This window comes from Secundilactobacillus pentosiphilus (assembly GCF_002217985.1).
Taxonomy (GTDB): domain Bacteria; phylum Bacillota; class Bacilli; order Lactobacillales; family Lactobacillaceae; genus Secundilactobacillus; species Secundilactobacillus pentosiphilus.
In genome coordinates this window covers 1-45500 of record NZ_BCMI01000020.1, presented here as the reverse complement: position 1 = coordinate 45500, position 45500 = coordinate 1, and the positions used below count along the sequence as shown (strand labels likewise).

At 46.1% G+C, this 45500-nt stretch carries 45 protein-coding genes and 2 riboswitches; of the genes, 17 read left to right on the top strand and 28 right to left on the bottom strand.

Going from position 1 to position 45500, the window contains the following annotated elements; genetic code table 11:
• Nucleotides 1–187: 187 nt before the first annotated feature.
• Nucleotides 188–2353 carry a YhgE/Pip domain-containing protein gene (locus CES81_RS09650; protein WP_089121585.1) on the bottom strand — a complete coding sequence of 722 codons (2166 nt, stop codon included), beginning with the start codon at nt 2351–2353 and terminating at the stop codon, nt 188–190.
• A 369-nt stretch (nt 2354–2722) separates the two neighbouring features.
• On the opposite strand from CES81_RS09650, the gene CES81_RS09645 reads away from it, so the two are divergent.
• Both CES81_RS09645 and CES81_RS09640 read left to right on the top strand, forming a co-directional pair.
• Nucleotides 2723–3400 (top strand): D-alanyl-D-alanine carboxypeptidase, encoded by a 678-nt coding sequence (locus CES81_RS09645; protein WP_089121584.1) that lies wholly within the window; start codon nt 2723–2725, stop codon nt 3398–3400.
• Nucleotides 3401–3541: 141 nt separating this feature from the next.
• Nucleotides 3542–5677, top strand: a complete 2136-nt coding sequence (locus CES81_RS09640; RefSeq protein ID WP_089121583.1) for a YhgE/Pip domain-containing protein — start codon at nt 3542–3544, stop codon at nt 5675–5677.
• Nucleotides 5678–5888: 211 nt separating this feature from the next.
• Here the strand turns inward: CES81_RS09640 and CES81_RS09635 are convergent, their stop codons facing one another.
• From CES81_RS09635 to CES81_RS09620, 4 genes are all read right to left on the bottom strand, one after another.
• Entirely contained in the window at nt 5889–6293 is a 405-nt protein-coding gene (locus CES81_RS09635; protein ID WP_089121582.1) for a type II toxin-antitoxin system death-on-curing family toxin, read from the bottom strand.
• A gap of 2 nt (nt 6294–6295) precedes the next feature.
• Nucleotides 6296–6514 (bottom strand): hypothetical protein, encoded by a 219-nt coding sequence (locus CES81_RS09630; RefSeq protein ID WP_089089215.1) that lies wholly within the window; start codon nt 6512–6514, stop codon nt 6296–6298.
• A 74-nt stretch (nt 6515–6588) separates the two neighbouring features.
• Nucleotides 6589–7365 (bottom strand): DUF2705 family protein, encoded by a 777-nt coding sequence (locus tag CES81_RS09625; RefSeq protein WP_180949778.1) that lies wholly within the window; start codon nt 7363–7365, stop codon nt 6589–6591.
• A gap of 14 nt (nt 7366–7379) precedes the next feature.
• Nucleotides 7380–8312, bottom strand: coding sequence for an ABC transporter ATP-binding protein (locus tag CES81_RS09620; RefSeq protein WP_089121580.1), 933 nt, complete (start codon nt 8310–8312; stop codon nt 7380–7382).
• 827 nt (nt 8313–9139) lie between these two features.
• Here CES81_RS09620 and CES81_RS09615 point away from each other — a divergent pair.
• Nucleotides 9140–9574: a GNAT family N-acetyltransferase gene (locus tag CES81_RS09615; RefSeq protein ID WP_089121579.1), complete on the top strand. Its 435-nt coding sequence runs from the start codon at nt 9140–9142 to the stop codon at nt 9572–9574.
• Between the two features lie 136 nt (nt 9575–9710).
• Here the strand turns inward: CES81_RS09615 and CES81_RS09610 are convergent, their stop codons facing one another.
• From CES81_RS09610 to CES81_RS09565, 10 genes are all read right to left on the bottom strand, one after another.
• Nucleotides 9711–10535 carry a Cof-type HAD-IIB family hydrolase gene (locus CES81_RS09610; RefSeq protein WP_089121578.1) on the bottom strand — a complete coding sequence of 275 codons (825 nt, stop codon included), beginning with the start codon at nt 10533–10535 and terminating at the stop codon, nt 9711–9713.
• 104 nt (nt 10536–10639) lie between these two features.
• Entirely contained in the window at nt 10640–12013 is a 1374-nt protein-coding gene (locus CES81_RS09605) for an amino acid permease (protein ID WP_089121577.1), read from the bottom strand.
• A 290-nt stretch (nt 12014–12303) separates the two neighbouring features.
• Nucleotides 12304–13266, bottom strand: a complete 963-nt coding sequence (locus CES81_RS09600; RefSeq protein ID WP_089121576.1) for a 2-hydroxyacid dehydrogenase family protein — start codon at nt 13264–13266, stop codon at nt 12304–12306.
• Nucleotides 13267–13530: 264 nt separating this feature from the next.
• Complete coding sequence (locus CES81_RS09595) at nt 13531–13773, bottom strand: type II toxin-antitoxin system prevent-host-death family antitoxin (protein ID WP_089121575.1); 243 nt, start codon at nt 13771–13773, stop codon at nt 13531–13533.
• Nucleotides 13774–13923: 150 nt separating this feature from the next.
• Nucleotides 13924–14643, bottom strand: coding sequence for a gamma-glutamyl-gamma-aminobutyrate hydrolase family protein (locus tag CES81_RS09590; protein WP_089121574.1), 720 nt, complete (start codon nt 14641–14643; stop codon nt 13924–13926).
• 143 nt (nt 14644–14786) lie between these two features.
• Nucleotides 14787–15425 (bottom strand): thiamine phosphate synthase, encoded by a 639-nt coding sequence (thiE, locus tag CES81_RS09585; RefSeq protein WP_089121573.1) that lies wholly within the window; start codon nt 15423–15425, stop codon nt 14787–14789.
• The gene (gene thiD, locus CES81_RS09580) at nt 15422–16246 is read right to left on the bottom strand and encodes a bifunctional hydroxymethylpyrimidine kinase/phosphomethylpyrimidine kinase (RefSeq protein ID WP_225356375.1); all 825 of its coding nucleotides are present in this window, start codon (nt 16244–16246) and stop codon (nt 15422–15424) included. The genes thiE and thiD overlap by 4 nt, the downstream gene beginning before the upstream one ends.
• Nucleotides 16247–16263: 17 nt before the next feature.
• Nucleotides 16264–17055 (bottom strand): hydroxyethylthiazole kinase, encoded by a 792-nt coding sequence (gene thiM / locus CES81_RS09575; protein WP_089121572.1) that lies wholly within the window; start codon nt 17053–17055, stop codon nt 16264–16266.
• 94 nt (nt 17056–17149) lie between these two features.
• Nucleotides 17150–17257, bottom strand: a riboswitch (TPP riboswitch).
• A gap of 322 nt (nt 17258–17579) precedes the next feature.
• Nucleotides 17580–18428: an aldo/keto reductase gene (locus CES81_RS09570; protein ID WP_089121571.1), complete on the bottom strand. Its 849-nt coding sequence runs from the start codon at nt 18426–18428 to the stop codon at nt 17580–17582.
• Nucleotides 18429–18586: 158 nt separating this feature from the next.
• Entirely contained in the window at nt 18587–18835 is a 249-nt protein-coding gene (locus CES81_RS09565) for a hypothetical protein (RefSeq protein ID WP_089089225.1), read from the bottom strand.
• 222 nt (nt 18836–19057) lie between these two features.
• Between CES81_RS09565 and CES81_RS09560 the strand changes: the two genes are divergently transcribed.
• From CES81_RS09560 to CES81_RS09540, 5 genes are all read left to right on the top strand, one after another.
• Nucleotides 19058–20059: an aldose epimerase family protein gene (locus CES81_RS09560; protein ID WP_089121570.1), complete on the top strand. Its 1002-nt coding sequence runs from the start codon at nt 19058–19060 to the stop codon at nt 20057–20059.
• Nucleotides 20060–20173: 114 nt separating this feature from the next.
• Nucleotides 20174–21613 carry a 23S rRNA (uracil(1939)-C(5))-methyltransferase RlmD gene (gene rlmD, locus CES81_RS09555; protein WP_089121569.1) on the top strand — a complete coding sequence of 480 codons (1440 nt, stop codon included), beginning with the start codon at nt 20174–20176 and terminating at the stop codon, nt 21611–21613.
• Nucleotides 21614–21709: 96 nt separating this feature from the next.
• Entirely contained in the window at nt 21710–22153 is a 444-nt protein-coding gene (locus CES81_RS09550; protein ID WP_089121568.1) for a hypothetical protein, read from the top strand.
• Between the two features lie 144 nt (nt 22154–22297).
• Nucleotides 22298–22780: a DUF2975 domain-containing protein gene (locus CES81_RS09545; protein WP_089121567.1), complete on the top strand. Its 483-nt coding sequence runs from the start codon at nt 22298–22300 to the stop codon at nt 22778–22780.
• 8 nt (nt 22781–22788) lie between these two features.
• Nucleotides 22789–23010: a helix-turn-helix domain-containing protein gene (locus CES81_RS09540; RefSeq protein ID WP_180949777.1), complete on the top strand. Its 222-nt coding sequence runs from the start codon at nt 22789–22791 to the stop codon at nt 23008–23010.
• Nucleotides 23011–23231: 221 nt separating this feature from the next.
• Here CES81_RS09540 and glpK read toward each other — a convergent pair whose 3' ends face one another.
• Entirely contained in the window at nt 23232–24746 is a 1515-nt protein-coding gene (gene glpK / locus CES81_RS09535) for a glycerol kinase GlpK (RefSeq protein ID WP_089121565.1), read from the bottom strand.
• A gap of 220 nt (nt 24747–24966) precedes the next feature.
• Complete coding sequence (locus tag CES81_RS09530) at nt 24967–25218, bottom strand: hypothetical protein (RefSeq protein WP_089089259.1); 252 nt, start codon at nt 25216–25218, stop codon at nt 24967–24969.
• 162 nt (nt 25219–25380) lie between these two features.
• Here CES81_RS09530 and CES81_RS09525 point away from each other — a divergent pair, with 162 nt between their 5' ends.
• Entirely contained in the window at nt 25381–26121 is a 741-nt protein-coding gene (locus CES81_RS09525; protein ID WP_089121564.1) for a gamma-glutamyl-gamma-aminobutyrate hydrolase family protein, read from the top strand.
• Between the two features lie 106 nt (nt 26122–26227).
• Here CES81_RS09525 and tenA read toward each other — a convergent pair whose 3' ends face one another.
• From tenA to CES81_RS09510, 3 genes are all read right to left on the bottom strand, one after another.
• Entirely contained in the window at nt 26228–26950 is a 723-nt protein-coding gene (tenA, locus tag CES81_RS09520) for a thiaminase II (protein WP_089121563.1), read from the bottom strand.
• Nucleotides 26951–27018: 68 nt separating this feature from the next.
• Nucleotides 27019–27106: riboswitch (TPP riboswitch) on the bottom strand.
• Nucleotides 27107–27216: 110 nt separating this feature from the next.
• A complete protein-coding gene (locus CES81_RS09515) occupies nt 27217–28101 on the bottom strand; it encodes an alpha/beta hydrolase (RefSeq protein WP_089121562.1) in 885 nt (294 codons plus the stop codon).
• A gap of 7 nt (nt 28102–28108) precedes the next feature.
• On the bottom strand, nt 28109–28762 hold the full coding sequence (locus CES81_RS09510; protein ID WP_369688601.1) for an NAD(P)H-binding protein: 654 nt from the start codon (nt 28760–28762) through the stop codon (nt 28109–28111).
• 196 nt (nt 28763–28958) lie between these two features.
• On the opposite strand from CES81_RS09510, the gene CES81_RS09505 reads away from it, so the two are divergent.
• From CES81_RS09505 to CES81_RS09495, 3 genes are all read left to right on the top strand, one after another.
• The gene (locus CES81_RS09505) at nt 28959–29759 is read left to right on the top strand and encodes a tyrosine-protein phosphatase (protein ID WP_179211683.1); all 801 of its coding nucleotides are present in this window, start codon (nt 28959–28961) and stop codon (nt 29757–29759) included.
• Between the two features lie 13 nt (nt 29760–29772).
• On the top strand, nt 29773–30699 hold the full coding sequence (locus tag CES81_RS09500) for an alpha/beta hydrolase (protein WP_089089235.1): 927 nt from the start codon (nt 29773–29775) through the stop codon (nt 30697–30699).
• Between the two features lie 603 nt (nt 30700–31302).
• Nucleotides 31303–31776, top strand: a complete 474-nt coding sequence (locus CES81_RS09495) for a hypothetical protein (RefSeq protein ID WP_089121559.1) — start codon at nt 31303–31305, stop codon at nt 31774–31776.
• A 228-nt stretch (nt 31777–32004) separates the two neighbouring features.
• Here CES81_RS09495 and purB read toward each other — a convergent pair whose 3' ends face one another.
• The gene (gene purB / locus CES81_RS09490; protein ID WP_089121558.1) at nt 32005–33300 is read right to left on the bottom strand and encodes an adenylosuccinate lyase; all 1296 of its coding nucleotides are present in this window, start codon (nt 33298–33300) and stop codon (nt 32005–32007) included.
• A 308-nt stretch (nt 33301–33608) separates the two neighbouring features.
• On the opposite strand from purB, the gene CES81_RS09485 reads away from it, so the two are divergent.
• Both CES81_RS09485 and CES81_RS09480 read left to right on the top strand, forming a co-directional pair.
• Nucleotides 33609–34916, top strand: coding sequence for an adenylosuccinate synthase (locus tag CES81_RS09485; protein ID WP_089121557.1), 1308 nt, complete (start codon nt 33609–33611; stop codon nt 34914–34916).
• 14 nt (nt 34917–34930) lie between these two features.
• Nucleotides 34931–35917, top strand: coding sequence for a GMP reductase (locus CES81_RS09480; protein WP_089121586.1), 987 nt, complete (start codon nt 34931–34933; stop codon nt 35915–35917).
• A gap of 46 nt (nt 35918–35963) precedes the next feature.
• On the opposite strand, the gene CES81_RS09475 is transcribed toward CES81_RS09480, so the two are convergent.
• Nucleotides 35964–36599 carry a DUF421 domain-containing protein gene (locus tag CES81_RS09475; protein ID WP_089089239.1) on the bottom strand — a complete coding sequence of 212 codons (636 nt, stop codon included), beginning with the start codon at nt 36597–36599 and terminating at the stop codon, nt 35964–35966.
• Nucleotides 36599–37060 carry a DUF3290 family protein gene (locus tag CES81_RS09470; protein ID WP_180949776.1) on the bottom strand — a complete coding sequence of 154 codons (462 nt, stop codon included), beginning with the start codon at nt 37058–37060 and terminating at the stop codon, nt 36599–36601. Before CES81_RS09470 ends, CES81_RS09475 begins: the two co-directional genes overlap by 1 nt.
• Nucleotides 37061–37225: 165 nt before the next feature.
• On the opposite strand from CES81_RS09470, the gene CES81_RS09465 reads away from it, so the two are divergent.
• Nucleotides 37226–38098: a hypothetical protein gene (locus CES81_RS09465; protein ID WP_089121555.1), complete on the top strand. Its 873-nt coding sequence runs from the start codon at nt 37226–37228 to the stop codon at nt 38096–38098.
• A 77-nt stretch (nt 38099–38175) separates the two neighbouring features.
• On the opposite strand, the gene nhaC is transcribed toward CES81_RS09465, so the two are convergent.
• Entirely contained in the window at nt 38176–39570 is a 1395-nt protein-coding gene (gene nhaC, locus CES81_RS09460; RefSeq protein WP_089121554.1) for a Na+/H+ antiporter NhaC, read from the bottom strand.
• 404 nt (nt 39571–39974) lie between these two features.
• On the opposite strand from nhaC, the gene CES81_RS09455 reads away from it, so the two are divergent.
• Nucleotides 39975–40835 carry a zinc ribbon domain-containing protein gene (locus tag CES81_RS09455; RefSeq protein WP_089121553.1) on the top strand — a complete coding sequence of 287 codons (861 nt, stop codon included), beginning with the start codon at nt 39975–39977 and terminating at the stop codon, nt 40833–40835.
• A gap of 58 nt (nt 40836–40893) precedes the next feature.
• On the opposite strand, the gene CES81_RS09450 is transcribed toward CES81_RS09455, so the two are convergent.
• From CES81_RS09450 to CES81_RS09440, 3 genes are all read right to left on the bottom strand, one after another.
• Nucleotides 40894–41283, bottom strand: a complete 390-nt coding sequence (locus CES81_RS09450) for a hypothetical protein (protein WP_089121552.1) — start codon at nt 41281–41283, stop codon at nt 40894–40896.
• Between the two features lie 239 nt (nt 41284–41522).
• The gene (locus tag CES81_RS09445; RefSeq protein ID WP_089121551.1) at nt 41523–42386 is read right to left on the bottom strand and encodes an aldo/keto reductase; all 864 of its coding nucleotides are present in this window, start codon (nt 42384–42386) and stop codon (nt 41523–41525) included.
• Between the two features lie 22 nt (nt 42387–42408).
• Nucleotides 42409–43392 (bottom strand): LacI family DNA-binding transcriptional regulator, encoded by a 984-nt coding sequence (locus tag CES81_RS09440; RefSeq protein ID WP_089121550.1) that lies wholly within the window; start codon nt 43390–43392, stop codon nt 42409–42411.
• Nucleotides 43393–43580: 188 nt separating this feature from the next.
• Here CES81_RS09440 and CES81_RS09435 point away from each other — a divergent pair, with 188 nt between their 5' ends.
• Nucleotides 43581–44273: a hypothetical protein gene (locus CES81_RS09435; RefSeq protein ID WP_089089247.1), complete on the top strand. Its 693-nt coding sequence runs from the start codon at nt 43581–43583 to the stop codon at nt 44271–44273.
• Nucleotides 44274–44518: 245 nt separating this feature from the next.
• On the opposite strand, the gene CES81_RS09430 is transcribed toward CES81_RS09435, so the two are convergent.
• Nucleotides 44519–45406, bottom strand: a complete 888-nt coding sequence (locus tag CES81_RS09430; RefSeq protein ID WP_089121549.1) for a DMT family transporter — start codon at nt 45404–45406, stop codon at nt 44519–44521.
• Nucleotides 45407–45500: the final 94 nt, after the last annotated feature.

Below are 45500 nucleotides of genomic sequence, written 5' to 3'. Positions count from 1 at the left end.
CCCTGTTAAATATGCTTTAATAGCTATAATTTTAGTATCCCAGGAAATTTTAGTCATAGAAATACCCCCAAAGTTGTTTCCAACTTTGGGGGTACACGTCAGGGAACAACGCTCTTTTTATGCATACCTCTGTGATCTAACCCACTTAGATCACACTTTTTCATTTTAAAACACTATTTCAACCAATTTACTGCCCGATTCCCGTCCGGCTGAAGTCTGATAAGATCCGTCGGGTAAAGTTCTGTGCCTTGATTTTCAGGAAGAAACCCAGCAAGAACGTGACTACAAACATCAATATCAAAACGATCGCATCGATAAAGACGGACTGCATATTCGGCCCGCCGACAGCTTCGCGGAACCCGCCGACACTATACGCAAACGGTGCGAAACGGTAGGCGAAACGGTAAAACGCCGGATCAAGCTGTACGGGATACAGTGCACCAGAGCCCGCCAGTTGCAAGGCCACCAGGAAGATGACTCCCGCCTTCCCAAGGTTGCCGAAGCACGCGGCCAATCCGTAGACAATGGCCGTGAAGAGCAGTGAGGAAAGCACCCCGAAAAGCAGCATGATAAAGACGCTTTCCACCTGTACTCGCAGGAAAATAATCGAGCTGAAGATGATGATCATCGTTTGAATTAACGACAGTGTCCCGTACGTCAGCATTTTGCCGCAGAATTCCTCGTGAACGGACATGTTGTGGAACCGCCGTTGTTCCCGGGGAATCGTCGTGTGCAGGATCATGACCAGCATGGTACAGCCGATCCAGATCGATAGCGTGATGTAAGTCGGCAGGAAGGCTGATCCAAAACTGCCAACTCGATAGATGCTTTCGTTCTTAACGTTGAACAGCGAAACCAGCGTGTTACCCATGGTTTTCGGATTATTCTGCAACACCGTGATCACGCTGACGATATCATTATCACTGGTCAGTTTCAGCTGATTGGCAATGTTTTGAATATCGCCTTGATACGTGGTCAACTTGTTTTCCAGGTTCGAACTGCTCCGCGAAATCAGCTGGTTCCCCTGGATCGCGTTATCCAAATAATCCTCATTGATCCCCTTGGCCTGTTTCAACTCGCCTAAGATCGACTGTGATTTAGACACTGCCGAAATCAGACTGCCGCTAATGGCGTCCAAGTGGGTCTTAACGGAGCGGTTATACTGACCTAAAGCGGCGTTCATGCCCGCCGTAATGCGGTTAGCGTTATTAGCGGCGCTATTCAGGTCCCCCGTGGTCAAACGGCCTTGGCTGGCCAACGTTGACTTCAGTGAACGTAACTGCGACTTTTCGGCGTTTAGCAATGACACCACGTTGCCTAAAGAATCATTTAAACCGCTAATGGCTGATAAATGCGACTGGCCATTCACACTCTTCAGGAAGGACTGTAACGGCGTAACTTGCCCCTTCAGCAGATTGACCGATGAAATGGCGCGGTTCAGCATATCATTGACGGCGCGCTTATTAGTCGAATTAGCAGAGCGATTTAACTGCTTGATGTTGCTATTCAAACGGTTAGCGCTGGCCGTTGCACTATTCAGATTGGTTCCCAGACTATTAAAAGCCTTATTCACCGATCCTTGAACGCTATGCAGCGACGACATAGTGGCCGAATTGCTTTGCTGAAGCACGTCCACGTTCTGCGAGGCCGACATCACGGGCTTCAATCCCGTTAAAATTGCCTGCATGTTAGTCGATGTGTGGTTGATTTCGCCCAGTGCCCCCGTGGCGAGGTCCATGGAATCGCTTAGGGCAATAATCCAGTCCTTGAGTTCCAATATCTGCCCCTGCTGACTCTTAGCTTTGTCTCCCAGGACGTTAAGCTTCGAGAACAGGGTGATGTTAACGGTCTGCAAAAATTGGGTTTGAACTTTATTGACCAGGGTTTTAGCGGCTGTTTCGGTGATTTTACCGCCCATTGGGGCATCCCGGCTATTCGCTTTGTACACTAGCTTAGCCCGGTGCGGATCATCACCAGCGATACTCGTAAGTGAGGCGGAAAAGTTTTTGGGGATAATAATTTCCGCATAGTAACTGCCCTCTTTAAGCCGAGAATCCGCCTGTTTGGCCGAGGTAAACTGCCAGTCCAGCTGCCGATTCTTCTTCAGGGTCTGCACCACGGTGTCACCAACGTTGAGCTTTTGCCCCGCCATATTAGCGCCAGTATCGTTATTAACTACTGCTACGGGAATATTTTTTATTTCAGAAATATCGTAAGGGTTCCAAACCGCCCGAACGTTGATCAACGTGTAAAGGCTGGGCATAAAACACAGTGCTAGAATCGTCACCATCACTAGCGGTGACGAGATCATGGCCTTTAAATCACGTTGGTAAATTGCTTTAATGTTTTCCATTTAAACCATCCTTCTGTTGACTACGCTTTGGCCAAATGGTTAACTTGGCATACTGTTACACATTTTAGGGGACAAACTACCTGATTTCAAGCACTGGCAGAACTATACTGAACATCACTACAGTTTTGAGAAACAATACATTTTACACTAAATTGTACTAAAATATAACGGAATAAGCGATAAGCAAACGAATTAAATTTCGCTTTTACGCGGCTTTTACGCGCTGATTCCTCGCAAAATACAGGAAATTCACTCATTTGATGTTATACTAACTTCAAATTAAACGTTTGCGAGCATCCGTCAAACCATCATTTGTAACGGACGCTACTCGCTGATAACGTCATTAAATCAATAAGGAGTCTCCCTATAATGAAGAAAAGATTTTTAATCATCGCATTATTCGCAGGCCTGTTCACAGCTTTTGGTGTCAGCACGCCCGCTGCCGCTAAAAGTAAGAGTGCTAAGGTCCTCTCATCACGAACGCTGTCCAAGAAGCCCTATCACGCAGTCAGCGGCTACCTTTACACCAGCGCGCATTTAACGAAGAAGGCACATAACGCTGATAACTATCCGTTTACGGTATTCTATACTTACAAATCGGATACCGTACGCAAGGCTAACGGTAACAAAGCCGTTTACTACTATGTTCGTAACAGCAACGGCAAGGTAAAGGGCTGGATCTGGCGTGGTCATCTGGTCCGCGTTGTGGATACTCAAAAACAGCTAAGCCAAATCAACCAGCTGGTTGACTTGATCGATTCAACCTCCACGAAGACGCAAGGCCAAATTGAATCACTCCTCAAGTCAGTTAACAATGACACGACGCTACCAACACTGATCAATAATTTGACTGAACTGCAAAACCATTTAACCAACAATTCCGATATCGCTAAACTTGGTCAAATCATTTCACTGATTCAAAGCGACGTTTCTAACGGCATTAACTTTTTGTACAGCACCACGCAAACGTTACACAGTGCAAACTCAAATTTAATGACGCTCATCAGCAGCGTGCTAAAGTTGAGTCAAATAACTAATATCCATTAAAAGAGACTCTGATGTGCCCGAATTCAAAGGGTTTTCATCAGAGTCTCCTTATGTGCCTTGTAGGATTTAAACTTAGGCATATAATATAGGAACAATCTATCGTTTCAGTATGACGATCAAATCTATCTACCGGAGGACACTATGCGCAACGTTTTCAACCTGATAAAAAAAGACTTCTATAACATCTTTCATACCCGGTCGATTTGGGTGACCCTACTGGCGTTTGCCCTCATTCCAATGCTCTACGCGGTTCTAAACATTCAAGTTTCTTGGAACCCATACTCACCGAAAAACACCAGTCGGCTGCAGATTGCCGTAGTCAATAACGATGAAGGTGCCTCCTTGAAGAGCCGGCCATTTAACGTCGGTAACCAAGTCGTCAAGCAGCTGCACAAGAACCATCAGATTCACTGGATCTTCACCAACGATTGGTCGGCAAACAACGGTTTGGAAAATGGTAAATACTACGCCATTATCGAGATCCCTGATGATTTCTCATCGAAATTAACCACTTTTGCGACTTCAGATCCGCAAAAACCAACCATTGTCTATAAACAAAACGAAAAACTGAACCCCGCTGCCACCAAGATTATTGGTCAAGCACAGAACAGCCTCACGGATAACATCCGTCAAAACTTTATCAAAACCGCCAGTAAAACCGCGCTGCAAACGGCCAATAAAGCGGGGGCAACCATTGCCACAAAAAAGCCCGAGATCCTGCAGGTCCGCTCGTCTTTGACCGATGCCATCAGCACCATTAACAAGACCGAAAAGACCCTGAACGGTGTCAATCAAACGAACCGGAAGACCCAAGCCGCACTGCAAACGATGAAATCTGACTTACCAAAGATTTCGTCACAAATTGATGATTTGCAGTCTGTGGTCAATAATACTAAGGCGCTAAATAACGCAACCCAACAGCTTAATCACTCCTTGCAGTCCAACTTAGGCAGCGGTATCAACAGCCTGCAAACCCAAGGCACACGCCTGCAAAACCGTTTCAACGGTCTGCCATCCGGCCACGTTTCGTCAACCACGCTGCGCAGTACCAGCAGTTCGGCCACGTCACTGTTAAACGGGATTAATGATACGTTAAGCGATACCCTGCGCATGCTGGATATCATCAACAACTTTGTCCCGAATAACCGGACCAGCGCACTGATCAGTTCCGTTTCAAAGGCTAAACGAAGCGTTGACCGCCAGAAGTCATTGGTCAGTCAGCTTCGTGGCGCCCATTCCACTTCAAAGCAGCAGTCTCTGATCAGATCTCTGCAAGGTGCTTCTAATACGTTGAATACCGCGTTGGATACGGCCTACACCAACTTCAACTCAACCACCAGTCCCGCTCTAAACGGACTGAATAATTCGCTGAACGCTAATTTAAACGGCAACAGTCAGGTTGTGCAGTCCATGCGGTCGGTGATTCCCGAACTCCGGGCAATGGCTAATGCCGGATCGATCACGGCCTCGCAAACCAGTGACATCAATTCCCGCTTGGACAAGGTCAAGGGAACGCTGCAATCCTTAGATAAGCAGATGAGCTTCTTGAGCAGCCGAAACTTGGATAAATTGATCAAGCTGTTAGGTACTGATCCTAGTCTCTCATCGATCCTCTCATCGCCAATCAAACTGCAAACCAAAAAAATTTATCCAATGAAGAACTTCGGTTGGCAAGTGACGCCGTTTTACACCGTGCTGGCGCTGTGGGTCGGTATGCTGCTGATGTCAACAATTCTGGCCTGGGAATACATTTTACCAGACAACAAAAACGGTCTAGAACGGCCGAATGAATTGCAATCTTACCTTGGCAAACTGCCGCTCTACTTGGGCATGGGCTTCGCGCAAGCCAGTTTTGCCTGGCTGGGTGAAATCGTTCTGGGCGTTAGGCCGGTGCACTGGTTCTTGTTCCTGCTGGCGTTCTACGCGGCCAGCTTCACCTTTGCCGTCATTATGTTCAACCTCGTCTTTATGCTGGGAAACGCCGGAAAGGTGATCATCGTCTTAATGATGCTGATTCAGCTGTTCGGTACCGGTGGGATGTATCCTCTGGAAGTCGTGCCAAAGGACTTAGCGGCGTTGGCGCCGTTCATGCCGTTTACGTATGCGATGCAGCTCTTCAGGGAAGTGATGACGATACCGAACTGGTCGGTAATTGGCCACGATCTGCTGTGCTTGTTCCTGTTCGTCGTGTTCTTCACGCTGATTATGCCGCTGCGGCGCGTGTTCGAGAAGCTGGTCTTTCAAATGGAAAGTGATATGGCGAAGAGTAAGTTATAGAGTGCGGAAGCAGGCGGTTAGGGACTGGAGTCTAAGCCGCGGGCAACGAAAATCCCGGTTTTGGATTTTGGTTGCCCGCGGCTTAGATGCAAGTCCCTGCCTGCTGGAGCACGTTTCAGCAATGTAAAATTAAACTAGCAAAAAAGATCCCGCAATCTTCAGAGAAACTATCTGAAGATTGCGGGATCTTTTAATCACGTGAAACTAACGACTACCTCGCCCGATGATGATTTGCTTCCAGCCACTTAGCAATCTCCACCATAGTATCCTCATTATCCGGAGAATTGGTAATGGCTAAAACAAAATCATCCGCCTGATTAACCAGTGACAGCTCTTTAACTTGATACCCGTTCAAATGCAGAAAGTATAGAGCTGCCATAATCGCTGTTCGCTTATTACCATCAACAAAAACGTGCTTTTTGGTAATTTTTTGCAAGATAAAGGCCGCTTTAAGCCAAATAGTACGATACAGCTCATGGCCAAAAACAACTTGATCAGGCTGATTAATAATCACTTCTAACGCAGCTTCTGATTGGACGCCATAGTTAACACCGCCAACGGAAGTAACCGCATATTTGTTAATCTCTAAAAACTGATTTCGCGTCAAATACTTCATTGTTAACGATCCTTGAGTTTCTGTAATAGCGGCTGAAATTGATCCATAAACATGTGAATATCTTCAGTTTCCTCTTCCGTTAACTGCGACTTTACTCTTTTAAAAATGACGTTTCCGGCTTCATCAACGTACGGCTCGAATTCTGTATTTTGTGGCACTTTTAATTCAGCAGGGATCGTCAAAACCATCGCATTTCCCACTTTTCGACTTTTAACTGTCATCGTAAAAAACCTCCGCATATCATGTATACACACATTATATACGGAGGCTGCTGCTCAATCAATAAGATCGATTTTTAAACGTTTCGTTTATTAAAGACGTAATACCCAATCCCTAAAAAGATGGCGATATAAATGAAGTTGCCAAGCAGCATCTGCCATCCCTGCATATTCAGCAACGACTGATAATAACCAGGTCGCGCCATCATGCTTGGGTACAAGGTCATCGTAACCGGGTTCCACTTTGCCCAATCCCATTTTTGAATCAGGATCGTTAACAGCTGGGTCACGATATAAGCGGCAAAGTAGCCAATGATCCCGACTGAAACCGCTGCAGCGGAATTCCGAAATAAGTTTGCTAACAGAAATACCACACTCAGTAATAGCCAGAGGCTCACCAGGCTGGCCGCCGATATCGCTAGTCCCCTAGTAAAAATCGACATCCCATCGCCAGCACCCTGATGAATACTTAGCGTATGGTGAAACAGCATTGCCTTCAGCAGTAAGGCGATTCCAGTACTCATAACGTACCAATACAGGGTGTAAAAGAAAACTGCCAGCCACTTGCTGACTAAAATCTGCCCACGCGAATAACGCCGGTACAGTACTTGTTTCATCGTGCCGTACTGAAATTCCATGGTGATGATGGTCGCCGTCGCCGCAATCATATAGAAAATAATAATGGGTCGTGAAAAATACAGTGACTCAAACATGTTAGCCGGAACGAAGGTTTGCGGGTAAATGCGTGATAAAAAGGCGAATAAGATCTCAACGCCAACCAAAAATCCCGTACTGATCCAAGTACTGACTTTTCTTGTTAATTTAAAACTTTCTTGTCTCACTAAAGTCCACACTTTAAGCGCCCCTCCTATTCTGCCTCTTCTTCGGCTAATCTTTTCTTGATCCGGCTTTGTTTCAGAACTTCCAGCAATGAACTCTCTAAGTTACCTTCAAGTCGCTGAACGTCCAAGATATCAACGCCGCCCTCAACCAGCAGCCGTAAAATTTCCGGCATGGTGTTATCATCCTTGGCGATCACTTCCACCCGTGGATCGGGCGTCATCTCAAACTTGGCCTTTTTCAGCAGCTGACGGGCCTTATGATCATTGCTGGTCATTAACATGATGGTCTGTTTACCTTGTGAAGCTAGTAGCTCGTGCATCGTCGTCTGCTGAACGATACTGCCCTCATCAATAATCAGCAGATCCTGTGCCAGCCGTTGCAGTTCACTTAAAATATGCGAGGAAATGAGGAAAGTTGTCCCGCGCTGAGATTCGGTAATGATTAGATCCCGTAAGTCTTTGGTGGCCTGCGGATCTAAACCGTTCATCGGTTCATCGAGAATAACTAATTCTGGGAAGTTAACTAACGCTAAAGCGATGCCCAACTTCTGCTTCATCCCTAGCGAATAACCCCTGGCCTTGCGCTTAATATAGCTATCCATGTTTAGCTGTGAAATAATTTTTTGAATGTGAATCAATTGGTGGTCGCCATCCGCAAACAGTTGCAGATGATCCCAGCCGGTTAAGAACGGGTAAATACCGGGATATTCAATCAGTGCACCAACCTTCGACAGCGATTCGTGTTTCTGGGGCGTCACCGTTTCTCCCGCAATCTTGATACTGCCTGAGTCGTAATTAAACAGGCCCAGCATGGTTTTCATCAAGGTTGATTTTCCCGCACCGTTAGGGCCAACAAGTCCCACGATATGTCCCTTTTTCAAATCAAACGACACATCGTGCAGTACGTGCTTGTTGCCAAAACTTTTATTTAAATTTTGCACGGATAAAATACTGCTCATTTTTGCCTCCATACTCATGAATAGTGGTTTACTGGTATTTAATCATAATTTAAGGGGTCGGGGCAAGTCGCTCACTCACTTTGACCGTTAAAAGACACTACGTAAATTTTACTGAATCATAGGCAGTAATAGTGTGAATAACGCGAATCGTAAGGAATTTCTAACTCTAAAAGAAAATTTGAAATGATTGTTATTTTTAAGTTCAGTTTAAGTGGTGACTGGTCCCCTCTGTTTCAGAAAACATCTCCTACAACCTATAGACTGACAAATTTCTTGTTTGGTTTAAATATAGCATTCCGCTACGCCGGGCGGGCAGCTCATAGTGGGTCGTGGTGAAGCTAGCACTTGCGCTGCGCTTAGGGCGGATCTCCACCATCTCCCATGTCACTAAACTACCAAAGAACGGTAGTCAAGTGACATCGACACCATAATCTACCCGCCCGGCTCCGCTTCATTTTACATCCCTGATGTATCAACTGAACCAGGCGATTGCTGTCGCAAATACGACTACATTCTGGTTCAAGCACTTCAGTTAAGTTGGCGAATTTGCGTCAGCAACATAACTAACTGCTGCCTAAAAAGCAGCAATTCAAATGCAGTGGAGTGAAACAGGCAAATCGTGGTGCGAGTAGTAGTTAGTGAGTATACTTGGCTCACTTACTACTACGGGAGACGGAGGAAATCCTTTTTTCGGTGGGGTACCCGAAAAAATAGTTCCGGAGCGCCCCCACTACGAGTTGCCTGTTTCACGTAACGGAATGATACTTAATTCAACCTCACGTTAGGGTTATAATAGAGCCATTATACATTTCGTAAGGAGTCTTACCATGAACATCCATACCGGATCAGAACCCTGGAATCATGCTGCTGCACTCTACATCAGAATGACCGTTTTTGTCCTGGAACGCACCATTAAAATGCAAGATGAATTTGATGACAACGACGAAACTGATCGTGTTTACACCGTCATTTATACCGATGATGGCCAACCAGTCGCTACCGGGCGTTTTCAAACAATCGACAAAACAACCATGCGTCCAGGAAGAATTGCCACCATTAAAGACTACCGCGGTCAACACCTCGGTGCTAAGGTCATTTCAACACTGGAAGAGTACGGTCGCACCCACGGTTACGTTAAATCTGTCATCCACAGTGAAATGACGGCTAAGGGGTTTTATGAACGTCAAGGTTACCAAGTTTCTTCAGAACCCTACGAAGAAGACGGCGTTCCGGCCATCACGTTAACGAAGCAGTTATTATAACTGCTCTCGCATCAAACAGGCAATCACTGTTAAAGTCAAATGACTACTGGTTAAAGGCGGCTTTACAAATTAGAAACACGCTCAAGCTAAATTTTAGCCTTGAGCGTGTTTCTTTAATCTACCATTTAACTAAAATCTAGTTCAGATTTTGTGTTTGTTGTCCAAGTATGAACTGATCGATTCCCCGACCAACACCATCATGGTCATTGTCAGCGGTCAGGTAACGGGCAACTTGCTTCACGTTCGGTAACCCGTTAGCCATGACAATCGGCATGCCAACCAGTTTCAGCATGGGAATATCGTTAGGACCATCACCAAAAGCCGCTGTTTCATTTAAATCTAACTGTTCTCGCTGCGCAATGTAATTCACACCCCGCGATTTCTTAGCTGCACTAGCCGTGATATCCAGATAAATATCACTGGATTTTTGCATGGCCACCCCTGGAAGTTCAGCAGCTTGCAGGATTTTTACGATTCCGTTCATCACATCTAAGTTTAAGACGCAAAAGGTGATTTTGTAGATCGGTTCCGGATGACGCCAAAAGGTCTCCTGATCAAGTACCGTGGGTTTTTGCGGCATGTCTTCTTGAAAGAAGGCAATACCGTCGTCCATCCGGGTGACCTGCCAGCTGGTTAAGCCAAACAAGCTGATCCCCGTTTCTGGAAAGCTGGCTTCAACCAAGTCCACCACGCGTTTAACCACCTGACTGGGTACCGGCGCGTCTTCGATCACTTGCAGCTGTTCGTCCTTCGCCTGGTAAATCACCCCGCCGTTAAACCCGATCTGAGGCGCAGATAATTTTAACGTTTCAATGGCGTCCATCATCTGTCTGGGTGACCGCGCAGAAACCAGTGTAAACGGAATGCCCGCGTGTTGAATAGCAGTTTTATTGCCAGCTGACACCTTCCCATGCTGATTCAGTAGCGTGCCGTCCATATCGGAAAAAATGTGTTTGATCACGATTGATTTACCCCTTTTAATTCAGTTGACTCAGCCGAATACCGACTGAATGTACTATAACATAGTGTCATGTTTAGAGGTTAGATGCAACCGCTGCTGACTGACTATTCTACCGAGTGCGTCCTGTTTTGCCGGTGCGGCCGGTAGATTAACTGGTAAATCACCAGCATCACGAAGAAAACGACTAGCGAAACGATCATGGAAATACGGGTAGCCCCGTTGATCAGTAAGAACACTAACACACTGATGAAGAAAACCAGACTCAGCCAATCGGTCACCGGATAACCCGGCATCCGGAAAGTCGGCGCCCCGGCTGGATGAACGTGACGATAACGTAGGTGGCACCAGATCAAGATGACCCAGACCAGGACAAAGTTGATCGTTGACACACCGGAGATCAGGGTAAACACGCTGGCTGGCATTAAGTAGTTCAGGACCACAATGATCAGCAAGACCAGCGTGGAAAAATTCAGCGAGTTTGTTGGGACCCCGCTCTTATTGAGTGTCGCCAAGCTTTTCGGCGCGTTACCGCCCCAGCTCAGTGTATGCAGCGTCCGACTGGTGCTAAACAGGCAGCTGTTAGTAGCAGATAAGGCCGCGGTCAGCACCACGAAATTTAAGACCCCGGCGGCACCAGTGACCCCAATCCCAGCAAACACTTGGACAAACGGACTGGCAGTCGTGGTGATTTTATTCCATGGGTAAACACTCATTATGGCGATCATGGAACCAACGTAGAAGAGGCCGATCCGAATCGGCAAGCTATTGATGGCCTTGGGCAAGTTGGTTGCCGGATCATTCGTTTCACCCGCAGTCAGCCCTACCATTTCAATGCCGACAAAGGCGAAAACCACCATTTGAAACGCCATTAGGAAACCGTAGCCGCCAGTTGGAAAAAAGCCACCGTGACTAACTAAGTTACTAAAGGACGCTGCCTGACCATCAACCGGAGTATGCAGGATGGCCAGCGTGAAGCCGACAGCCACCAGGATAATAATGGCCGCCACTTTGATCAGTGAGAACCAGGATTCCATTTCTCCAAAGGCTTTAACGTTAATCCGGTTAGTGAAGTAGAGACAAACCAGGATCACAAACGGGGCGACCCACTGCGGTATCGATGGGAACCAAAACTTGATGTAGATCCCAGTGGCAGTCAGATCCGCCATGGCCAGACTGATCCAGCAGAACCAGTACAGCCAGCCGGTCACAAATTCCATCTGGTCACCCAGATATTGCCTCACAAAATCCAAGAAGGAGTGCTTAGTGGTATCCGACAGTAACAGTTCGCCAATGGCCCGCATCATAAAAAAGCAAAATAGGCCAACGATCAGGTACGCCAGAATAATTGACGGACCCGAGGTATGGATGGCGCTGCCAGAACCCAGAAACAAGCCGGTTCCGATAGCCCCACCGATGGCGATCATCTGAATGTGCCTGCTTTGCAACGAGCGCGATAACTTTTGATCTTGTTTTTTCATAACCAATTCCTTCCTGAACGCAAAAACGACGCCCCTTGGTGCCTCATTATCTGAGGACCAAGGGGCGTCGTAACGCTGTTCCACCCAAGTTCGCAGTTCATCTGAACTGCCTCTAATCGCTGATATTGGTTGCGCAACCAAGTGTTTCTGCCATTATAACGCTGCCGGGTTTCAGCCTATCCCAGTTCTCTGTGAAACGTTTTAATATTCTCATTATACTTTAATCTCATTAAATGGCAAGCTTTTTCTTGACCGTTGCGTTTAAAAATGCGTAGCGGCGGGAAAAGCTGTTACTTATTAACAATAAATTTAGCGTCTTTACCGCCATCAACCAGCAGCACGTTACCCGCCACAATGTTAGCCATGGCATCCCGTGCTTCAACCGTGGCATTGCCAACGTGAGGCGTTAAAATAACGTTCTTCAATGACTTGAAGCCGTCATCAACCTTTGGCTCCTTTTCGTAAACATCCAAAGCAGCACCAGCAATTTTACCAGACTTTAAAGCGTCTAGCAACGCTGCTTCATCGATAATGGGGCCACGACCGACGTTGATGATGCAAGCTGTCTGCTTCATTGCTTCGAAGGCATTGGCATCAAATTTATGCTGCGTAGCCGGCGTTTGAGGTGCATTGATCGTAATAAAATCGCTGGTTTTAATCAATTCATCTAATGGTTTGTAGGTCACTTTCATTGAGCGCTCTTCTGGATCCGACAAGCGGTTTGGCTTGTAGTACTGAACGTTCATACCCAGCGCGTTGGCCTTACGAGCGACATCGCTGCCGATGTTGCCAAGCCCAAAGATACCCAGCGTCTTCCCGGCAATTTCATGGCCTAAGAAATACAGCGGCGCCCAGCCAGGAAAGCCCTCGTGACGCATCTTGTGGTCGCCTTCAACGATCCGGTGGCTCAGCGCCAGCATCAGCCCAATCGTCACTTCAGCAACCGCGTTCGTGGACACGGCCGGTGTGTTAGTTACCGGAATGCCCTTTTTCTTAGCATAAGCAGTATCGATGTTGTTAAAGCCGGCCCCAAAGTTCGCAATTAGCTTCAGCTTTGGCGCAGCGTCAATAATTTCTTGATCCACCTTCGTTGACAGCGGTGTGATCAAAAAGTCGATATCGCTGACCTGTTTCAATAACTCATCGTGTGAGATCAAACCGTCGCCATCATAAACACCGACATCCAAACCAGCACTTTTCAGTTGTTGTGTTGCCACTTCTGGCAGCTGAGCTGATAAATAGACTTTACTCATAATTGAGGCCTCCCGTATTTTTTGTCACCGCTTTCATTATGGTCTAAATGAACTTAAAGTGCAATTTTACGGTATCGAGCGTTGAGCTCTGATTAGAGCTAGCAGATGCTCCAAGTTTAGGATATCTCCCCAATTGCTGTAACTGCAAAATGATTTTTGAAATGACCTTATTAGCTGCTTTCCGTCCAAAAGAATCCTCTAAATAAGCTTGTAATGTACATAAATCTGACGTTGCATCATTCGTGATAACAAGTTTGTATAACACTATTTCAACAGTTCCGCGGCAACCTCGTCCAGAGGCCGAGTACCACTTCTTTCGGCCTGTTTTAAGATTTGGGCTAACTGTTTACTTTTTTTGAACTTCTCAAAAGCTTCGTAATCAGCCAAATCAATGACAACATATTTGCCATAGCCGTTTTTAGTCAGAAAAACGGGATTATCAGGTTCAACTGTATCTAACACTTTTCCGTAATTTTTCAACTCTGAAACCGGCATGATATTCACCATAGTACTCAGTCCTTTCCAAGATTTAGTATATCATTATGGGACAAATCGTTCGAATAATTTATCCCATAACCTGTTAACTAAGGTCACATCAGTTAACTACGTGACTGATCTTAAAAAGGCTTGGGAATAATTCCAAGCCGCTTCACAAATCTACGCTTCTTTAACTCGTTCGATAAAGTTTTCAAAAATCGCAAACTCATCCACCTGTTCTTTGTACATCAGCTCTGGGTGCCACTGCACCGCCAAAATCAGTCTGCTATCCTTACTTTCAACAGCTTCTGCTACGCCGTCGCCAGCCTTAGCGGTCAGCTTTAGCTGTGGTGCTAACTTTCTAACCGCTTGATGGTGGTAACTATTGACCAGCACGTGCTGCTGCCCTTGAAAGATAGTCTGCAACATGGATCCTTCAGCAATATCGACATAGTGAGAACCTTGGTTATACGGTGCTTTTTGATGGTGCTGATAGGTCTGATGATCAATTTGTTTGGCAATGTCCTGATAAATGTCGCCACCCAGGGCGATATTCACGACTTGCGCACCACGGCAGATACCTAACATCGGTTTTCCAGCAGCTACTGCTAATTTAATCAGTTCAATTTCAGTAGCGTCCAATCGATCATCCGCCTCAGCCATTTCCGGCAAAGGTTCTTCCCCAAAGAAACGCGGCGCAACGTCCGGTCCGCCCGGCAGCAGGAGCCCATCAATCAAACGGCTATAGTTCGATGCTAAAGCCAGTTCGCGGGTAGGAATCAGCACCGGTATGCCACCGGCTTTGATGATTGCAGCGACCTCACCCTGATTAACAGTATGACGATACGAATCACCTACCAGCCGCCGTTCGGCTGGGATACCAATAATTGGTTTTGCCATGTTTACACCCCTATTTCATGTCATGCGATTTTGATGTGGATAGCTTAAAACCAACTCAGAAACTTGTCAATAGCTGTCATCACTGCATTTTTATTTAAAACGCAAAAAGGCCGTACCATAAGCGGTACGACCTTTGACCATTATTAAGCTTCCAGCATTGCTTTAACAACACCCGCAATATCATTACTTTGTGCAATCATTGAAATGACCGCTGATCCTGCTGCACCAGTCTTGATGACGTCACTTAGATCACCGACAGTGATACCGCCAATGGCAACGATTGGCCGCTTAGTTAATCCGACCAGCTGCTTAAGGCCATCAAGCCCAATCACTGGGTCAGCATCCGCCTTAGATCCCGTTGGGTGGATGGGGCCGCTGCCGTAATAATCAATACCGTCAATAGTGTTGGCCGCTTTCACTTCTGCCGCGTTCGAACAGGATAGACCAACGATCATCTGGTCGCCAACTTCATTTACCACCTGTTGGATTTTTTCATCCGATTGGCCCACGTGGATCCCATCGGCATTGACTTGTTTAGCCAACCCAACGTTATCATCCACAATGAAGGGAATCCCGGCCTGCGCACAGCGACCGCGTAATTTCATGGCCATGGCAGCCCGGTCAATGGGACTAAGTGTCGACGCTTGACCCTTATCCCGAAACTGGAAAGCGGTGATACCCGCTTCAATCGCAGTGTCCACGACAGTTTCGTACTGCCCTTCCGGCACATCTTGGGAACCGCAGACAAAGTAGGCTTTTAACATTTCTGGTTTAAATTTCATTTGACCGGATGCTCCTCTCCATATGCCCAATGGTTCAACGGACCGTGGCCGTGGCCGACTTGAATGGTATTTCGGATAGCGGCTTCCACGAAGTCCTTAGCGACCCGGATCGATGATTCAATGTCGTTGCCCTTGGCAATTTCTGCCGTCATGGCACTGGACAGCGTGTCACCGGTACCATGAGTTCGCACCGTGTCTACCCGCGGCGCGCTAAGCCAAAATTCCTTGCCGTTTTCCAACAGGACGTAATCGGTGACCTTGTCAGTATCGCCGTGACCGCCCTTGATCATCACGTTTTTAGCACCAGTTGCACGCAGCATTTTACCAGCCTCCTGCATGTCTGTGGGTGTTTTAATGTCCATATCAGTCAGTCTTTCAGCCTCTGGCAGGTTCGGCGTTACCACCGTAGCCAGCGGCAGCAGATCACGCTTAACCACATCGATCGCGTCGTCGGCCAGCAAAGCTGCGCCGCCTTTAGCAATCATGACGGGATCCACGATCAGCGGACCCAGGTCGTATTTTTTCAGGTTTTCAACGACGATCTCCACGTGCTCATCATCCGCCAGCATCCCCGTCTTGCAGGCCTTGATTGCTAAATCACCAGCCACTGAGGCAAACTGCTCATCGATCAGCTTCTTAGACAGGGCCGCAAAGTCCTGTACGCCAAGGGTGTTTTGCGCCGTAACGGCGACGATCACTGCCGCACTGAAAACGTGGCGTTCCTGCATGGTCTTTAAGTCAGCCATCACCCCGGCACCGCCGCCGGAATCAGTCCCCGCGATCGTTAACGTTTGTGGAAATGAATTAAGCTCCTCAACCAATTTAAATGTCACACCTTTCAGTCAAATTGTGCAATTTTTTCAATGTCAGCAACACTTGCCAAATGCAGTTCGTCCATCAAACGGGCTGCAAAGGTACCGGGCCGTTCTTCGTTCAACTGTTCAGCAACGATTTGGCCGATTGAGGCGAAGACCAGGCAGGCCGTTTGGGCAGCTTCGAAGTAATCACCATCACTGACCGCGCAGAAGGCACCCACAATACTGCTGAGCATGTCGCCAGAACCCACGTGCAACTGGAACAGCGGCGTACCGTTGAAGACGCGCGCAACGTGCTCCCCGTCGGTAATGACATCCGTTGCACCACTTAAGATGACCACACAGTTTTGCTTTTTCGCAGCGGCCTTAGCAACTTCCACCACGTCTTGATTGCCAGAACCAGCATCGATGCCCTTCGCATCCCAAGCAACGTCAGCCAGCGCCGCGATTTCACCGGCGTTGCCGCGAATCACGTCAACTTGAAACTGGTTCATGAGGTCCAAGGCCACCTTCTTACGGTAACTGATCGCACCAACGGCAACGGGGTCGATCACTAACGGCTTGTGCTGAGCGTTAGCAGCTTTACCCATAGCCAGAATATGATCTACTTGCGGCTTGGAAAAAGCACCCAGGTTCAAAGCAACAGCATTACTGATACCGACCATTTCGTCGGTTTCGCCAATTTCTTCAGACATAATCGGTGAAGCCCCGATAGCATTGATACCATTGGCCACATCTTGAACGGTCACAAAGTTAGAAATATTAAGAACAACGGGATTAGTTTGACGAATCTGATTCAGCAAATCGATTTTCATGGAAAAATCCTCCCAATTATATAAGTGCAAACAACAGTCAGACACTTAAAAAAGCCGGGCTCAACAAAACGTGAGCTCGACTCTTCACCAAAAATGGCCGAATTGAACACGTTCCTTCGCAAGTATGAACTTACAGGTTCAAAGGGATAGTGCAACCACATCTCAGCCCCAGCAAAATACTGGGACACCCCTCGTGTTGTTTGGGTTAATTGTAAAAGAAAAAGGGTGTGAAAGCAAGCGCTTAGAGACTGGAGCCTAAGGTGCTTTCGGCAAAAATCCCGGGCTTGGATTTATGGCGGAAGTGCCTTAGGTGCAAGTCTCTGCTTGCCGGAACCCGACTAGAAAAAGGGTGTGGAAGCAAGCGCTTAGAGAGCGAAATGTAACTGTGGGACAACGGAAATCCCGGGTTTGGATTTTGGTTGTCCCATGGTTACATGCAGCTCTCTGCTTGCTGGAACATAACTAGGCTACATAAAAGAAAAGAGCCCAGCCTCAACACGGCCAAGCTCTCACAAATGACATTTCTAAAACGGCACCGTATCCGGATCTTCCGCCAGCCCAAAAGCACCACGAAAACCATCAATGGTCTTCATATCTTCTTTGGCGATTTCAAAATCAAAAATATCGGTATTGGCTTGAATATAATTCTCATGTACCGACTTAGGCAGCGGCAGGAAGCCGTGCTGCAGGTGCCAGCGCAGTACTAACTGCGGGACGGATTTATGATATTTCGCGGCGATTTCTTTTAACCCATCGATCTGAAAAATTTTACCCGTTCCAAATGGACTATAAGCCTCAGATAAAATATCGTGGGCATCATTATAGTCAACCACACTAGGTTGCAGATCAGACGGATTCAGGAAAATTTGGTTAACCATTGGCGTGATCTTGGCCGTTTTTAGCAGAGCATCCAGGTGCTTTGGCCGGAAGTTGGAAACACCGATAGCCTTAACCAAACCTTCTTCATAAGCTTCTTCCATGGCCTTCCAGGTCTGCGCGTTCTTTTCTTCCCAGTTATCCCGAAAAGCTTGCGGGTTAGGCCAGTGAATCAAGAAAAGGTCAACGTATTGCAGACCTAGTTTTGATAATGACTCGCCAAGAGCTTGCTTCGTTTCTGCATAACCATGAGCGGAATTATCAAGTTTCGTGGTGACAAAAAGCTCGTCCCGTTTAATACCAGAATCGTGAATCGCACGGCCAACACTGGCTTCATTACCATAACCTTCAGCCGTATCAATGTGTCGGTACCCATCCTTTAATGCCGTCAGCACAGCTTGGTAGGCAATCTCACCATCTGGCGTCTGCCAAGTACCAAATCCAACAACCGGAATCTTAGTCCCGTTACTAAGCGTATAAGTATCCGTTAGTGCCATCTCAGGTCCTCCTTTAAATATCACATCAATCTTAACAAGATCGAGTTTACCGTTTTTACAAAGTTCAGCGCAAGGAATTTGCCCATTTGAAAACTGAAAAGCAGCTCGCTTACGATCAATCTACGACCGTCTAGTGAACTGCTTTTCAGAATGCGATTTTAAATTACCGGCGTTGCACTTAACCAGTCATATTGCAGTAATTGGTGAGTGCCCTTGGTTACCGGCAGCCAGATCTTAGCCTTGGCAATATCTTTCATGGTTTGCCAGAAGGACTGATCACTTTTAGCAACTGCACTCGGTTTAATTTGGATCATTTCATTATTTTCGGTTTTAGCAGTCATTTTAGACTCATTAACGTCCACTAATTGAACGGCAATGGTCTCAATCTTTGTGTTATCGAGCAACATTGATATCAATCCTTTCGAGAATTACACCTTTGATATTACGATTCTAAGAATACCAATCAAATATCTCGAAACTGTGAAGAAAGTATTGGGAAAAGGTTAAGAACTAAATTTATTCGGTGGTATTCAAATTTATCAGATAAATTTACTTTTTTTACTAAAACTTTAGCACCAGAAAGCGTATACTAATAGTTGATAAAGCGTTTACACAAGGAGGACTTATTTATGCAAATTACAGCTGATATTTTTGGTCAACACGACGGTCAAGATGTTTACCGCTACACCATTACCAACGCAGCAGGTAACTTTATTCAGGTCAGCGCACTGGGTGCCACTTGGACAAACTTCAACGTTAACAACCATCCAATAATCGGGCACTTTGACAACCTTTCTGATTATGAAGCCACTGCTACATGCTTAGGCAAGTCAATTGGTCGGGTAGCCGGCCGGATCACTAAAGCTAAAGCAACCATCGATGGTAAGGAATACCACTTCGATGCCAACGAAAACGATAATACCCTTCACGGCGGCCCACACGGTTTTGCCAACTTAGTTTGGCATGCTGAACAATCTGTTCGTGAACACGATGCCAGCGTGACTTTCTCACGCAACATTGCCAGTTCAGAAGATCACTTTCCTGGCGACCTGGACGCCCGCATCACTTACACCTTCACTGATGATAACGATGTAACGATCAACTTCAGTGCCGCATCAACGGCAACTACCTTGTTCAACCCAACCTGCCACATTTACTGGAACTTGACAGATGGCCAAAAGAATCTGGACGACCAGCTATTACAAATCAATAGTTCTCGTCGTTTGGACTTAGCCTCTGACAAAGTGCCAACGGGCAAGTTTACCGACCTTGCAGGTACCGGCTACGACTTCTCATCGGCCCGCGACGTGCCTAGCGCACTGGCTGACATCAAGTCACAGTACAACAAGGACGAAATCGATGATATTTACGTTGTTAAGGGCAGTGCAACTGAACCAATCGCCATTTTGAGCGACAAGTCCAGCAACCGTCACGTGGCCATTTACTCAGAACGTAACGGCCTCGTTGTTTACACCGCTAACCTATCTGACAACAGCAAGCCATTTAACGCCGTTGCCACTGAAGCTCAGACGTTACCAGATGCCATTAACCACGACGGCTTTGGTGATATCACACTGCACCCAGGCGACTTAAAGTCATACTCAATTAAATACCACTATTACGAAGAGTAATCTTATTTTTCGGTAATGAAAGGAGCGGTTCAGCTTGTGCTGGACCGCTCTTTTACGCTACAATACGGAAGACGTGAGAGATTACTAGACACTATATAGATAGGATAAAAATCATTGAAATCAAATCAACCGCAACATCGTTATCACAATTCAAATCAGCACCGGCCCCGACCGCACCAGCAAACTGGCGTACAAGTCACTTTAGGCCAACGGTTTCCGCTGACCATTAAACGTCTAGGCATCAATGGTGAAGGCATTGGCTACTTTAAACGCAAGTTAGTCTTCGTAAAAGGTGCCTTACCAAACGAAGTAATCGTAGCCGAAGTGACCGGGATCAAACCGTCATTTTTGACTGCTAAAGTTCACCGGCTCAAAGCACCTAGTTCAGATCGGGTTAAACCTCGTGATGATTACGCCGGTGAAGTCGGCGGCTTTGAACTGGAACACCTCGCTTACCCGGCACAATTGGCCTTCAAACGCGATGTGGTCCTGCAGTCGCTGGAAAAGTTCCAGCCAAAGGGCTACCGTAACTTCCAGTTAAAGCCCACGATTGGTATGGACAATCCGTACGCATACCGCAACAAGGCGCAGTTCCAAGTTCGGCGGGACGCTGACGGCCACGTGATCGCCGGCCTTTATCGCGAACGAAGCCATGACTTAGTTGATCTCAAGACCTGTTCCGTTCAAATGCCGGCTACCATGCGCGTCATGCGTGGCGTTGTCGACTTAATGGAAGCGCTAGACGTCAGCACCTACGATGAAAAAACGGGTACCGGCCTGGTGAGAACAGTTGTCGTCCGAGTAGCTGAAGGCACCGGTGAAGTTCAGGTCGTTTTCGTCACCGCTAAGGCACCCTTCCCGCAGGAAGCCGAAATGGTCGACCAGCTGCTGACGAAGTTTCCCGAAGTCGTTTCCATTATGCAAAACATCAATAACGATAAAACCTCACTGATTTGGGGCGAAAAAACGAAACTGCTAGCAGGTAAGCCGCAGATTCGAGAGGTACTCAACGGACTGCAGTTTAATTTATCCGCCCGGGCGTTCTTGCAACTAAACCCCTATCAGACCGTTCGTTTGTATGACGAAGCCCTGAAAGCACTGGCTTTATCCGACAACGAAACCGTCATCGATGCCTACTCCGGCGTCGGTACGATCGGCTTGTCCATTGCCCACGCGGCTAAAGAAGTCCGCGGAATGGACGTGATTGCTGACGCCGTGGACGACGCCAACGAAAACGCCCGGATCAACGGTATCGACAACGTCCGCTATGAAACGGGAACTGCTGAAACAATCATTCCCAAATGGCTCAATGAAGGCTTCACTCCGGACGCTTTGATTGTGGACCCGCCGCGAACCGGATTAGATGACGGTTTGATCAACGCCATTTTAAGTGCTAAGCCGAAAAAATTTGTCTACATTTCCTGCAACCCATCCACGCTGGCACGCGATCTTGTGAAACTCACCAAGCAGTATCACGTCGACTACATTCAATCCGTAGACATGATGCCGCAAACCGCTCGTTGCGAAGCCGTGGTGAAATTTACCCGGGCGTAGTGGTAGCCAAAAAGCACATTTAGGCTTATTATAATGGAATAAGTAGTTTGACCAATTTTGACTTTTAAAAGATCCAGTGTAGAAAAGAGGGTTTAAATGCAAAATCCATTTGGAAACGGCGGAAATGGCGATAACGATAATAATGAGGGGCCAAACGGTCTGCCAGTACCGCCTAACTATGCCACCGTTGTCAAAGAAGATAACGGTGATATCAGAATCGGTAAGGTTGGTTTCTCCTACACCACCTTTCTCTTCTCATTTCTCGTGCCCATTTTTCGGGGAGATTGGTACAATTTCTTATGCATGATCGGTGTTAACCTTGGTATCGTTTTGGGACTCTACTCCATTCACTTTACTTCGTTTCAAACATTCAATTTTGCTACCAGCATCCTTCAGTTTGCGCTAAGCTTTGTTTGGGGTTACCTGTACAACCTGATGTACTTCCGTCACTTGTTCAACCGTGGCTTTAAACCTGCTACTCAGCGATCAAAGGATCTGCTGGAAAAAAGCGGCTATTTACCTAAACCCAAAAAGAAATAAACAAAATAAGCATCAAGCAAACTCATTTGCTTGATGCTTATTTTTGGTTCCAGTATTGAACCGAAAGCTTATTAAAATTTTATCGTTTATCGATAAGGCCATCTGCTATACTAGTCCAAATAAAGACTAAATGGAGGCATTCCCATGCGAAAAGGAACCTGGTTTTTACGAATCTTGATCGGCGGTTTGGCATTATTAGCAATTGCGGCGGGCCTTATTCCGTTTCCTATTATGCTCCACGAAATGTTTGAACAAGCACCCCATGGCTTGACGATGATCATTGTCATCTTGGCAGTTGGCATTTATCTGGCAATCATTGGCTGTTTAGCAGCTGCCTTTTTTGCCGAGCAGCTGTTACAAATCATCGACCACAATCAGGCCTTCAGCACTCACGCAGTAATGTCTCTAACCCGTGTTAAATGGGCACTAGTACTGGTTACAACGGGGATTTGGCTGTGGCTGCCCTTCATCTATACAATCGCCCAGATGGACGATGCACCCGGTATGATGCTGATTGGCTTAGGTATTGCTACTATCCCGCTTATTTTAACCGTCTTTATAGCTATTTTAGCCCGTCTTTGGGATGCAGCCTTACGAATTAAAAACGAAAACGATCTAACGATTTAGGAGCACAAATGATGATTGAAATCACATTAGACGACCTATTAGTAAAACGCCACATGACTTTGACGCAGCTATCGGCAACTGTGAACATGACAATTGCCAATCTGTCAATCCTTAAAACTGGCAAGGCCAAAGCAATTCGCTTTTCCACGCTGGAGAAGATCTGTCACGCTCTGAATTGTCAGCCTGGCGACTTATTGCACTATCAATCGGATAACGAAAAGGACATGTGACCATGTGACATAAGTCGATATCGACAAGGATTTAATTTAATCTCTTAACTAAAACACATTTTAAAATTGGCTTTAGTTCATTACTTAAATATAGTCTTAACCTATTCCACAACTCAGGTTCCGGCCATATAACACCCAAAAACGTCATCCCGATAAAAAATCGGAATGACGTTTTTGGTGTTAAATTCTGAAATCTACCGAGTTATGTTACGGTCTTTTACTTAATGCTGTGGCTTAAACGCCCTGGTAGCCTGAATAGCAATCTTCCAGCCGTCATATAAACGCGCGCGCCGGTCCGCCGTCATTTGCGGCTTGAAGGTTCTGCCAGCGGCGTGGATTTTGCTGACTTCATCCAGGTCTTTCCAATAACCCACTGCTAAGCCGGCACAAATGGCAGCTCCCAGCGCAGTGGTTTCTTCATCACTGGAACGAACGATCGGCAAGTTCAAAATATCGGCTTGAAACTGCATCAAATAACGGTTACGTGACGCCCCGCCATCGGCTAAAATTTCCACTACCGGCATTTCAGTATCTTGACGCATCGTCTCAATAATGTCACGCGTCTGATAAGCAATGGATTGTAACGTGGCTTTTACAAAATCGCTCCGGTTAGTCCCGCGAGTCAGGCCGAAGACCGCACCGCGAGCATCCTGATCCCAGTAGGGTGCGCCCAACCCGTTAAAGGCAGGAACAACATAGACTTCATCATCATTGGTGGATTCCATGGCAACCTGCCTGGATTGCGGCACGTTATCAATGATCTTCATAGTTTCCTGCAACCAGTTCAGCGCGGTTCCCGCCACGAAAATCGATCCTTCAAGCGCATAAGTTAATTTACCATCTAAATCATAAGCAATGGTCGTCAACAGCTTATGGTCGGACAGCTGCGGCTGATCACCGGTATTCATCATGATGAAGGCCCCGTCACCATACGTGTTCTTGACTTCCCCGGGTTTGAAGGCCATTTGCCCGATCAAAGCGGCCTGCTGGTCACCGACTAGACCGCAAATTGGCACTTCAACGCCGTAAAACTGATAGTTTTTAGTCGTCCCATAAACTTCGGAGCACGAACGGATTTCCGGCAGCATTTGCTTCGGAATATTCATCATTTTCAGGATCTCGTCGTCCCACTTTAAATCATGAATGTTAAACATCATCGTTCGGCTGGCGTTGGTATAGTCGGTAATGTGCAGCTGCCCATCCGACAGCTTCCAGACCAGCCAGCTATCAATGGTGCCCATGAGTAATTCGCCCCTTTCAGCACGTTCTTGCGCACCCGATACATGGTCTAGTAACCAGCGCACCTTGGTAGCCGAGAAGTATGAATCGATCACTAAACCGGTATGTTCATGAATGAATTCGGAGTACCCATCCGTCACCATCTGTTTGGCGATCGGTGCCGTCTGCTTTGATAGCCAGCCAATGGCATGATAAATCGGCTGACCAGTTGCTTTATCCCAAATAACCGTAGTTTCACGTTGACTTGAGATCCCAATACCGTCAATGTATTCGGGATGAACCCCCGCATCGATTAGCGCGCTGGCGATCACTGACTGAACCGAATTCCAAATTTCATTAGCATCGACTTCAACCCAGCCATTGTGCGGATAGTATTGCGGAAACGACTTTTCGCTTTCAATCACTTTACGACCTGAATGGTCAAACAACATGGCCCGGGTCACAGAAGTCCCCTGATCGATTGCAAGTATATAATGTTCCGGCTGCTTCATTGCCATAACGATTCACTACCTCCAACTTTGTGATAAGTAAACGGTTTCAAAACTATTTTTACTGTATCACATTCACAAAGTTAATGTCATCAGTTATCACACAATCTCAGATAATTCTTAATTAAAACATCCCTTTCTCAGTTAACCGCTAACCGGGACAAAATAAAGCTTCGCACGGCTAAAACGATGCCGTACGAAGCTTTATCAACTTTAAAATTGACTATTTTTAACGTTTGATCACAACACGGAGATCAGCCTTTTTATCAGTGTTCGTTGGGTTGATTTCTTCTTTATAGTTGAAGTCAGCTTCTTGGAAGTATTTTTTGATCTCTTCATTGACTTTCTTGATGTCACGCGTGTCGTTATCCTGTTGCGTAATCAGCAGGGTGTATTCTTTAGCGTCTTCATCAACATCTTCAAATGCGTAGATTACATCTACCGTATTCAAAATTTCTTGAATCATTTGTCGTTCTGTCATTGCCATCATCATTTACCTCGTTTAATTTTAGTTACATAACTAATGTAACGCTATTTCAGAGGAATGTTAAATGTTTTAACAGAGGGTTGCTGATTGTATGGTAAAATTGGAAACAAGTTAGCCACCTGAAAAATCAGAATTTAAAGAAAGGGAGGAATCGCCTTGCGCCCGCGAATCGCACTGCCAGCTGATACCTTAGCTGAAGCAACTAACATTATTAACGAACGTAACGCCGCCTTCGCACCCCGTCCAGCCATTGAGGCCGTTGTTAAAGCCGGCGGTGTCCCCATTATTTTCCCCAGTGTGGACCCAGAAGACGTTACCGATTACATGGATCTGTTTGACGGTGTCGCGTTTCTTGGCGGCGCCGACGTCGATCCCACCTTTTACGGTGAAGAACCTCACGAAAAACTCGGAGTCACCTACCGGAAACGCGATTTATTTGAAATCGAGCTGCTTAAACAGGCCATCGCTAAAGGAAAAGCGATTTTAGGCATCTGCCGGGGGCTGCAGCTGATCAATACCGGTCTTGGCGGTACCGTCTATCAAGATCTCTCAGAAAATCCGGAGATTACTTTAAAACATAATCAGGAAGCTGCCGGCAATATGCCTTCCCATCACATCTCCGTTGATCCCAGCAGCCGCCTCTTCAAAATCACGGGTGCCCGGCCGTACGTTAACTCCCGGCACCACCAAGCCGTTAACAAACTGGCTGACAGCTTAAAGGTCACCGCCCGTGCCGACGACGGTGTTATCGAAGCCTGCGAGTCCATCGAAAACGATCAAATTCTAGCGGTGCAGTGGCACCCCGAGAACATGTACAAACACCATGTCGAATCCAAGGCCCTCTTCGCTGACTTGATTGCCCGCAGCCAAAAGGTAGCGAAACGTGATCGTCGGTAAAATGAACGTTGTGTTACCTCGCCCCCTTCTGAAAAGAGGGCTTTTTTAATACAGCAAACGGCACGGTCCCGATTTTATCTGGGAGCGTGCCGTTTCATTCGTTAACTTATTTAGCCTTGGCAGACGTATTCACCGGCAGCTCAACACCGGGAAGAAATTGCCAATCTTTTTGGTAAAATGACTGTTCCCAAAAGTCCCACTCAAACTCACAGCTTTCAAGGAAACTGCGCTTAACTTGATCAAGGCGTTCACGGCTGTATTTCGGCGCTTCACGGTCCAAAATGTCGAAAAACGGAAACTGCTCCGGCGTCTCATCTGCATCATCATCGTTCGCATATAATTCGATCCAAGGCGTAAACACGTTATCGGCGGTATTTTTACCCTGTTCAACTAACCGATCACCAATTTCACCATACGTCCACGGACATGGTGTCATAGCAGCGATGATATCGATCAGATCACCTGATTTCAGCGTTTCCAGCATATGATTCGTGTAGAGCTTAGTCGTAGGGGTCATGGGCTGTCCCTGCAGCGATGCATAAGACGTGCCGGCTACCTCGCAAAAGTTCTTGTGGGCCTCGGATTCACTATTTAAAAGAAAATCGATCTGCTGACTGATGATCTGCATATCTTCCCGCGACGTGCTCTTCAAAAGCGCCACCGCGTCAGAGTGCAGGAATTCGTTGAGGTAATTGTAATCCTGCGTGACATAGAACATAAGTGCCTGCTTGGATAACTTTCCATCACCAATTCCTTTCACGAAAGGATGTGCCATAATGTGATTCAAAACGGGCGTTCCTGCTTCAATCAGTTCTGTCGAAAAGGTCATAGGATATATCTCCTTTTATTTTTTTCAACATAGAAGCTAGGAACTCCCGTATTCTGAAAGTTCGTCATTATTTGATTGAATTGCTTCCCTTCGCTAGTACTAACTAGATCAGGTTTAAAGGGTATTTCTCAGCACAGGGCACCCCTAGCAGTATGTTACGGTGAGTATAGCATTTTTACGCGCTGATGAACATCTAAAAATTAACTGATCCGGGCAAATTATGCCGGAGCGTGCTAACCAATCAGCGCAAACCAAAACGGCCAGCATTACTGGCCGTTTTGGTTTAGCCATTTTTTAATCGTGTTAAAGACTTGCTTGCTTTCGGGCAGATCCGGCCACATGAGAAAATCGTGCAGCATATTGTTCATTTCATGCACATCAACTTGCGTACCATCAGCGTGTTCCAGCTTATCAGCCAGCTTTCGGTGATCTGGGAGCAGCAGCTCGGTGGCGCCGTACCAAAGAGAAATATGGCCTAGATGGTTCATATCACCATTGAGCGGACTGACTAACGGATCATCTAAGACTAAATTACCGGCGTAATTGGCCGCTACCTGACGCATGGCCTGCAGCGGCAATTCTGGATCAGCCTGACGGCGCTTCTCAATTTCCGGATCACGCATGGCTAAGTCTGACCATGGTGACACCAGCAATGTTGCGGACGGTATTGGTCGCTGCTTGGCACGCAATTGCTGTAAGAGGACCAGTGCTAAACCAGCGCCAGAAGAATCTCCCAGCCAGTAAAACTGGTCATCCGGATACTCCGCCCGCAGTTCTGCATAGGCCTCTAGGGATGCTGGTACCGTCACTTTAGCTGTGTTTTCCGGTGCCAACGGGAAGTCCAGCATGGTTGCCTTCGCGCCCATATGACCAGCAATTTCTTCCATCCACTGACGATGACTGTCCGTGGCAGGAACCGTATATGCACCGCCATGAAAAATGACCACGTGCTGATGGGTCGCTGCCCCAGGGGTAAGCGTTATTAACCGCGCCCTTTCCAATGGCACCATTTTCACTTGATCAGGGTACTTAAAATTATCGGGATCAAGATGATCCGTTCGGCGACTAGGATGCAAGAATCCCGTAGCCACCTGCTGCTTTAGCCGACTGCGTTTCGTTTTAAATAAGAGCCAATCACCGCGCACACTCATCTACTGATCATCCCTCCTGATTGCGAACCGTAAACCGCTGGCGTTGATGTTTAGGCGATTCAATTTCATCTAAGATTGCTAACGCCATGTTGCCGTTGGACAGCTCGGACTTGCCCTTTGCGTCCACCATGACTTGATCGGTACCTATCACGTATCCGTTAGTTGGGCCAGGGCCAAAGTTGCGTGAGGGTGAAACGGCAACCCAATCAACGTTATCGATCATTTGCAGGAATTCGTATTCGTAGGTTTGGTTAAGCGGAACGCCGATCCACTGATCATGATCCGGCATCGTCAGCAGCTGGTCAAGCAGCCGCTGACCATCAGGCAGCTTCAAACTGGCCGCACCAATAATGACGAACAACCGCGTTTTAGTATCACGCAAGTCGTGAACGAGTTTGGTCAGCAAGTCCAAATGCAAATAAGCTACTGGTGAACCCATCGGTACCGCAAACGCATCAACAACAACGTCAAACACTGTCAGATCAGCCTTGGTAAGGGCAAACGCATCCTTCACTAACAGCCGAGCATCATCGCCGAGGGCTTCGCGTCCCCGTTCTTCATTACGAACGATCGCTGTCGGCTCGTGACCACGCTTTTGCGCTTCTGCGTACACGGCCGAACCCGTTTTGCCATTACCGCCAATAATCCCGATTTTCATCATGATCACCTTCCTTTAATTGTCCTCAATACGGTCATTATAATGCTTTCGTTCACTTTAAAAAAGCAATTTGCCGAGCTGTATTGTCGCTCCCTTATCAACCGCCAGCAGCTTACGGATCAAAAGCTTTGACTATGAAATGGCCAATCATTTGCGTTACAATAATCATGCGCCTACACACAAACGAGGGGGATTTTTCATGCAGCATACTAATCAACGTGTCCTGACAATGGACCACGGCTATAATTTTCGAGACTTAGGCGGCTATCAGACTCGTGACGGTCAGACGGTGAAGTGGCAGCGCGTCATTCGAACTGGTACTTTGGCCTATTTGTCCGACCACGACCAGCAGGCACTGATCGATTACGGCATCAAGTTTGACATCGACTTTCGTTCCGATGGTGAAGTTGCTGAGGCCCCCGACCAGATTCCAAACACCATTCATTATCGCCACCTGCCCGTCTTTTCTGATGACAAAACGGATGCTTCTAAAACTCAAGCAGAACTAAATGCTGAACTGAAGGCACGCAAAAAAAACGGCTTTGATCACATGGTCGAAGTCTATCAAGAAATGGTGACTGAACCTCAGGCACAAGCAGCCTACCGCCAATTCTTTGGGTCGCTGCTCGGTAATACCGATAAAAAACACGGACTGCTTTTCCACTGCACTGCGGGCAAAGACCGTACCGGGATGGGTGCGACGTTCTTTCTATCGGCACTGGGTGTTCCGCAAAAAATCGTTAAGCAGGACTACCTATTAACAAATGACATTTTGTCCCCGCTGATTCAGGGACGGCTAACGAAGGCTAAAAACGAAGGCATCAGCGGCTCAATGTTAGCCACTATCAAAGCTCAAATGACGGTTTCCAGCGGTTATTTCGATGCTGCTATGGCCGCCATTGACCAGCATTATGGCTCTATGCCGCAATTTTTGAACGAAGCCCTGCAGCTATCTAACGAAGAAATCAACGATTTGAAAAAACTTTACTTAACGCACTAATGGAGGTTGGAAATTGAAAAAATCAGTCACACTTTGGCTGCCACTGGCAGCCGTCGCTACTGGTGCCCTGTACGTCAGCCACTACCTATTTAACATTGCCTTCAAACGGGTCAACTACGTTCCAGAAACTTCTAAGGAAAAACAAAAATACGCTCAGCAATACTATGACTACGTGGACTGGTTCAAAAACATTCCGCAGGAAACCTGGTACTTACACGAAAATAACCAGGAAAAACGGTTGGTTGCTACCTTCATTCAACACCCTGACCACCTGAAAAAAACGGTGGTCATTTCTCACGGTTATAAGGGTAACCGCGAAACCATGGCAAACTATGCCCAGATGTTTTACAACATGGGGTTCAACGTTTTACTGCCTGACGACCGCGCTCACGGGGAAAGTGCCGGCAAGTACATTAACTTCGGCTGGTTAGACCGGTTAGATTACCTCAGCTGGATCAATAAGCTCATCGACATTAAGGGAGAAGACGAAAAAATCCTGCTCTTCGGCGTCAGCATGGGCGGTGCCACCATGGAGATGCTGTCCGGAGAAAACCTGCCGACCCAGGTCAAAGCCATTATTGCCGACTGCGGTTACTCCAGCATCAAAGAAGAAATGACTTATCTACTAAAAGAACAGTATCATTTACCTGAATATCCCATCGAACCAATGGTCAGCACCATTAACCGCCGGCGATTAGGCTACTATCTGGGGGATGTTTCTTCCAAGGAACAGCTGAAGAAGAATCGCCGGCCGATCCTCTTTATTCATGGTGGGAAAGATAAGTACGTACCGGTTAAAATGGCCTACGAAAATTACCGCGCCACTAAAGCGCCCAAGCAGCTTTGGATCGTCAAAAACGCCACCCATGCTGAAAGCTTCTGGTATAATCCAGCGGCTTACCAGGCACGTGTCGCTTCGTTCTTAAAAACTTATTTTTAAGATAAGTAAATCTTCACGAATAACCCAACCGATGTTCACATTTTTGTCACATTTAGTTGGTATATTTATACCATAGCAAAGGCAACAAGCTATACCTCTTAATCTTAAGAGGGTACACTTCCTTGTTTCATCAGTTTCTCCCCCCCTAAGGAACTGATTGCATGCGGGATCCATCCTCCTCCCCTAGAATAGTGATCCCCTGCTCCTCTATTTATTTCCAATCCCCCCCTAGATTGGAAATCATATCCCTATTAAAAAACCAAACTCGTGTGAGTTTGGTTTTTTTGTGTGTTTTTTAACGGTAATTTGTCATTGGGGAGTGAAAATGGCTTAATTCTGCGATGCCAGCTTAAAGCAGTGCCCCATTTGAATCCCAAAGCTTATCAGGATTGATACTAAAACCCTATCTTTATATTGATTTTTCTTATGCAAACGCTTAATGTAAAAGATAATTAATCGGGGAGGGTTAATTATGGAAAAATGGTTAAAGTATCACTAGTGTTTGTGGGGACAAATGCTATTAATGCGCAAGTCCTAAAACTGACTTGGCATAGAAATTAGTCAATTGGAAAATTTAATTATCTTTTATGGGGGAAATATACAATGAAACTTAGACATATTGTTTTAGCAATCGTAGCCACCTTTGGGATCGCTACTGCCGCAACTTTTTCAAACACAGCTACAGCGCACGCTGCAAATCCAAACGCTGCTTACTACCATCTTTATAAAACAATTCCTTCGGTTTTGCACGGCACCTGGCGGCAAAAGGGCTGGAATCGAGGCTCTAAGCCAAAAACACAGTACACCTATACGATTAGAAAGAACTCTTATACGATGTACGTTAACTATCAAGGCAGCAAAAAGAAAACTAAGAAAATGACTTTTCCACTTAAAGATTTAGCCTATATTGATTATCGGTATTTGACAAAGGAATACGAGATCTCACCAAAGGGACCTCACAAGTATCTTGGCTACCTTTCCATCCTGTACCTTAAGCCAACTCACCATAACGGGAAGAAAGCACTTCTCTATACCTTTGATAACGACAAAACTTACTACTATTTGGTACACAAATAGACGCTTCTTCTGTAACTTTTGCTAGTTAATTTTTTTAAATTAGTTCTAGTCATTATTAAAAAACCAAACTCGTGTGAGTTTGGTTTTTTTGTTTTGTGTTTTTACCTAGCCAAATCGGGCTCCAGAAAGCAGAGAGCTGCATGTAAGGGACTAATAGCACAAATCCAAAACCGGGATTTATGCCATTAGTCCCTTACACTCCGCTCTCTAACCGCTTTCTTCCGCACCTTACTTTAATCCAATCCTCCCCAAAATCTCGTCCACCCTGCGAATATGATAATGATAATCAAACGCATCATCAATATCTTTCTTTGATAGATGGGACATAATGGTTTCGTTACCTTCCACCAGCGGGCGGAACTGGAGTTGCTCATCCCACGCCTTGGCCGTTAAGGGTTGGACTAAGTCGTAGGCAGCTTCCCTTGTTAGCCCGGCATCGATCAGTTTTAGCATGACCCGCTGACTGTAAATCAAACCATACGTCAACGTCATGTTATGCTTCATTCTGTCTGGGAAGACCGTCAGATTTTCAACGATACCAGCAAAGCGGTGCAGCATATAGTCTAATATGGTTGTCGTGTCTGGCAGAATGATTCGTTCTGCTGATGAATGGGAAATATCACGTTCATGCCATAAGGCAACGTCTTCATACGCGGTTTGGACGTGTCCCCGCAGTACCCGCGCCAAGCCGGTAATGTTCTCTGACCCGATTGGATTACGTTTATGCGGCATCGCCGAAGACCCCTTTTGGCCCTTGTTGAAATGCTCCTCAACTTCGTGGATTTCGGAACGTTGCAAGGCCCGGATCTCCGTCGCAAATTCTTCGAGACTGGTCCCAATTAACGCTAGCGTTGCAATATAGTGGGCGTGCAGATCTCGAGGTAGCACTTGACTGGTAATTTCTTGCGGACGAATCCCCAACTTTTCACACACGTATTTTTCGACATACGGCGGTACATTGGCAAACGTGCCAACCGCACCGCTGATCTTACCTGCTTCCACTTCATCCGCTGCTTCGTTAAAGCGTTTAATGTCCCGGTTAATTTCGGAATACCAGCGGGCCAGTTTAAGTCCAAAGGTGGTCGGCTCTGCTTGGACCCCATGAGTCCGGCCGATCATCACAGTATCCTTATATTTTAGTGCTTGTTTTCGGACGACTTCTTTAAAATGCAGCAAGTCTTGCCGCAAAAGTTCGTTGGCTTGTTTCAGACGGTAGCCCTGCGCCGTATCCACGACGTCAGTACTCGTCATGCCATAATGGATCCACTTGCGTTCCTCTCCCAGCGATTCAGAAACATCACGGGTAAACGCAACCACATCATGATGAGTAACCGCTTCGATTTCAGCAATTCGATCCTCGTTAAAAGTCGCCTTCGCGTTGATCTTATCAACGTCTTCTTGAGGGACAACTCCTAATTGAGCCCACGCTTCATCCACCGCAATTTCGACTTCCAACCAAGATTGATACTGATTATGAAGCGACCAAATTTTCGCCATTTCTGGGCGCGTATATCTTTCGAGCATTTTGATCCTCATTTCTGATTGATTTCATTAAAAGACGAACATTATTTGAAATTCAACACTGAATTTCCACCAAAATCATAACATAGTCCTAGCTGATTTGCATGATTAAATTAATGGTTTTTCTAACTTTTTCTATCTATAGCGCTCACGTTTTAGCTTCTTTCTATATTTCATGAACATTATTGCCAATGTTTTTAAATATTATTCGTGTTTTATCTTGATTTTCTGTTTCTTAATTGTTAACATATGAATTGCTGGGTTGTTCGCATTTATCTCGGCCTGGCAATTTATAGATATGAGGTGTTCTAATGTCATCTATAGTAGTAGTAGGAAGTCAATGGGGCGACGAAGGTAAGGGTAAAATCACCGACTTTCTGAGCAAGCAAGCTGATGTTGTGGCACGTTATCAAGGCGGCGACAACGCCGGCCATACCATTGTCTTTAAAGGTGAAACTTATAAGTTACACTTAATTCCATCTGGGATCTTCTACTCAGACAAGTTAAGTGTCATTGGTAACGGTGTTGTGCTTAACCCAAAGTCACTGGTTGAAGAACTCCATTACCTGCATGATCGCAACGTTTCAACGGATAATCTGCGAATTTCTAACCGGGCACACGTTATTTTGCCATACCACATCCTCATTGATCAATTACAAGAAGAAGCTAAGACGGCCAAAATCGGTACGACTAACAAGGGTATCGGCCCAGCTTACATGGATAAGGCTGAGCGAATCGGTATCCGGGTTGCTGATTTATTAGAAAAGGATACGTTTGAAGAAAAACTGCGTCAAAACCTTGAAGAAAAAAACGACATGATCACGAAGCTATATGATCATGAGCCGTTAAAATTTGAAGATATTTATGAACCATTCTATGAGTACGGTCAGGAAATTAAACGTTATGTGACCGATACTTCCGTCGTAATCAACGACGCCATCGATGCTGGCAAGCACGTTTTATTTGAAGGTGCCCAAGGTGTCATGCTGGACGTTGATCACGGGACTTACCCGTTTGTGACGAGTTCCAGTCCCGTTGCTGGCGGCGTTACGATTGGTAACGGCGTTGGGCCTTCTAAGATCGACGAAGTTGTCGGCGCCTGCAAAGCCTACACTTCCCGTGTGGGTGACGGTCCGTTCCCAACTGAATTAAACGGTGAAACCGGTAACTTCATCCGTGAAGCTGGCCACGAATACGGCACCGTTACTAAGCGCCCACGGCGAATCGGCTGGTTTGATTCCGTTGTGCTGCGCCACGCTAAACGAGTTTCTGGCTTGACTCACCTGTCTCTAAACTGCTTGGACGTACTGACCGGGCTAAAGACGTTGAAGATCGCGTCAGCCTATGAACTCGAAGGCGAAACAATTTACCATTATCCTGCCAGTTTGAAAGAACTTAAAAAATGCAAACCAATCTACGAAGAATTCCCTGGCTGGGACGACGATATTACCGGTGTTAAAAAGTTTGAAGATTTACCGATCAACGCCCAAAACTACGTTAAACGACTGTCCGAATTGGTCGGCGTAGACATCGCCACCTTCTCGGTCGGCCCAGACCGGACTCAAACCAACGTTTTGATTGATGCCTGGCAAGACACCGATGCAACTGTTAAAGCATAAGGGGTAATGTAATGATGAATAACCCAGAAGTATTTGACTATGAAGACATTCAACTGATCCCAAATAAATGCATTATTGAGAGCCGGTCCGAAGCCGATACTTCAGTCAAATTTGGTCCTAGAACATTTAAAATTCCGGTGGTGCCAGCCAATATGGAAACCGTGATCAACGATGACCTTGCCGTTTGGCTCGCCCAAAACGACTATTTCTACATCATGCATCGGTTTCAGCCGGAAAAAAGGCACGACTTTATTAAAATGATGCACAGTAAAGACCTGTTTGCCTCAATCAGCGTGGGGGTCAAACAGGAAGAACACGATTTCATTCAGGAATTAGCAGCTGCGGACGACGTACCAGAGTACATCACCATTGATATTGCTCACGGTCACGCCAACTCTGTGATCCGCATGATTCAGCACATCAAGAAGTACCTGTCTGACAGTTTCGTTATTGCTGGTAACGTGGGCACGCCTGAGGCCGTCCGTGAACTGGAAAACGCTGGTGCTGATGCGACTAAAGTCGGTATTGGTCCGGGAAAAGCCTGCATTACCAAGCTAAAAACCGGCTTTGGGACCGGTGGCTGGCAGCTGGCGGCTTTGAGGCTATGCTCCAAAGCCGCCAGCAAACCGCTTATCGCTGATGGCGGGATTCGTTATAACGGCGATATCGCCAAGTCGATCCGCTTTGGCGCCTCGATGGTGATGATTGGTTCGCTGATGGCCGGGCACGAACAATCTCCCGGTACTATGATCAAGATTGATGGTAAAGATTACAAACAATACTGGGGTTCGGCCTCTGAAACTCAAAAGGGCGCCTATCGGAACGTGGAAGGCAAGCAAATGCTCGTCCCCTACCGCGGCGACATTGCCGATACTCTGTCCGAAATGCAGCAAGACCTGCAAAGTTCAATTTCATACGCTGGTGGCAACAAGCTGATGGACATCCGCTTAGTTGACTACGTGGTGGTGAAGAATTCTGTATTAAATGGCGACTCGTATTAAATTCAAGCAAAAAACGTTCGGTAAATAATTACCGAACGTTTTTTGTTTAATGATGGTACTTTGCAACGACCAACTGGTTGTTTCTAAATTCAGCCAGGTAGACATCTTTAACACGTTCAACACCCTGTCGTCGAAGCGCTTCTTCTAACCATGCCTGATCTTTTCCCATCAGGTCAAGAACGTCCGGATCAACAGTTCCATCCGTGATCACCGGAAACTTAATGTTGGCATCGCCTTGATTGACGATCGTCAGCTGACCGCTTTGCTCCAATACTGCTCGTTTGACCGTGGTGACATCCGTCACACCAGCTGTTCTTAACTTTAAAGCAACTTCCTTGGCTGGTAGGTTGGCCCGCAAACAGTTATCCACTAAAATTTCGCCGTTTCGCACCACGGTCACAGGATCTCCGTTTAGAAATTTCTGCATCATTTGACTATGAATCGTGATATATCGCATCACTAAGATCAGTAATGACCAGATCAGTAAAATAATGACGAATTGAATCAGCGTAATGCTTGGATTATAGAGCACCCCGCCAACAATCCCACCTAAGACATAGTTTTGAATTTGGTCCATAGCTGAAGTCGGCGCTAAATTACTCTTCCCGGTCAGATTAATTAAAACGGTAATGAACAAAAAGCCAATCACTAATTTGATTAACACATCGCTGTAAGCAAACATTAGTATCCCCCCACCACTTTCAGTTTTGTTTTTGTGAATTGAACGTTAATTTTCTCGGTCATAAAACCGGACTGATCATCGTTATACAGCACGCGGTAATACTGATGATGCCGACTGTCCCTAACCAGCATCTGGTCGCTGGCCGTGGTCGTATTGGTCTGCAGATACTGAGGTGAAACGTGGTTTTGCTTGGCAATCCTGTTCAAAATGCCTAAAACATTACTACTATTATGTTGGCTGCTTTGCAGGCTCGAAAAGTTTTGAAACTGAAAGCTGATCAGCAGTAAGCTCGCCGTTAAAAAGATGACTAACAGATCCCGATACTTTACCGAGGTTCGATCCCGAAAATACTTGAAAAAAACCACTGCCGCTGCAATCAAAAGAAGCGTTAAAATTGCCAGTCTGATATAGCTCGTGGTGAAATTTTGATTTTTTAAATAGGTGTAAGTATAAAAGGTCATCGCAGACGCCTCCTCTTGCGTGAATGACAGTTGATAGCTAAATTTTAACATTTTGGTAAAGTTATCGAAGTATCGCACGAATAAGTTTGCAAAAAATACCAGTCGACAGCGTTCCCGTGTATAATTTAAGTTGATTAAAGGGTTTCATTTTGGGAGGAAATAAATATGCTAGTTAACCTATCTAAACGTGTTGCGCTGGTCGCACTGGGAACCGCCATCGGTTTTCTTGGCTTGGCAAGCGCCCAATCACCAGCACACGCTGATTCATTTAAAACCATTAGTAAGGCCCAGTACGTTAAAACTACTCGGGCAATGTATACCGGCGAATACCATTGGAAAAATGGTAAGCGCGGCAGTAAAATCATCACGCCAAAGGGAACGATTCTAGAAATTGAGGGTTTCAATACTCACGCTAATCCTGATGGATCACTCAAGAACTCCATTAGTCTTAGCCGTGGCGACCTGCACTATGACGCAGAGAAAAACATTGACGAAGTGGGCAAATGGCTCACCTTTCACCCAAGTGACTTCAAAGCTTACAAGCTTAAAGTACCCTATCGAACTCACATTTTAACCAGTGGTACCGGGTATACAACGAGTAACGCTAATCGCTACAAACCCGCTTTTCACATCACAATCGACGGCTACCTTGAATACTATAGTTCTGCGCTTCTCAAACAGCATCCAAACTATGATGCAGAGAACGTCGGCATTATAGGTGACCGCTCACACATTAAGTCGACATACAGTTATCCCGACTATATTAATCTCTTCAAGCCAACTGCTACCCGAAAGATTTCCTCATTCAAGGTTAAGGGCAATACCACTTATCTGTACTACTCAAAACCAATTAATGGCCTCACTGAAAAAAAGGTTTCAAGCCATAAATACCGTTTGACGATAACTAAAAACGGCGCCGCTCAGTACAAGCACTGGGGCGGGGGCGATGACGAAGACTTCACTAATGCCCAATGGCAACGCTACACGGTCGGCGGACATCCCTTCTTCGACGTCCTCTCCGTTGAAAACGGTGATTGATCAGCGGCTCAATAAACACTAAAGCAGACGGATAAAGGCTAATCACCTTTATCCGTCTGCTTTTTTACAGAAATAATTTACTTTTCCGCACTAGCCTGTGGCAGGTGCTTCAGCCCAATCCCAGTGTAACCGCTCAGAATTGAGAAAACCGGGGACAACAAGCTAAAGAAACAAAATGGCAAAAATGCCAGCGTGCTAACACCTAACGTACCAGCGGCAAAGGAGCTGGCAACCCCCCACGGAACCAGGTAATTAATAACCGTTCCACCGTCTTCTAGTACCCGGCTCAGTGCCAGGTTATCCAAACCGTGATCATTGAACGGTTTCTTGAACGCTTTCCCAGGTAAAATGGTCGACAGGTACTGCTCACCCACAAAGAGGTTAACGCCGATTCCGGCAAAAATGGCCGCCGTGACTAGGTCACCATCCCGGTGCAGCCTGGAGATCAACGGTTTCATGGCAATTTGAATCAAATCAAATTTCATCAGTAAGCCACCCAGTGAAAGGGTCATGAAGATCAGCGAAACGGTCCCCATCATAGACGAAATCCCGCCCCGGCTCAGTAACGCATCAACGGCTTGATTACCCGTATGGGAGACAAAGCCCGTCTCCATCATTTTAACTAGCGCTTGAATCTTGGTTGCTGGATCCTCGACAAAAATCATCACCACGGCCACCGTAATATTGATCAGCAGCGTGCCGATCGCTGGAATTTTCATAATGGCACACACAAACATCAGCAAGATTGGCAACGCTGCCCACCAAGTAATGTTGAAATGACCGCTAAGCACATTAACCGTCGAAGAGACCTTGGTCACCGCGTGGCTGTCAGCTGCACCGTGGCCTAAAATAGCGTATAAAATTAACGACACCAAGAAAGCTGGGATCGTCGACCACATCAAGTTTTTGATGTGCTTAAACAAGTCCGCATCCGCAATAGCGGCCGCTAAGTTGGTTGAATCCGAAAGCGGTGACGTCTTATCACCGAAAATAGCGCCGGAAATAATGGCCCCCGCAACCAACGCTGGGTTAAAGTTCATCGTGGTCCCCATGCCAAACAGCGCGATCCCTACGGTTGAAATCGTGGTAAACGCACTCCCAATGGACGTCCCTATCAGCGCACAAACGAGGAAGACCGAAGGCACGAACCACTGCACACTCAACATGTGAAAACCCGCCACCATTAAGGACGGAATTATTCCGGCAGCGATCCAAACACTGATCAGTACCCCAATCAAGATAAAGATAAAGATTGGTACAATTCCTGTAGAGACCCCTTCGGTAATCCCTTCATGAATATCGTTCCAGCTAAAGTGACGGCACCGTGCCCAGAGAATGACTAAAGCAATCACCACTAGTACGGGAATCTGTGGGCTAATACGAAAGCCGATGACACCCACTCCCATCACAACTAACATCATCAATAAAACGGCGATAGCTTCACCAAATTTCACGTTTGACCGTTTCTTCATCGTTAACAATCCCTTCTCAATAAAAAATCGTCCCTGCTACGTCAAAGACGCAACAGGGACGATTGGACTAACCGTGGTACCACCCAGCTTAGGAGTCCGCAGACTCCCCACTCACTAGATGATAACGGCTCTAGCTTTTTCCGCACGATGCTTCTCAGTATTTGGTCACACAGCCCTGATCGGTTCGCAGCAACCACCGACTTCCTGACACCCAGACTGAGCACTACTTGATTTGAGAAGCAATAAAGTAGTTTTATACTATCATGGGTCTAGAGCAGCGTCAAGAAAAAGCCGTGGGCGATATTATTTCAATTTTTAGGAAAAAGCTCATAAATTCTACCTCACCATTAACTATTTGTGATACTTTTATAGTGTAGTTTTATTTATTCTTAGGGGGAATTATTATGAGTGAAACAGCAGGTCCAAGTTTTTGTCCTAACTGTGGTGCAAAGCTGAAGCCAGGGGCTAAGTTTTGTACCAGCTGCGGGTATGATTTAACCCAGTTTAACGCCCGTTCGCAACAGCAGCCAACACAGGGAGCAGGTCAAAGGCAGTCTAATCAACAACACGTCTCACAGCCTAATCTAAAAGTGGAAGCCGCCAAAAACTATTCCACTAATTATTTTAGTTGGCTATGGGCTTCCATCAAGCACCCCAGTCAAACCGATTTAAGCGTTAATCAATTCTTCGGCGCAACTTCCTTTGTCATCTCAGCGTTACTAATTGGCTTGATCAGTATGGTCGGGCTTTATCGCATCATTGATGCCATTAGTTCGTTTGAAAGTGACCTTGGTTCTCTTTTCAGTGAAGTTGACGGTACGTCGTCAAGCGATGCAGCAGCGTCAGTTTCTCAGTCTTCCGGAAGCGGTTTTTCACTTTTTCTGAAAATCTTTATTATTGCACTGATCTTTACGGCCATGTTCGTGCTGATCGGTTGGCTGGTACGCCGATACATGATTGGCGACGAAAAAGAAACGTATTTGGGATTTGCCACCCGGTTAGCAGGTTACACGAACTTCAGCCTGATTTTCCTAGCATTGGCACTGGTGTTTGTTGCCCTGCTAAACGCACTAGCAGGCGGTGCTCTGTTATTTATTTTCTTGTCACTGAGTGTCACTACTTTTTCCATCGGTTATTCATATACCATTTTGGAATTCAAGCAAACGCGCGGCATGGATAAGATTTACGCGCTGCTCATTGCGCTGATCGCTGACAGTTTTCTAACCATGATCCTGATGAGCATTGTCGGCGCATCGATTTTGTAACTTTTAAAAAATTAATAAATCCCTGATTATCAGTCATTGATAACCAGGGATTTTTAGTTCATTTAAACGGTGCAATATGTTCTTTTTCGGCACGTTTTTCCAAGGTATCCGTCAACCGATTGGTCACACTCAACGGTACCTGAATCAGTGGCGTCAAGAGACTGGGATGTTCTGGATCTGGCACTTCAGCCGTACTCTTACGATTAGGCACCAGTGCCTCCAAGTCAGCCTTTGTCAGGTGCAATTGACGGGCATAATAGATGACTTCTCGATAAGCCATGTTTTTAAAGTAAAAGTAGTACATCAATCCCGCGGCAGCAACGTACCAAAAAACGGTCCATGATAGTCCAATCTTTGCCGGATCCAGTAGCTTGAAGCCTACCGCACAGACGACAAAAACAGCGTAGATAATAACGGAAATGGTCAGCCACTTTGCTCGATGTGTCAAATAATCGCTCCTCTATTTATTTTCATTAACCGCTCAAAAAGATAATTTCATTTTAACGGAGACGATGGTTGTAAGCAAATGTTATGTGACGCCAAGAAGTCAGTGTTGGTGCCAAAATCCTGAAGATGGCCAGTTAACCTAAATAGTGCCTGTCCCGACAAAGTTCGTCGAACAGGCACTATCTGCTTTAACTTCTGGCATCTACCGAATTTTGTTACGCATGCTTAAAACCTAACACACTACTTTCTAGCGCCATACTGCTGTGACTTCTTCAGCCATTCGGTATCTTGTGGGTCTGGGCCCACACGTTTGCCCTGATCCAGCTTGGCAATTTCTGCCATCTCAGCTTCATCAAGACCAAAGGCAAAGATATCACGGTTAGCTTTAACCCGGTCTTCATGGATTGACTTAGGGATCACGATTTCTTCACGTTGAACGTGCCAGCGTAAGATAACTTGAGCTGGTGTGACGTTGTGCGTTTTGGCCAACTTCACGAAAAGCGGATCCTTGATCGCGTTGTTCTTGCCGCCACCTAGCGGGCTCCAAGCTTCATGCTGAATGCCTTGGCTTTCCAAGTAAGCATGAAGTTCAGTCTGCTGGAAGTAAGGGTGGGTTTCGACTTGATCAATGACTGGTTTGATCTCAGTCTGTTTCATCAAATCTTCCAACTGATTCTTTTCAAAGTTAGAAACACCAATATTTTTGATCTTACCATCACGGTAAAGATCTTCCATGGCCTTCCAGCTATCAACGTAGCCCGGAGCAGGCCAGTGAATTAGGTAAAGATCCAAGTAATCCAAGCCTAACTTGTCCAAACTTGCTTGGAAGGCCTGCTTAGTTTCGTCATAACCGCGAACGTTGTTCCAGAGCTTCGAGGTGACGAACAGATCTTTACGATCTATCCCGCTTTCGCGAATCGCTTCACCGACCCACTGTTCATTGCCATAATAAGCAGCAGTATCGATGTGCCGGTAGCCAGCTTCTAACGCCCACTTAACGGAATTCTTAATATCACTTTCGTTATCAACTTGGAAAACACCCAAGCCGAGTTGCGGGATCGTATTATCATTTGCTAAAGGAATTTGAGGAATATCATTATGCACAATAAAAACCACCTTTCAAAAGTTATGTACTTTGCCGTGTTTCGATTTTAATGGGTGTGAACTGTGAAGTTGTCTGCTTGGTCTGATCAAGCAGCATGCGCGTCCCTAGAATACCCATATCATAAAAACCCTGCGTCACCGTAGTCAACTGCGGTCGTACGATTTCGGCTAAATAAGTGCCGTCAATGCTCATAATTGCCAGCTGATCCGGTACTTTAAGGTTAAATTGAACGGCCTGGTTCAAAACACCGACCGCCGCCAAATCACTGGCACCAATAATGGCAGTCACGTCAGGGTGCTGACCGAAAGCTGCCATGGCACTCACACCATCTTCGTAGGTGTACATGCCAACTTTCACCCAGCCGTCCTTAACTGGTAGTCCCGCTTCGGTCATAGCTGCCCGATAACCACTAACCCGCTGCTGTCCAATATAACCGCTCGTGTCCATTGCAACAAGACCAATCCGTCGATGACCGCGTTTGATCAGATACCGGGCTGCCTGATAACCAATTTGGTAATCATCGGACGCAATTGAGGGTAACTTATCACTGTTATACGCAGTTGAGAGAAAACGATACGGAATTTGCGACCCTTGCAGCAACGCTAAGTTAGCGTCGCTGAATTGAATGGCAACCACCAAGATACCCTTTACAGCGCGCTCAATTAATGTCTGTAACGCCCTTTTCTGCAACACGGGATCATTTTGACCAGCGTAAAGCATGATGACACTGAGATTATGTCTGATAGCTTCGTCTTGAATACCATCAATAATTTTTTCGGAAAAGTTCGTTTTGGTGGAAGAAATGATCACGCCAATAACCTGGCTCTTTTGGGTAACCAGTTCAACTGCACTCGTATTTTTCTCATAGCTTAACGATGCTGCAATTTTACGAACTCGGCGAGCTGTGACTTCTGAATAAAAGCCTTCTTTATGGGCAAGTACCCGGGAAACAGTCGCAGCAGAAACCCCTGCTTTCTCCGCAACATCCTTGATTGTCGCAACCATTTAATCGTCCCTTTCACCTTTCCAACGCTACGCCTTAATTTTACCATACATTGACCAATTTATTTCTTGACGGTAAATTTTACAAAATAAGTAAAAAATAGTAAACTTTAACCCTAAATGAGTTAAACTAACCTTAAGTAGTATTTTAATGGCTTGTTCGTCCGTTCTTGATATTGGAGGTATTTTACGTGAATAATCAAGAACCGCAATCGCGTATGCAACGCTATAATTTCAATACTGATAATCAATCCCCGAAGCGCAAACCGCCGAAGAAGCCGTCTCGTTTCCGACAGATTATCGTCAGCTTCCTAGTAACACTCGTGCTGATCGTGGGTGTTGGTATTTGGCTTGCTAACCGCTCGACTAAAGTCGAAAATGGTGCTCAAAACACCGAACAATCTGTTAAGAATAATAGTTCCAGTGACACTGAATCTGACAGCACATCTGAAAGTGATGCGCCCAGTGCAGATGCAAATAATTCTACCGGTGACCGCTCAAACGGTTCACGGTATGATGATAAAGGAATCACTTCATCTCAGCGAAGCTCTTTGCAAAGTTCGATTAATCAGGAATCAGATGCAACAATTAAGAACAGCGAACAAAAAAAGCTAGACGGTACCAAGGCTAAGGCCAACACTCAGCAATCGTCCAGCTCCGCCAATACTACTTCTAACTCAGCTGGGTCATCTTCCAAGAAAACCGACAACAATAGAAACAACTCAGGATCCATCACATTCAGTCAGTCTCATACCTTCTCTTCCATCTCAGATGCGAAGAGTTGGGCCCAAGCCACGAAATCGCAATGGCTGAAGGATGGATATTCTACCTATACGATTACTTCAGACGCGCAGGGTAACTACCTGCTCCGGTTCGTGAAGTAATGAGTCGCGCATTATTCAGTCGAACTTGATCAAAAGCAGCGTTCGTAAAACACCACTAGGTGCTTTGCGAACGCTGCTTTTGATTTGAGTGTGTGCCAAAACTCGGTAGATTCCTGAATTTTGGCACATGGTTAGACTAGATTAAAGCAATGAACCAAGGAACAATTATAATCAATTTCTGCTAAAAAGCTGATTGAGATACGTACCAGCATAGGCTTGCAGCAGAAACTGGTTTGACTTATGTGCTATTTAACTGTTCGAAACCTTGAAAAATCTAACTGCATGATCAAAATGGCAATGATGATCAGCACACCGCCCAGCAGTAAATGCACCGTAAACGGTTCGAAGCCTAAAACTACCGAGAAAATACTGCCGAACATCGATTCAGTCATCAAAATCAGACCGGCTGGCGTCGGATCAGTAAACCGCTGACCAACGATCTGAAGCGTTTGAGCGCCAAACGAGGAGACGATCCCCAGTACGATAACCGGCCACAAACCAGCCTGCCAGTTGATAGCACCGTAGCTGGCGTGTTCAAACAGCAACGACCAGATCAAGCCGAACCCGCCCTGCGTCATTCCCATCATAAATGACAGCACAAAGGGACTAGTATTGGTCGCTCGCATCCCAAAGTAAACGATCTGAAGCGCATAGAAAAAGGCGGAAATAAGCGTTAATAAATCGCCGAGATGAAGCGTAAACCCGTTATGCAAAACATTGGTTAAAAAGCCCATCCCGATAATCGCAATAATAATGGCAAAATAACTCTTTCGTTCAAGGCGCCGTTTATACATGAACCAAATAATAATGGGAATAATGACCACGTAAATCGCTGTTAAAAAGGCGTTGTTAGAAGGTGTAGTAAACCGTAGCCCCCAGGTTTGAAACTGATAGCCTAAAAAGTTAATGACGCCGGCAACTAATCCAAGTTGCAGATCAGTCCTGTTCATTTTCAAAATGGCTTTGTGGAAAAAAAGAAAGGCCAAACCAGCGTAGATAAATCCGCGAATAGCGTTGATCAAGCCAGCTTGCATATTGGCGTTGGTTGCCAATTTAGTAAAAATGTAGCCGGCGCCCCAGATCATGGCTGCCATCAGCAGCATGAGGTTGGCGCGTCCTTTAGAAATTTGCATGGGGATGGGGACTCCTTTTATATAAGGTGTGGAAGAAAGCGATTAGAGAGCGGAGTGTAAGCTGACTAAGGCAGAAATCCCGAACTTGGATTTA

Excerpts from the sequence above, each read along its gene's own strand:
- CES81_RS09650 (WP_089121585.1), bottom strand. The coding sequence starts at position 2,353 with ATGGAAAACATTAAAGCAATTTACCAACGTGATTTAAAGGCCATGATC.
- CES81_RS09645 (WP_089121584.1), top strand. The coding sequence starts at position 2,723 with ATGAAGAAAAGATTTTTAATCATCGCATTATTCGCAGGCCTGTTCACA.
- CES81_RS09640 (WP_089121583.1), top strand. The coding sequence starts at position 3,542 with ATGCGCAACGTTTTCAACCTGATAAAAAAAGACTTCTATAACATCTTT.
- CES81_RS09635 (WP_089121582.1), bottom strand. The coding sequence starts at position 6,293 with ATGAAGTATTTGACGCGAAATCAGTTTTTAGAGATTAACAAATATGCG.
- CES81_RS09630 (WP_089089215.1), bottom strand. The coding sequence starts at position 6,514 with ATGACAGTTAAAAGTCGAAAAGTGGGAAATGCGATGGTTTTGACGATC.
- CES81_RS09620 (WP_089121580.1), bottom strand. The coding sequence starts at position 8,312 with ATGAGCAGTATTTTATCCGTGCAAAATTTAAATAAAAGTTTTGGCAAC.
- CES81_RS09615 (WP_089121579.1), top strand. The coding sequence starts at position 9,140 with ATGAACATCCATACCGGATCAGAACCCTGGAATCATGCTGCTGCACTC.
- CES81_RS09605 (WP_089121577.1), bottom strand. The coding sequence starts at position 12,013 with ATGAAAAAACAAGATCAAAAGTTATCGCGCTCGTTGCAAAGCAGGCAC.
- CES81_RS09600 (WP_089121576.1), bottom strand. The coding sequence starts at position 13,266 with ATGAGTAAAGTCTATTTATCAGCTCAGCTGCCAGAAGTGGCAACACAA.
- CES81_RS09595 (WP_089121575.1), bottom strand. The coding sequence starts at position 13,773 with ATGGTGAATATCATGCCGGTTTCAGAGTTGAAAAATTACGGAAAAGTG.
- CES81_RS09590 (WP_089121574.1), bottom strand. The coding sequence starts at position 14,643 with ATGGCAAAACCAATTATTGGTATCCCAGCCGAACGGCGGCTGGTAGGT.
- thiE (WP_089121573.1), bottom strand. The coding sequence starts at position 15,425 with ATGAAATTTAAACCAGAAATGTTAAAAGCCTACTTTGTCTGCGGTTCC.
- thiM (WP_089121572.1), bottom strand. The coding sequence starts at position 17,055 with ATGAAAATCGATTTGCTGAATCAGATTCGTCAAACTAATCCCGTTGTT.
- CES81_RS09570 (WP_089121571.1), bottom strand. The coding sequence starts at position 18,428 with ATGGCACTAACGGATACTTATACGCTTAGTAACGGGACTAAGATTCCG.
- CES81_RS09565 (WP_089089225.1), bottom strand. The coding sequence starts at position 18,835 with ATGTTGCTCGATAACACAAAGATTGAGACCATTGCCGTTCAATTAGTG.
- CES81_RS09560 (WP_089121570.1), top strand. The coding sequence starts at position 19,058 with ATGCAAATTACAGCTGATATTTTTGGTCAACACGACGGTCAAGATGTT.
- CES81_RS09550 (WP_089121568.1), top strand. The coding sequence starts at position 21,710 with ATGCAAAATCCATTTGGAAACGGCGGAAATGGCGATAACGATAATAAT.
- CES81_RS09545 (WP_089121567.1), top strand. The coding sequence starts at position 22,298 with ATGCGAAAAGGAACCTGGTTTTTACGAATCTTGATCGGCGGTTTGGCA.
- CES81_RS09540 (WP_180949777.1), top strand. The coding sequence starts at position 22,789 with ATGATGATTGAAATCACATTAGACGACCTATTAGTAAAACGCCACATG.
- glpK (WP_089121565.1), bottom strand. The coding sequence starts at position 24,746 with ATGGCAATGAAGCAGCCGGAACATTATATACTTGCAATCGATCAGGGG.
- CES81_RS09530 (WP_089089259.1), bottom strand. The coding sequence starts at position 25,218 with ATGACAGAACGACAAATGATTCAAGAAATTTTGAATACGGTAGATGTA.
- tenA (WP_089121563.1), bottom strand. The coding sequence starts at position 26,950 with ATGACCTTTTCGACAGAACTGATTGAAGCAGGAACGCCCGTTTTGAAT.
- CES81_RS09515 (WP_089121562.1), bottom strand. The coding sequence starts at position 28,101 with ATGAGTGTGCGCGGTGATTGGCTCTTATTTAAAACGAAACGCAGTCGG.
- CES81_RS09510 (WP_369688601.1), bottom strand. The coding sequence starts at position 28,762 with ATGATGAAAATCGGGATTATTGGCGGTAATGGCAAAACGGGTTCGGCC.
- CES81_RS09505 (WP_179211683.1), top strand. The coding sequence starts at position 28,959 with ATGCAGCATACTAATCAACGTGTCCTGACAATGGACCACGGCTATAAT.
- CES81_RS09495 (WP_089121559.1), top strand. The coding sequence starts at position 31,303 with ATGAAACTTAGACATATTGTTTTAGCAATCGTAGCCACCTTTGGGATC.
- purB (WP_089121558.1), bottom strand. The coding sequence starts at position 33,300 with ATGCTCGAAAGATATACGCGCCCAGAAATGGCGAAAATTTGGTCGCTT.
- CES81_RS09485 (WP_089121557.1), top strand. The coding sequence starts at position 33,609 with ATGTCATCTATAGTAGTAGTAGGAAGTCAATGGGGCGACGAAGGTAAG.
- CES81_RS09480 (WP_089121586.1), top strand. The coding sequence starts at position 34,931 with ATGAATAACCCAGAAGTATTTGACTATGAAGACATTCAACTGATCCCA.
- CES81_RS09475 (WP_089089239.1), bottom strand. The coding sequence starts at position 36,599 with ATGTTTGCTTACAGCGATGTGTTAATCAAATTAGTGATTGGCTTTTTG.
- CES81_RS09470 (WP_180949776.1), bottom strand. The coding sequence starts at position 37,060 with ATGACCTTTTATACTTACACCTATTTAAAAAATCAAAATTTCACCACG.
- CES81_RS09465 (WP_089121555.1), top strand. The coding sequence starts at position 37,226 with ATGCTAGTTAACCTATCTAAACGTGTTGCGCTGGTCGCACTGGGAACC.
- nhaC (WP_089121554.1), bottom strand. The coding sequence starts at position 39,570 with ATGAAGAAACGGTCAAACGTGAAATTTGGTGAAGCTATCGCCGTTTTA.
- CES81_RS09455 (WP_089121553.1), top strand. The coding sequence starts at position 39,975 with ATGAGTGAAACAGCAGGTCCAAGTTTTTGTCCTAACTGTGGTGCAAAG.
- CES81_RS09440 (WP_089121550.1), bottom strand. The coding sequence starts at position 43,392 with ATGGTTGCGACAATCAAGGATGTTGCGGAGAAAGCAGGGGTTTCTGCT.
- CES81_RS09430 (WP_089121549.1), bottom strand. The coding sequence starts at position 45,406 with ATGCAAATTTCTAAAGGACGCGCCAACCTCATGCTGCTGATGGCAGCC.